The organism is Rickettsia endosymbiont of Lasioglossum villosulum (assembly GCF_964026455.1).
GTDB lineage: Bacteria > Pseudomonadota > Alphaproteobacteria > Rickettsiales > Rickettsiaceae > Rickettsia.
Genome location: NZ_OZ032152.1, coordinates 461,373 through 519,043 on the forward strand (window position 1 = coordinate 461,373; position 57,671 = coordinate 519,043).

A 57,671-nucleotide genomic window follows, 5' to 3' on the forward strand; every position below is an offset into this window, starting at 1 on the left:
TGTCGTAGTGATTTAGAGCAGAAACAAGCTTTAGCGAATATCCAAAATAAAGATCCAGAGCTAATGCTAGATAATTATAATATTTTTATCAGGGCAGCAGAAAAAGCAGGGATTCCTGAAAATATGAGAAATGCCATTATGTCAATGACGGGAACTATAATAGTTCGAGATAATAATGTCTATTTCTTTGCGTCACTTGCTCAAGATGAAAAGAGCTGGATTGCTCATTTAAAAGGCGGAGAATCAGCCTCAATTTATACTTGTGATAATATTCATTGTTTAAACCCAGCTCTAAGACGCAATATTACTATTGCTCCAGATCAATCATATCAAGGCAAGGCTAAAACAAAACTAGATGAATTAAAGAGTAAACTGGCAAGCAACAATGAGTTTAGTAATACAGACATATCTTTCCTATCTTCAATAGGAGAAGCATTTCCAATATATGATTATATTACTTTAGAGGCAATATCTGGGGTAACTATTTTAGATAGCTCCTCAGAATTAGTGGCTAGTTACAGCTTGTTGCAGCATTTAAAGGAGGTAGTCTCTGAGGTCAGAAAAGCAGTAACTATGCTAAAATCCAAGCAAGTAGCAGATCATCATTTAACTGCCTACTTAAAAGCTTTAGATCAAGTACAACTTTTTGCTCAGGAGAAATGGAGTAATATGCTAACAAGTAGTGATCAGATTGATAGAAGAGCAAGATTAATAGAACAACATTTAATTGCTAAAGAGAAGGTTTAAAAATTAATTATAAATTAAAATTAGATGAGCAAGCAGATAAGCAGTACAAAAATAAGCAAAGCAGATAAAAATTAAAAAGAATATGGCAGATTACGTAATACATACATTTGGTGGAGGAGATATATTATGGCAAATTTTTAATGGTATAGGAAGAGTCTTTGCCTCAAATAGTGAGTATTTTACACCGGTAGGTAAATTTGCTTTGACAATCGGTGGAATTTGGGCAGCAACTCGTGCTATTTTTAGAGGTAATATTGGTATTTTTGCCATGGAGTGGTTTTTTCCATCCTTATTTATTTTTATCTTTTTATTTGCTCCAAAAGCAAATGTATGGCTTAAGGATGAAATATCAATGCAGGCTCCTGTTAAAATTGATAATATTCCAATAGGAATTGCTTTATTTGCCTCTATATCATCAAAAATAAGTTATTCCTTATCAGAAATGCTAGAAAAACATTTACTACCACCTGATGAAGGGTTATCAAGCAGGAAGAATGGGATTATGTTTGGGGCAAAAGCTGTCGGTAAAATCAAAGATATTCAAATAGAAGATCCAGTAACTTTAACCAACGCAAAAGAATTCTTAAGACAATGCTTTATGAAACCTTATATAATCGGTAATATTTTAGGTAAAAAAGCCGAAGCACAAAGAGCCAGTGATATAATTGCTTTTATCGAACAAAATATGCCGAATAATTTTGGTATTTATTATAAAGACCCAAGTAATTCTGCTATTTCTTTTAAAACTTGCAAGCAAGTAACTCCTTTAATTAAGGCAGCTATTAATAAAGAATTAAATGATGGGTTATTAACTAAATTTGCAAATATCATAGGGATTCAGTCTGATAGGCAAGAGATATTATCTAGCAGATTAAAAACTATGACCTCTGATACTCTAAAATATCTTAAAAAAGAGCAAACAGATATTCACCAGTGGATGAGGCAAGCAATGTTACTTAATGCTAATCGTGAAGCTTATGATGATTTAAGAGAAAAATTTTTGCTATCTAGAATATATCCTCAGTTAGTTAGTATGAATGCTACCCGCGGATTATTTCAACAATCATTTTCTTATCTGGTTGCAGGAGAGATGGCAGCAAATATAATGCCTATCTTACAATCAGTATTTTTTGCCTTAGTAATTTGTCTCATCTTCGTAGTATTTCCAATGTCGATGCTGCCAGGCGGTTATACTATCTTTAAGACCTGGATCACATTAATTATCTGGGTAACTAGCTGGTCGGTATTTTTTACGGTGATTCATTGTTTAGGGATGATTAGCTTAGCTAGTAAAGGCGTGAGTCACCTTACTGGTTTAAATATCTTATCGCAGGGGAGTTTTTCAGAAATTCTGTTGCATGAGTTTGCAACATTTCAGATGTTAGCAGCTTCAGTTCCAATGTTATCATGGGCAGTATTAAAGGCTTGTGCTCATGCAACTACCACTTTGGCTAATCAATTTTCTCCAGTACCGGTTGCAAGTAATATTGGTGCTAATATTGCTGATAATAACCTTGCTATGGATAATTATAGTATCGGCAATCGAACTGTTGCTCAACAAAATCTTTCCCCACTACTTCAAATGGCAGGAGGAATTATTGATGATGGGGGAATGAGAGTCACCAGTACTGCTAGTGGTAGACAAGTGCTGACTCAAGCAGTAGACTCACTTGTTAACAACTACCGCTCTTCTAAATTATTACAGGATAGTTATCAATCTCAGTTTATGAGCTCACAAAGTTATCTTGACTCATTAAATGATAGATATAGTGATTTAACTACTACAGGAAATTCTATAGCAACTGAAATAGGAAAAAGATTAAGCTATGAAGAAGCAAAATCTATAGGTATTACTGATAGCCAGTATCTAGCCTTGCAGCAGATGAATTCAGATAGCATCGCTGCTACTGATCATACTGGTAGCAGTAATAGAAAAGGAACTGGTACTAGTGCTGAGGGAAGTATAGGGTTAAATACTATGGTTGGTACTGCAATATCAAGAGTTACATCAGATCATGTCCAAGGAAAAGAACAAGGAAAATCAGTCAACCAACAACAATCATATAATGAAGCATTATCTAAGATTAAAAGTGCCACTAAAGAGGGTAGATTAGGTCACACAAATAGTGATCTGCAGTCATTTAGTAATAATCTAAATAGTAATTTTTCTGAGCAACAATCTGTAGGGCAAGAAATAGCCAGAACTAAACAAAATATCGAGCAATTAAGCTATAATATGAATTACGTGTCTCAAAACTCTGCTGCTATTGATTGTAATTTAAATGAACCGGTATTAAATAGCATAATTGCCAAAAATATTCCTGGAGTAAGTAGTAAAGAGCAAGCTGCTATGTGGGCAAGTACTCACCAAAAAGATGCTGAACAAATAGCGTTAGATATAGCTAAAATTAATAATACTATACCGCAAAATTTAAGTTCTACAAGTAGCTCTCATATTCCATCTAAAGAAAGCTTGCGATCAAGTTTTGATGAAAATAAACAACGATTAAATGATCAAGCGGCTATTAGTAGTATTGATGACAGAAGAAATGATATTTATGATAAAAATGTAGAACAAATGCTAATTAATAATGTAGATAATAATGAAGTAGAAAAAGTAAAGATTCTTGAGCAGTTATCTGCTAAAGTAAAAGATAAGAGGGAACAAATTGAAGATGAATTTAATAAAACTCCTGAATCAACGATTGTCAGAACTGGCCAGCAAATAGCAGATAATCTTGAAATAAGTAGCAAGGCGATAAAGAAAAGAAACACTAAACTACCAGGCTATAAAAATGAAAATAATTAAGGATAAGTTTATGAAAAATATCAAAAAATTAGCATTCATATTCATCTTACCATTAATATTTTTTAGCAGTGCTTTTGCAGAAAATACCACTAGTATTGTTAATGACAAACCACAACCAATAGATCTACAAAACAAGATTCAAGATCCAAATATTTTAATTGAAGAATATTTTAATATTGGTAAGTCATTATATAAATTAGGTAAGTATGAGGAAGCAATAAAAAATTTAAACCTCGCAATTGAATATAAACCTAATTATGCCGATGCTTATAACTATAAAGGAATGGTTTTAGCTAATTTAGGAAAATATGAGGAAGCAATTAAAAATTATGATTTAGCTATTAAATATGAGTATGATTTTGCGGAAGCATATAATAATAAAGGAGTATCATATAAAAAATTAGGTAAATACCAAGAAGCGATTGTATTTTATAACATAGCTATAAAATATAAACCAAATTTTGCATCAGCATATAATAATAAAGGTAGTGTATTAAATGACTTAAGAAAATATCCAGAAGCAATAGAACAGTATAATCTTGCACTTAAATATGACATAAAATACCCGGAAGCTTATTATAATAAAGGAATTGCTTTAATAAACTTAGGTCAATATCAAGAAGCAATTGAAAATTGTAACTTAGCAATTCAATATAAACCTGATTATGCATACGCCTATTATAATAAAGCAACATCTTTAATGCATTTAGGGAAATATGAGGAAGCAATTAAAAATTTTGACTTGGCTATCAAATATAAGCTTGATGATGAAGCAACATACAATTTGAAAGGCTATACATTGAGTATATTAGGTAAGCACCAAGAGGCAATTAAAAATTATGATTTAGCCATTAATCACAAACCAAATTATGCAGCGGTATATTGTAACAAAGGTACATCTTTAAGAAAATTAGGAAAATATAAAGATGCAATTAAGAGCTATGATTTAGCTATTAAGCATCAAGATGATTATTCTGAAAGTTATTTTGAAAAAGGTATTGTTTTAGTTAATTTAGGTAAACACAAAGAAGCTACAAAGAACTTTAACTTGGCTCTTAAATATAGGTCTAATCTTATAGAGGAATATGAAAGAGCAATTAAAGGTCTAAGGAAATTAGGTAATGATCTTATGGCTAATGAGTTTGAAGAAAAATTAAAGATAATGCAAGATAATTTATAATTCTATGCAACCACAAAATCAAAATAATTTTACTCGTGGTTCACAAATTTTTGCTCATCAGCTACGAATGTTTAGTCAAGGAAGTATCAATGCTTTAACTATTGGGTTAGTATTTACTGTAGTTTGGTTAATGTGGCGTATATATCAGAAATTATCCTTAGTAAGCTTATATTATTTTATTATAGAGAGATACGTACAATTAAAACTTGCCATAGGAGAGCATTTTTACCCTATAAGCCAAATAGGCATTAAATTCTATTATTTAGAACAAAAAGCTTGGGTTTACCGTAATGCTGAAGAATTTGTGCATAAATTCTGGCATATTACACCACATTCGCATAATATCAATCAATTTGGGCAATTTTTATTGCATTCAGCTTGGCAAGAAGGTATCATTACTTTTACTGTTGGAATATTTACTGCTATAATCTTTTTTATGTATCGAGGTAAAAAAGCTGTTATTCAAGATAAGATCAGAGGAGCAGATTTTGTCAAAGCAGGTATTTTAGCAAAAATGCTTTATAAAAACAAGCAAGCTGCTAATATTTGCTTTTCTGGATTACCATTAGTTAAAAATAGTGAAAGGAGACATATTCTTATTACCGGTACTACAGGTAGCGGTAAAACTAATATGTTAAATGAGCTATTACCTCAGATTAGAAAAGAGCGAGGTAGAGCAATTATTGTTGATTTAACAGGTAGCTTTACTGATCGATTTTTTGATTCCAAATGTGATAAGATACTTAATCCCTTACAAGAGAATAGTTCAGCATGGTTACCATGGAATGATTGTCATGAAATTTGGGATTATAATGATATGGCAAGTAACTTTAGTAATTATAATCCAAAATTAGATGATTTTTTTGCTAAAAGTGCTGAGTTGGTACTGGCTGAAGGATTAAGATTATATCAGGATAGTAAAGACATCAAAAAGCTAATAAATACTATTCTTTATGCAAATAATAAGGAATTTGTTAGGGTCTTTAAAAATAGTGCAGTAGCCGGTATAATTAGCAGTAGTGCCCCTGAGACATCTTCAGGTATTCAAGCAACTGTTAGTAAAAATATTGAAGCTCTGCAACATTTAAAGCCTGATGGTAGTTTTAGTATTAGAAAGTGGTTTACTGCGGACAAAGGTTGGTTATTTATAACTAGTACTCCTAATCAAAGAGTAATGCTTCGACCACTTATTGCTGCATGGATTAGCATAGCGATAAAAGCATTAATGAATAGAAATATCAATAATACTCATAGTAATATGTGGTTTGTAATTGATGAGCTGCCAGCTTTACACAAGATATCTTCACTCCCTATAGCTTTAGCTGAGAGTAGGAAATATGGTGGCTGCGTTGTTGCAGGTATGCAAAATATTCATCAATTAGAGGAAATATATGGTCATGCAGGAGCAGCTTCAATGCTTGATCTATTTGGCAGCAAGTTTATTTTTCGAGTAAGTGATCAACAAACAGCACATAAATCAGCTTTAATGCTTGGTGAGCAAGAAATTATTGAAACTCAAGAGAATCTCTCTTATGGTGCTAACTCCATGCGTGATGGAGTAAATATGCACAGCTTAGAGAAAAGAAAATTATTAGTAATGCCTTCTGAAATTATGAATCTAGAAGATCTTACCTGTTATGTAAAACTTGCGGGTAATTTCCCTATTACTAAACTTAAAATGAATTTACAAACTTGATTTAAATCTAAAAATATAAAACCATTTTAATGGTATTTTTAAAAGATTTCAATTGTTTGATGGAGGGGGGGGAACCTTATAAAGAAATATTCTATTATAATGCCCCTTTAAATCGCTAATTTAGTATTACGAGTTTTAGAGGTAAGCTGTGTATAAAAAACTTTTTTGTTATTTCAGAATTTTTATAAATGATTTTTCAAACAGCAGAGTAAATTTTACAAGAAATATGTTTACTCTAAAGAACTAATAAAAGCTTCATCAAGACCGGTTACACTAGAAATTAAAGCAATATTACAACCTTGGGATAATAGTTTTTTTGCTATTTCAACTCCTTCCTCAGCTTTTCCTTCAGCTTTTCCAATTTGGATACCTTTAGTTTCACCAACTTGTAAGCCTTCAAGAATACCTAACTCTTTTCCTTCTTGTTGCCAATGCTCTGCTAAACTTCTTATAAGCCTTGTTCCTATTTCCGTATTCAACTTTGTTGATAATAAATTCTCTAGCTTTATTTTATCAGCTTGCTCTATCTTTGTCAAAGTATAATATAGTATCATTTCTAGATAATCATAGCCTATCGTTATTTTGGTTAATTCCGGTAATATATCTGATATTTCTTGCCATCTTTTTAACAACTCTCTCTCATGTATATGCTTGAGAAAAAATTCTAATATCCCTGACCATATCCTTTGTTTAAACTCTTCATCTGGTATTTCATGGACATTCACTAATTGGTAATCATTAATCCATAATTCTCTTGCTAATTTGTTATTGGCAAATAAATCCCACAAATTCCTTGCAACATTGTATTTCTCCTGACTATTGTAGAATATCATCGGGTATACCAACGGTAAAGTTTTAGATTTAGGATTTTGTATTAAATATCGCTCACAAATATTAATCATATATTTAAATAGCCTAAAAGCCATAAAATGATCTGCTTTTGATTGATGTTCGACAAGCAAAAATAAATATCCATCTTGTTTATCAAATTTGCATGAGAATAAAACATCAGAGATAGAATCTTTTAAAGAGCTTTCTACAAAAGTGGTATTTTCCATTGCTAAACTAGGAAAATCTATTAAACTTTTAATATTTGGGGGCAAATGTGCATTAAAGAACTCATTAGCAACTAGAGGATTCTCCAGTGCCTTACGAAATATCTTATCATGCTTAGCTTTCTTCTTATCCTGATCTGGATCACCCAGCAGGTTTCCTTGTTCACTCATATATTTATATTTTTTAACTTGATAAAATATTATTACACTACACTCTAAACTCTTATTCCTTGATTTAGCTTGATCTCAGATACTTGCTTTACCGCACTTCTTATTTCTTTAGCTATTTCTGAGCTTGGACTTATATATTGCATTATTTGTTTATCTCTTCCTATGGCATTTAAGTAATCTTCAGGGACGAGATGGCTTTTGCCTTGAAAATCATGTACTACTATATCACAAAATTTTTTATCACCAAGATTATAATTAGGATCAAATTTATTCTGCATAATTTGTAAATCTTTCTGTATCTTCTGCTCTATTGCTGCTATGCAAATCTTGTTACTATAAGCAGTACAAGAATCTATACCTTTTTCTCTGTAGATTTGTAAAGCAGTATCGATATTTTCTGCTGTGCCAAACTGTGCTAAAGCTTTTATTTGCTGTTGTTGCAAATTATTTAGTTCGTTATTATCGTTATTTACCATTTTTGACAATAGTAATTCTATATACTGAAATTGTGATTTGCTATCATCACTTGCTTTTAAGGATGACTGTTTAGTTATTTTACTAGCTACTGTTAATTTTGCTATTTCAGGCTCTATAAGCTTGTTTATAGATTCTGCTCCTTGGGATTTTAACATATCGTTAAAATCGCCTTTTTCTGGTGGTCGTATTATTGATACTACAGCTCCTTTGCTAATTAATTCTTCCTGAGCTTTCATTACAGTGTGAACCGATACTGCTTCTTGACCATCATTATCAGCAGCAATTATTATTCTCTCACCTTTGATAGGCTCATAGTTCCTAATGTTACTTACACCTAAACTACAAAGAATTTTGCCTTTAATACCAGCTTCTGCAATGCTTAAAGCCGTTTCTACCCCTTCTGCTATAATCGTTATATTACTAACTGAATTATTGCCATCTGTACTGCTTTGTACATTCCTGCTTTGTACGTTCTGCTGTTCGTTATTTTTATTAATCTCAACAAAAGAACCTCTGATTCTACCAAATGAACGTTTATTAACCTCAATATCAGCTTTATTATTTGTGTCTTTGTTTAAATAAATTGATTGTCCACCGGTAATATTACCATCTTTATTTCTAGCAAAAGCAATTAATGCAGGATAATATTGTTTGCTATTACTGTCCCACATCATATTGGTTCTAAGATCATTATTTAGTTGATATCCTGTTAATATTTTTTTAATTCCACGATGTTCTAATAAATATTTTTTTGCTATATTATTTGGCGTCATATAGATTATAGAATCTGATTTTTCATATAATTCTTCAGCTCTCTTTATCTTAGATATTTCAGCATATTTCGCTTGTTGATCTTGATTCTTAACTTTTTGGTCAAATTGCTCTTTTATCTTATCTTCTAATAACTTGCTATTGTTTGACACACCAACCATATCTTGTAAATATTTCTTAGCTTCTACAAAATCACAATTTTTTTCTCTTTGTACTAAGGTAAATAAATCTCCTCCCTCTCCTTTACTAAAATCATACCATCTGCCAGCTTTACTGCCACCTATCCTCATCACTATTTTGCCATCTTTCTCCCAGCGTAACACTTGACTATTTGATAAATGCTTGTTTGGACTGCCTAGCAAATTTCTACCTATTTCTTCCGCTTTAAATGATAATAGTTGCTTTAATTCTACTGCTTTTTGTTTATTAATAGAATTATAATCTATTTTATTCTTTGCCATAATATCCTCTTGTAACTTAACACTGATTGTTGTATCTTGTTTATTACAATTCGTAAGGTTATAAGAAGAGCTTTTTTGCTCTTCTTGGGCTTTATGGCTTGTGGCAAAATTTGTGCTAGTGCTTCTTAGGATTTCTGCTACTTTAGCAGATGATCTTGATCTCACTCTTAAGTGGTAATAGTTATCATTACTGTGTAATCTATCCTTAATATCTTCTACTACCCCTTTAAACCAATTACCTACTTTATCTATAATATTAGGACTCTTATTTTTTTGATCTTGAATCGCTACTAATTCTTCTAAAGTTTTAAAATTAATGCTAGATAGCCTATTATCTATTTTACTAAGTTGCGATATTAAACTGGCCATATTCCTGGTAGCCTCCCTATTATAATAGAGTTTTACCTCTTCTATATGTCTAGTCATGGCTACATAAGAATTTCTGCTATTTCCTGCTAGATTATGTAATACATAGACATCTTTAATTGAGGCTCCTTGTGCTTTATACACTGTAGAAGCATAGCCATGTTTAAAGCTTACATCTTGAGGATTAAATTCTATTTCTTTCCCGCTATCTGTTTTAGTAACAAACTTATCGTTGCTTACTGAAGTTATCGTTGCAAATTCCCCATTTTCTATTTGTAAATCTTTAATAGTTGTTTTAAACAAAATACGATCTCCTGCCATATAATCTTCATACTGCTGAGCTGGTATATAGCATCTATATTCTTGACCAGTAAGCAAGCCTTTAGCTTTTAGTAACTCCCTGATCCCTTGATTAATACTATCTACTTCAGCATTACGCATGGTAATTATTAAACGCTCATTTAGAGCAAATTTGCTGTTACTCCAATCGTTAATTAATCTTGCCATTGATTCTTCTAGCGTATGATCAATCTTTAAACATTTATGCTGTGCAAGTAAACGCAAACCACCGGCAATATCTGATTTTGCAAAGCATGAAGCCATTTCTCTTGCCCATGCCTTGCTTTGTCTTCTAATGTTACTTAATTCATATGAGCCAAATTTACTAGCCAATACTGTAAACATTCCTCCTCGCTCAACGGAAGTTAGTTGTCTCTCATCTCCAGCCAGTATTAGATTACAATTGTTACTCCTTGCTACTTTTAGTAATTCTAAATAATCACTATTACCTACCATTCCTGCTTCATCTACTACTAGCGTAGTATTTCTTGGTAGATTAGCTTTACCATTATACAATTTAAATAAAAATCCTTTTACTGTATGACACTTCTGGTAGCCTTTACTTTTAAGTTCTGATGCTGCTTTATGAGTAGGAGCGAGTCCTATAATATTTTGCCCATGATTGGTGGCAATTTTATAAGCTTTCGCAAGTACTTGTGACTTACCGCTGCCAGCTCTACCTTGAAGGATTCTAATACCTTGACTATTAATTAATATATGATGCAGGCTTGCTCTTTGTGCTTCATTAACACTAGCTAGGTTGTCGATAGCACTTTTAAGCTTAATAACGTTATTAAAATGAATCTGACTATTGATCTTATCTGCTATTCTTAGTATCCTTAATTCTTCATCCCTTATCTCTTGAGTAGTATAGTATTTAGTATCAGTGCCATCTTCATTATATAGTTTTACCAGCCTATCTGAATTTAATATTTCCCTTATTAGTTTTTGCTTTTCTGCTTCTTCTTTAATCTCTTTTACTGCTTTTTCTATATCCAATTTAGTAAAAATAGCTTGATGACGAATCATGCGATCAAGCACTCCATCCGCTCCTTTGATAATTTCAAGATGGGCAAGCCTGCATATGTTATTTTGCTCAGATATTTCATTGATAATACTTCTCATTCTAGTAGGACCAACATGCTGCTGTGGCATAAAACTTATCGGGTCTACTCTGATTTCTAAACCTAACTTAGCAAAATATTGATTGATTACTTCTTTAGCTTTTTCATGAATAATTTTATCTTCGGGGATAATGAATGCTTTGCCCTTAACTTTGGCAAATTTAGGATTTAAATCTACTGCCTTAGCTCCTAAAGCTTTACCGTCTTCTGTGAATCTTCTGGTGGTAACAAGCAGATGGGCATGCCAATTCTTCTCTCCATCATGTGGCTGATGAATATCAACCTGAACTCCAAGTCCATTTCTTACCCATCCCATCTCTTCGATTATTTTATGGGTAATAGTTATTCTATCATCTAAATCTAATTCCTTATCATCAGGTAGAGCTATAACTACATCTTTTAATAATTGACTATTTTTTCTTTTCTCACTCCTTTCCACTTCATTCATCAAGATACTTGGATTTTTGAATTTCTGATCTACGTGGCTAGGTAATAATACTGCATGGTAAACATTATCGCCTTTTTTGCTAAAATTATAAGTAATGTTAGTTCTCTCATCTTTAATAATCAGCCTTGCATTATAAGCAGCTTTCAGACAAGCATTTTTACCTTCACTTCTGCCAACTATTTCTATTCTTGCAAACTGTATTGCCATGGTTTGTTAATTCTAACAATGTTCAATCCATCATTGACATTACCATGCAATCTTAAAATCATCCACTGAATCTCAAACATATGAACCAGCAAACAAAAATAAACCTTTAGGTTTATATATTGCGTCTCTCCCTGTTTTTACAAACAAGCAGAGAACAAAATGCTAAGCATTATGTAATAATATAGACAAACTATTAGAGGTAAGTTATCAACTATAAGGATATTATAGGTATTTTGTGTTAAAGTTTAAGTTAGCCGAGTTAGTTAAAGAGCTATAATCGGTGGCTTTTAATGGTACGGTTTAAGCAGTCCGTAAGAAAGCATGATTTTGGAGTTGTTGGTAATATCATTGATGGTATTGTATGTTTTATTAATATATAAGAGACCTCGTTTAGGAGATTAATTTTTAACACCACTCCAACTTTAAATTAGCTCGGTCTGATTGTGAACGTAGGAGGTTGTATGCCAAATAGTAAAAATAATAAACAAAAACTAGCTGTAATTAATCCCGATGCAGCGTGTATAGATATTGGTTCTAGAGAACATTACGTATGTGTACCAGCTGACAGAGATGATAAGAATGTTCGCAAGTTTGCAGCTTTTACAAGTGATTTAAAAGAAATGGCAAATTGGTTAAAAAAATGTGGTGTTAAGACTATAGCTCTGGAGTCAACAGGAGTGTATTGGATACCTATATTTCAGATTTTAGAGAGTAGTGGTTTTGAAGTAATATTAGTTAATGCCAGACATGTAAAAAATGTACCTGGTCGTAAGACAGATATTAAAGATTGCCAATGGTTACAACAACTACATAGCTATGGATTATTAAATGGATCATTCCGCCCAAAAGATCAAATATGTGTACTCAGAACTTTTACAAGGCAAAGGGACAGATTAACAAAAAGTGCTGTAACCCATATCAACCGTATGCAGAAAGCCCTTAATGAAATGAATATTCAGTTACATCATGTGATTAGTGATATAACGGGCGTTACTGGGATAAGTATAATAAAAGCAATTATTGCTGGTGAAAGAGATACAAATAAATTAGCAGCGTTTAGAGATCATCGTATAAAGAATGATGAAGAAACTATAATTAAAGCACTAGAGGGAGATTATCGTAAAGAGCATCTTATAGTATTAAAGCAAGAATTAGATATTTATGAGTTTTACCTAAAACAAATCAATGAGTGTGACAAAGAAATAGAAGCATATTACAAAGAGTTTGAGAAACGTGGTGATGGTGAGTTAATAAATAGTACAAAACAATACAGAAGTAAAAATGCTCCAAAGTTTAATTTACAACAATCACTATATAATGCAACAGGAGTAGATTTTACTACGATTCCAGGATTAAGTGAATTAAGTGTACAAACAATAGTATCTGAAGTGGGATTAGATATGGACAAATGGGTTACAGAGAAACATTTTACATCTTGGCTTGGTTTAAGTCCTACTAACAAAATTACTGGTGGTAAAGTGTTTTATACTAGAACAAAGAAGGTAGAAAATAAAGCAAGTATGGCTTTTAGAATGGCTGCTTTTAACCTAGGTAAAGGAAAATCAGCATTAGCAGGATTTTACAGAAGGATCAAAAGTAGAGCTGGTGTACAAAAAGCTATTACTGCTACAGCAAGGAAGCTGGCATGTATATTTTATCGCTTACTAAGATATGGTCAAGACTATATAGAAAAGGGAATTGAAAATTATGAAAAACAATATCAAGAAACAATAGTAAAAAACTTTCAGAAACAGGCAGCAAAACTAGGGTTTAGTGTGATTAAAATAGAGCATTCTTGAGATCTAGTTTGTTAGGAGAAAAGCTCGTACCCGTCGTTTAATTGAAATCGGTGGCTTAGTTGTTAAAGCTAAACTTGATGATTTACCCACTAACAGTTTACTAGGAGCTTTTGTTTCTTTAAAAGAAAAATTAATACAAAATCCTAATATCCAAGATCACTGGACTAAAATCGGCAAAAATATTTTTGATAATCACGAATTAAGATAATTTAATATTAATATCATATATAAAATTTTTAATATTTAAATTAAGGAGTAGATAAATTGTATATCATCTGATACCATTATATGGTATTTAAAACAGTCAAGTAATGATAGAATATATTAAACATAATGAAGGAACATTTACTTCATTAACAACAGAACAAAAAAAAGCTGTAGGATTATTATCAATTGGAACATTTTTAGAATATTTTGATCTGATGCTATATGTTCATATGACAGTTTTATTGAATGAATTATTTTTTCCTAAGGCAGACCCTCATACTCAAGCTATTTACTCTGCTTTTGCATTTTGTTCCACTTATGTTTCGAGTAACCCCTATTGCTTCCAAAGCTGATTTCTCAGGTCTGTAGCCATAAGCATACGCATCAAGTTAAGGTGTAAACTGCCTTTATTACAGTAGTTTATGAATAGTTTGATGATAGGCATCATATGTACCTATGAAGACATATTTAAATATAAATGCCTTATTTAGGGTAAAACAAAACATAATGATTTTACACTTAAAATGCTTGAATATGAGATATATCCCTTAACTTGATGCGTATGGTAGCCATAAGAGTCTGGATAAAAATATGGTTCTACTAAAGGTTCAAAAACTAACTTTACTACCATCTGAGCTATCCTATCTGATACTGTTGGTATCCCTAGTATTCTTTCACCACCAGCTTTCTTCGGTATGGCTACCACTTTGACTGGTGGTGGAAAGTAACTGCCCGATGATAATCTATTCCATAATTTATAAAGATTTTCCTTTAAGTCTTCTTCAAAGCTTTCTATGGATTGTTGATCTACCCCAGCAACTCCATCATTTGCTTTGACTAGTTTAAACGCTTTCATTACTAGTTCTTTTGGAATAGTAAATGGTTTTGTTGTACTCAAAATATCCTCCTTTTGCAAGTTGCTTTTTAAATATAACTACCTAACGCAATCCCTTCGCTCCACCTCCATTACAGAAGCTTCTCCGCTACTACGAATTGCTCCGCCCTAGTTTCTTGCATCGGTACTCTCATATTCACGATATCCACCTTTTATATTTCTCCCTTAACATCAAGATGACTAGTTCCCATAGTTCCTTATAAAAGCCAAGATCAGAATCACGCTACCTCTACGCCGAACACCACCTGCACAGTAAATCAGGTTTCTTGCAAATTTATCCTAGAAGGAGGACACGCTTCTAGTTTTGATGTCAAACTTCTACTCTTACGACGCGTCAACAGTAGTTCAGGTTTATTCGTCTTTCTGATCCATACCTGCCGAGTTTATCTCGATTTTTCCTCAGTCGCTCACAACTATCACTCTTTATGATAGCTGCACTGGGTGGTTTGAAGCCCGCTCCTGTAAACCGACTCCGAAGGACCTTCCTTCATCTTCTATAAAGCTTATGAACAAGTAGTTGTTATTCTCTTGTTTCTCTATGGCACACTATCCTCTATAGTATCATGCAATATACTAGTTACTAGTATATCTGTTCTAAATAAGTAATCTGATATCATATATGCTACTTCTATCGGATGTGAATAAAATGGTTCTCCTGATTGACGCATCTGACTACCATGATATTTCTTAGCATAGTATATAGCTTTCTTTACCTCCAATACACCCACTGGTGGTACTTTTACTACACTATTTAAATATATTACTTTATCTAATAACTTCTTAGCATAAATACATATCTCAAAATTTGTTTGATAACCTTCTATCTTTTTCATTAATGCTTATTAATTATTTTCAATACTTTTTACCTAAATTTTCCAACTAATCCTATATCTTTTGATTATATGATTATATATATAACAGCTGTGATTTCTCCACCAGCATATGATCCAACAAAAAAGCCAGTTTTTCATACCTACCACTATGCTCGTTCAGCAACATTGTTATCAATCTCTATTTTACCATTATCTAAAAACCTCATTACAGAGTTGTCTCATTATTTAGAGAACATAAGCAATAGCTCTATTCTTGGCACTTTTTTAAGTAGTATATGATACGGGCGCTAGGCGAAGTGGATAAATTACAGTTGGTGAGAATCCAATCTACGTAAAGTTTAGCCAGCAGCGTAGAACCAAATCTCACATGTAAGGAGGTAACGAATTATGTGAAGCTGAGAGGCGGGATGTATTGGGTTGTAACGCAAGTGAAGGATATAAGCTCCGAAATGTACAATATTGTAGAGGTTGACATGTTGTATCACATGGAAAGCAGAATGTGTAGTTGCGATAAGGCAAGCAACTATTGCTCTACCGGAGTCTCAGGCCACGACACGATACAAGATGGAATTTATCTAAATCTAGGAGATCCATTGTATTCTTACGTAAGTGAGTACTTTGAAACAAGTTGTCAAGAGCAAGGATTAAAGGAAGATACAATGGAAGTCGGACTGACTAATAGTACTTTGAGCATGGGAAAGCCATGTACATGGGGAAGTGGTCAGCAATATAGCGTTAGTTTAAGTACGCTTAATTCACTAATACACGGAGGTTAGAGAGTAGAATGGAAAGTAAACTTAAACTTATATCTGCGAAAGCTAAGGAAGATAAGAGACTAAAATTTACGGCATTAGTGCATCATGTAAATAAGGAAAATCTTATTGAATGTTACAAGGAGCTAAAGAAAAATAGAGCTTGTGGCATAGATGAAGTAACAGTTGAAGAATATGGCAAGAATCTTGAAGAGAATATAGACAATCTGCTACATAGACTGAAGGATAAAAGCTATAGAGCCAATGCTGTACGACGGGTAGAAATACCTAAAGCTAATAGTAAAGAAAAGCGAGGGCTTGGCATTCCGACAGTTGAAGATAAATTAGTGCAGCTAGTAGTTAAGAAGTTATTAGAAGCAATATATGAACAAGATTTTCTAGAGTGCTCTTATGGATTCAGGCCTAACTTAAGCTGTCATGCAGCAATAAAAGCGTTAGATACAGTAGTAATGAAAAAGCCAATTAACTATGTTGTAGAAGTTGATATTAGAAAATTTTACGATAACATAAATCATTACTGGTTGCAAAGGTGTTTAGAAGAGAGAATATTAGACAAGAATTTTATATGGCTAATAAGAAGGCTTTTAAAAGCAGGAGTAATCAAGGATGGTGTTGTTAGTACCAGCGATCAAGGTACATCGCAAGGCTCAGTGGCAAGCCCAATTCTTGCAAATATCTATTTACATTATGTTTTAGATTTATGGTTTGGGAAAGTTGTTAAACCAAAAGCTAAAGGCTATGTTGAACTAATCAGATATTGTGATGATTTTGTGGTGTGTTGCGAAAGTCAGAAGGATGCGGAAGAATTTTTAAGCCTACTACATGATAGATTAAAAAGTTTTGGATTAGCTATATCAGAAGAGAAAACAAGGATTGTTAAGTTTGGTAGACGTCCTTGGCAACTCGCCAGTAAAAATAAAGAGAAATTAGAGACATTTAACTTTCTGGGTTTTACCCATTATTGCGGGAAAAGTAGGCAAGGATACTTTATAATGGGTCATAAGACTATAAAGAGTAGCTTTGCAAGAAAACTAAAAGAAACGCAAGAATGGTTAAAAGCAATAAGATCTCAAGCAGTTTTAAAAGACTGGTGGCCAATACTGAAATCAAAATTAACAGGACATTATAATTATTTTGGAATTAGCGGTAATTATCAATCTATCTCTAAATTCTATCATAGAACTGTGCAGATAGTACATAAGTGGATAAACCGTAGAGGTAGTAGGAAAGTAAGCTATATATGGTTACGAAACTATTTACAGTGGAATCCACTACCAATGCCTAAAATAATGTATTCTCTATATAGTAAAACTATTGTTGTAAAGCAGAATAGCTATATTGAAGAGCCTTATGTGGGAAAACCACCTGTAGGGTTCTGTGAGGGCTATCATAGCAATGAAACTTCACTAATTAGGAAGTGGTAAGAGCTATGATTTCTACTCGACAATATCTCCTGTTAACTCTGTTGGTTTTATAAAAAAGTTATCTTGTTGAACCGTAAAAACAAATTCATTATTAATAGAACAGTTATTTTGTTGTTGTTTATCTTGTATACCAACATCATAATTATTGAGTCTTGTTAAACCATCTATTACTTTAGATATAACAGCATCAAAGGATTTTATTATTATTGTTTCTTGATTTTTTTCTGATGTTCTACCATACATTTCTGTTCTTACAGTTGTGATAATTTTAATTACATCATCAGCTGATTGCACATCTTGTAATTTATTGGCAAAATTTTTAATCAAGATTAGTGATATATCAGCACATATCCCAGAATCAGGTTGTTGTAATCCAGAATATATAATATTCATAGTTTTAATTCCTAAACTTAAAAACTGATTTTTTAGTTTTATAAAACTATTGCTACAGCTTGATATATAATCAAGAGGATCAATAATTGATAGACTATCGCCATATTTAAAGAAGACAACAGCATGGTTATTGTTCTTATAATCTTGTATACCTAAAATGCTTAAATATTTATTATACTCATGTACATATTCAACTATTACTTTACTTTGATTTAGTATTCTTTTAGCACCATTTATATTTTGCAGATTATAGTGAATTGATTTTTGATCCAAGCCATCCATCTCGTAAAAACCATTGTATCTAATATCATTATGCTCATAATTATTATACCACTGAAATATCGGCTCTCTATTCATATGTAACATGCTTATCTGCTGAACCATATTTTGACTACATTTATTATTTATATAATTTAGTGATTGAGCAAGATCATCTTCAACATAATCATTAGTACTGTCATTAACCCCATATTTTCTAATATATTTTACATAGTATAAAAATACTGGTGTATTATTTACATGTGCTGTTTCTATCAATTGAACTGTATTTGTGCTGCACTTTATAAGTATTTGGTGTAGTGATTGTATTATATCACATTTAAAATTTACACAATAATTAACATACCAAAAGAATATGTTATTATCATTCATACGTAGTTGTTCTATCGACTGTATTGTATCTGTACTACATTTCATAAGTATTTGGGTTAGTGATATTTCAATGTCATTATCTATTAATTCCTCTACTACATTATTTTCATAATTGTTAAGATTTATTCCATGATTTTCTATATGTTGCATATACCAATGAAATATTAATTTATCATCCATATGTAATTGTTCTATTGCCTGTATTGTATTTCTGCTGCACTCCATAAGTATACTATATAGTGATCGTGCTATATCATTTATATCAATAATATCATTATATGTAAGGTCTATCATATGTTGTATATACCAATGCAATATTGATAATCCACTAATAGTAGTTTTAGTATCTAATTCTTTAAGCAATAATTGATTACAGTTAGTTATAATATAATCAATAACCTCGTAAAGAGTAGTATCACTAGTTTGATTGTACACAGATATGATTTTTTCTATATGCTGTATCATCTCACTATGATTGACACTACTTAAGTACCAGTTAATTGCTAGTTGATTATGAATTGTGACTTCTCTTCCTAAAGCATCAATAAGATTTAAATTATCTACATCTAGAATATCGTTTATAATTGTTAAGATATCATTATCATTTAATACAGAGATAATAGTTTTTATTGCTGTAACTTTGTCATTATGAGTTACACTGTTGTGAGTACCTAAGTACCATTGTATTGCCGACTGATTATGTACCTGAATGTGTATTAATTCTTTTTTCAGGTCTGTACTATCTGCAGTTAGAATATCTTTTATAATGGTCAAGATATCATTATCATTTAATACAGGGATAATAGTTTTTATTGCTGTAACTTTGTCATTATGAGTTACACTGTGAGTACCTAAGTACCATTGTATTGCCGACTGATTATGTACCTGAATGTGTATTAATTCTTTTTTCACTGTATCATCTGCAGTTAGAATATATTTTATAATTGTTAAGATATTATCATCCTCAAATATAGGGATAATAGTTTTTATTGCTGTAACTTTGTCATTATGAGTTACACTGTTGTGAGTACCTAAGTACCATTGTATTGCCGACTGATTATGTACCTGAATGTGTATTAATTCTTTTTTCAGGTCTGTACTATCTGCAGTTAGAATATATTTTATAATTGTTAAGATATTATCATCCTCAAATATAGGGATAATAGTTTTTATTGCTGTAACTTTGTCATTATGAGTTACACTGTGAGTACCTAAGTACCACTTAATTGCTTGCTGATCATGAACCTGGATATTTATTAATTCTTTTTTCACTGTATCATCTGCAGTTAGAATATCTTTTATAATGGTCAAGATATCATTATCATTTAATACAGGAATAATAGAATTTATTGCTATAACTTTGTCATTATGAGTTACGTTATGATTACCTAAATACCACTTAATTGCTTGCTGATTATGTACCTGAATGTTTGCTAGTTCTGTACTAAAACAAGTATAGTCATCTTGAGGGAAAAAAATAATATACTCAATTAGCTGTATTATTAAAGTGTCATTACATTTTCCTATAATGCTCTTTAATGCTTCTAATTTAGTATTATTATTTATATTTCTATTGTTAATATACCATTCTAAAAATTCTTAACCATCAATCTTGATGTCGAGTAAATCTCTAATAATATCTTGATTACACTTAATTAAAATGTTGTTAATTGCCGCTATCAAATCTGTGGGTGTATTATCAGCAACGTGCTCACTTATTGACTTGATATACCACGTAAAAAATGGATCAATACCACGTAGTTTTCCTCCTTTTGCTTTAATAATTGGTATATCAAGCGTCAAAATATATTGACAAAATTCTATAACATAGCTATCGCTATGTCGCAATAAACTATTCGTTACTTCAATTCTATTTTCTTGATCTTGTTGATTATTAAAATACCATTTGTACGGTGCTTGTTCATTGATATTTATCTTTTTTAATGTCCTTTCATTACATTTGGTTAAAATATTTTTTACTTCTTTGAGGAATTCAGGAAGGGTAGGATTATTAAAACAAGTGTTAATGTACCACTGAATTACAGATATATTACCAATTTTAGCATCTTCTAATTTCGCAATAACAACACTATTGCTTTCTACATCTAGTTCTAGAATGTACTCTATAAATTTTATTCTCTGTTCTGTAGTAATATTAACACTATTAGTATAGAAATATTTATCAATAAGTTGATAAATATGTATTGGATTTTCATGTTGAGCTAATAAGGATTCATCATTCGAGAATTGAAAACTGAATTCCGAATTATCATTATCCAACATACTTATAATTGCATTTTTATTATATATTAAAAATTTACCATGGTTTTTTTTATAATCTTTATTAATATACTGAATAAACTCAGTAGCAAAATCTTTTTTATTGAGAAATATTGTTAAAAAATTTTTGTGTTTTGATGTACAAAAATAATCCATAGTATTTTTGTCATATGTTTGTTGTTGTATAGTTAACAAGAGCAAAGATAAATGCTTACGTGCATCATATAAGATTAGATTGAAATAATCTTGTACTAAGTACTTAAGTGATTCCTCATTATTTTTATAAAATCTATTTATATTCAATGTTTTTGTATTCTTGATACCTAACGCTTGTAAATTATTTATTATTTCGTAATATTTATCATCCATGTGCTGTTTCTGTGCAGATAAACTGTTAAGTAAGCTTTGTACTTTTCGTGCATTTATTTTAATTTCAAGTTTTTTATTTTGTAAATATTTTATGTATGAATTGAATTCATCTCCTGCTGAAGAATTTAGATTTTTTTTGACATTATGTACAAGAAATAATAGTATTTCTTTCAGATATTGGTTTATTACATTTTCATCCTTGATATTGCTTATCTTAGTATTTTGTTGTATAAAAATAGGTATGTCGAGTACTTTAAATAAGCTATTACGTATGTTATATAGTTGCTCTTCCAAATTGATACTATCTAAGGAATATACTAAATTATTTACTTTTTCATTAAGACTTCTTACTAAAGTTGCTTCCTGAGATACTTCATATTTACTATCAAAGTGTTTAGCACTCACTCTTGTATCCCAGACATATAATAAATATGGTATAAAAATACTACTAAAAAATACTTGGACTTTCTGTTGACAGCATACACTGTCATTTTCATCTATTCTGTTCTGAAGTTCATCTTTTATAACCTCATATTCCTCTTTAGAATTTGGGATTTTATGAAAAAACTCTAATAAACATTGTGCTTTTGAAAAGCAATCATAAGTTTTGCTTCCAACAATGAAAAAATGTTTAATAAGTGATAGAAAAAAGGTAATAGGAATAATATGATTCCCATCATTTCCTGTACCTATTCTCTTATAGTGTATATTTGAAATATGAAAAGAACCTTTTTCTTTTACTACCTCAACATATACATTGATAATATTAAATGTATATAAAAGCCATTTTTGTAATATTTGGCTATTATTGTTAGTAGAACTACTAGGATTAGACATTATTTGATTCATTATTATCCAATTTTACTTAAAATTTATGTATTTTATATTCTTTATAAGGCAGATTTTAATAATGCAGCATCTTTAAAATATCCTGTTACTTAAAGCCACTTGTTCTAAAACATAGCGTGAGTTTAGATTTTTACTCACCTTACGCACGCAGGAGCACATATTTAAGAGTTGATAGATAAAGTGCAATTATTAAAAATATCTAACTTTAGAGTTAAAATATTATGCTACATCTACTATCTAATTTCTTTAAAAATTCAATGATATAATCACTATTAACTTTAGGATTATCAGTTGTTACTAAATTTAGACTCTTTAGATCAATCGCACCTATAATATGCTTACGTTTCCAACCATTAAAACTTGGTAAAGTCTTAGCTACATTCTTCCTAATCCAACCAAATCTTGCTCTAGATTGATATTGAGGATGAACACTATCCATAAAGTAAATAGACTTGTCCCTAGCTAAATTATTTCTTAACAAACTATATTGTAGCTTAAATTCCTCTTGTTTAGCTAAATCTATTTTCCCAGAAAGTAACTTAGGTTTTTTATAACTAAAACCCAGTCTATGTAAAAGATTGATTACCCCAGCTAATGTATAAATTACTCCATATTCCCTTTCTATATATAAACCTATATCTCTAGCATAAACATAATTATTCATTTCTAGGTGGTTTATTAATTCTTCTTCCTATCCTCTAGTAAGGTTTAATATCACTACCCCCATTTTCGGGCTTAAGCTTCTTATCATTATGATAGTCTATTAAATGTTTTCTTATCCCTTCATTGCTCAGTAATAAAACTTTTGCTATCTCAGCAATACTATAACCATCATCATACATGAGAACGGCTTTGATTCGATCATAAATTCTCTTATCCCTCTCACCTCTATGACACAGCTTTAATTCTTCTCTTTCTACTGATATTAATTTCCTATAACTCATCCTGATTTTATAATACTTTCTTACTTCAATGACAACTATTCATTTATTAGAGGTATACTCATTATAATAATCTATTAAAATAATCAGTAAGAGAAGAAAATGGTACTGTGTTATTATATAAATTTGATTTTTTGTAATTTGTAGTTATATTAAAACAATGTGTGTGTAATTGTCTTGCAACTTTTGGCATTTTTAGGTAAGTAGCAATAGTGAAGAAGAACTGTAAAGTTTCTAAAATCGTTTTCCACCCTTTTTCAGGAGATTTAGCTCCTACTGTTTGTATATTATGTAATCGGTCACATAATTTAATTAATAGCAACTCTTTTTTCTTTTGCTGATATAATATTTTAACTATTTCTGCTGCACTAATTTTTTTAGCATTTTTAACTCGTGTTAAATCTTCAACTTGATTAGCAATCTTATGGCCAAATTCTTGTATAATCATTTCTTTAGTAAGTAATGTATCTTCAATACAATCGTGCAATATGCTGGTTACTATGATATCTGTTCTAAATAAATAATCAGAAACCATATATGCTACTTCTAAAGGATGTGAATAATACAACTCTCCTGTTTCTCGTTTTTGTCCGCCATGATATTTTTTAGCAAAATAAATTGCTTTTTTAATTTTATTAAGATCAACTTTGTGCTCAGAAATCTTATTAATAAGTATGATTTTAGTTAATAGCCTTTTACTATATCGGCAATTTGATAGATCTGTAATTTTTACTTTGTCTAGCTCAATATCTATACCTTTAAGTAAGTTTAACTTTCCTACAATAGGAGCTATAGTTTTTTGATGATTTTCTTGATTTTTTGCCATCTATCTATCCCTAATATTATTTAAGTGTAGTAAGAATCATAGCAATAATCAAGAAAATCATACTTGTTAATTAATAGAGTACTTTCAAAACTTTACTTTTAGAGATAATTTGTGTGTGTATTATCATCAAAACCTTATAAGTATCAACATTATTTATCATAAATCAGATCATCAAGAAGAGGTAACTTAATTGGTATATTACAGACGATAGTAGTACTTTTACCTTGTTCACTTGTTACTTCAATCTCTCCATTTAGCTCACCAATTAGACGTTTTACAAAACTTAATCCTGATCCAAGTCCATGATATTGCATAGCAATATCAAATTTATCAATCTTTTCATGAAGATGTTGCCTGATTTCTTTAGATAAACCAACACCACTATCATGTACCATAAATTGGAATACCATTTCTCTATTTTGTTGTTCTGATTCTAATAATGCAGGACTAATAGCAAACATGTTCACTGTTACCACAACTTTACCTTCTTTAGTAAAGTTAATAGCGTTATCTATTAACTGCTCTAATATTACTCCTATTCGATAAGTATCACTAATTATAGCATTTGTTAAATCATACTGAAAATTACAAGATAAATTTAATCCCTTACGTTGAGCTATTGGCATCGCTTTATCAATAATCTTGTTTACCAACTGTTTTGGATCAAACTTATTTAAAACTATAGGAGGTAGTCCAGAATTATTCTGTAGATAACTAATTATGTTGTTATAATAATCCAGTAATTCTTCAGCACAATTTACTACACTAGCTAGATAATCCTTTTTCTCAGGATTATCTTCTATTTCATAAAGAGCTGTTACTAATGAAAAAATTCCATTACATGGAATCTTTAATCCATGTACCATATTTTGAACTACATCTCTTTTAAATAACTCAGATTCTTTCAATTTATTATTTGCTTCTTGTAATTCTAATTTATATTTAATTATATCAGTATAATTTGTGATCGTCGAATTAATGACATTCTCTTCTTGCTGATATGGTATTAATGTGACAGATATGGGAGATAATTGAAGATTCCAATTTGTTTTAGTAATATTATGATTATCTTTTGGTTGATTTTGATTATTAATTGTCATAACATTTCCTTGCTGTTAAAGTTAAGAAAACAGCTCAGAGGTTAAGGTGATAAAATTTTGTTGTTTTTAACTTAGCCTCTGAACTCAGAACTGCACCACGGCCGCTCTTAACAAGGACAGATATCACCACAATTCTGCGAAGTACAGAGGATTTAAGAGCTTTTTGACAGATTTTTATACAATTAGGCAAACAGCTGCACAAATGAGACACTGCTAAATTAATATTGTTGGTTAACTCAATTCTTTATCCATTACATATAAATCAAAATCAGCATTAATTATGCTACAAAAATTATCAGAAATTCCTTCGAGTACAGCATTTTGCTAGCATTTAAGCCTATTTTATACTATAATTATAGTGTAAATATTTGAATAATAATTTCATGTCAGTAAATAACTCAAACAAAACACAACCATTCCTACAATGGGTTGGTGGTAAAAGAAAAATTGCCGATCAATTAATTAAGTTTTTTCCATCAACACTAAATAACTACTATGAACCATTCCTTGGTGGTGGGGCTTTATCTGATATTAATCTAGAGCTAGTGACGTCCTATAATGCGGTTAAGAAGAATCCAGATAAGGTTAGTAAACTATTAGACTCCCATAAAGAAAAACACTCCAAAGAACATTATTATCAAGTTAGAAGTAATAATGACAGTAATGACCCAGCGAAGATTACTGCAAGATTTATCTATCTTAATAGATATTCATTTAAAGGCATTTACCGAATTAATATTGATGGCAAACCAGCTCAAACTTTCTCTGGTAGAAATTATAGTAAATCTGATATTGCCTTTAGATTAAAACAGTGTAGTCAGCTTTTATCTAGCACATCTATTTGTGCTATGGATTTTTCTTTCATTGAACCACAAAAAGGTGATTTTGTTTATTTTGATCCTCCTTATCATAAGTCAGGTGAGAAGTTTTATACCAGATTACCATTTGATGAAAATGAGCAAACGAGACTGCGAGATTTTGCTACAGAACTCAATGATAAAAATGTTAAAATAATGGTTTCTAATAGTAATACTCCCTTTATTAGAAACTTATACAAAAATTTTAATATTAGTATTATTAAAGTTAAATATTCCATGCCTGAACATAATAAAATATCTGATGAAGTAGTTATTACAAATTATCAATTACCACAATAGCTTAGTTATATTCAAACTTGATTAATTCAAAGCAATAATCTTGAGTCTTAAAAGCTTCTTCTAGATCTTGCATATAACGATTTCTAACATAATAATCATTAAAAGCCGTTGTTGATTTAAGGATTATTTTCTTATTGATGATATCTTCCTCTACAACTACTAATTTACTTAATACCCCAAAATCAATATATTGGTTATAACGTTCAATAAGAAATTTCCGTACCCTGTACCATACTGAATCAGGATTTAATTGCCTGCTAAGCTGCAATAGATAATTTTGTTTTTCATCTTCAGTATTATTCTGCTTCGTTTTAAGTTCAGCAAATGGTATGATTTGCAACTGTCCAATATTACTGCCATAGATCATTCGCACTTGCTGCAATATTTTATCTTGGCTATGTTCTGAAAGAAGCATATTTTTAAGCAGTTTTATTTGATACCTATTATCTACTACCCCAATAAATGAGCAGGAGCTTAGTAATTCATAAGCTGAATCAGGATCAAAACTACCAACAATTTTACGTTTTAGCTGAGCTTGCAAGCTAGTATCAAGGCTACTTTCTATCTTATCTAGATATTGTTCTTTAGCGTTGTTTAAGTCGCTAGATTTAAACTGAAATGCACTATTATTAGCTTTAGTAGTTTCACGTAACTCATGAGCTAAAGCTTTAGCCATATAGTTTAGTAACACTTTCTTATGACCAAAATGGTGATTGGAATATTCTCCTGCAAGCTTTAAGAGCAATTTGTTGATAAAATCTAGGTTAAATTCTCTATTTGATTTTACTTGCAGTAAATCAGCATCTTCTTGGCTTAATGGATAAAAATCTGCTAATTTCTTTCTTTTGAACCAGCTTTTATGATTAATAGCCCTAATTGCAGCATTATTGCTACTTATAACTGCTTGCAGTGTAGTATTAATCCGTGTAGCACCTGTTGTGATATTAGCACTAGAGAAATTAGTATTATCAGCTTGTTGTTGATCGTTGATTGAGCTTGTTGCCTTGAATTGTAAATCTGCTGCAAGTTTTTGTTGTTGTAACTGTTGTTGATTATTGTGAATAGATGCATTTTTTTCATTTTGAAAAATTGTAGATTTGCTAGATCTAGATTTATTAGATATATTTTTATTATTATCTATATATATGTACTGGTCTAAACTTTTTTGGGGTTGAGGCAAAATTTCTTTGGGTTTGACCCCAAAGTTTTTTGGAGTAGGTACAAAATTTTTTTCATTTTCAGATGGTATTTTGCTAGAAGTAGGTTGGAAATTTTTAGCCAGCTTAATACAAGGAGTATTGCGGCATTTAATACCATATTTCACGATTGTTGCATTATAAACTTTAATAAAGCTACTTTTTTGTAATTCAAGTAAGCATTGTCGTACTCGTTCTTGACACACGCCTAGGGACTCTTGAAAGAAGTGATAAGTTTCCTGAAGTTCATCAATGCTATTATTATGATAGATTTGCAAGCGAAAGACTATTAGAGATAGTAGCTGTCTTGCAGTTTTGCTTAAGATTTTACCATTATTAGAGGTAAGAGTACTCCATTCAGGTGGAATAAAATTACCAACAAAATTGTAGAAGATAGTGTGATTTTTATCACTATGATTATGGATTACACAATCAGGAGTGAAATGTGAGCAGCATATAGTGTGCATAAGACCTCAACTTAAACATCAGGTTTAATCGAGGTAATAAGGCAATTAAAGCAGTATTTTTAAAAATGCGAGGAGCATATAAGCAGCATACAGAGTAGGGAGGTAAAATTAGTAGATTATGAAAAGCTAGGAGGTAAGGTGGTGGGCGATAGAGGATTCGAACCTCTGACCTTTACGATGTCAACGTAATGCTCTAACCAACTGAGCTAATCACCCTTATAAATATTAAGTTCTATATTTATTGTATAATATAGTAGATTTCAAGCTTTATTTACATTATTTATAGTATTTTATTATCTATTCTACAAATTTTTTATGACAAACTTAAAATCTAAAGCTTTAGACTTTTCACAAAATTTTGTTATTGCACTTGATGGTCCTGCTGCTTCCGGTAAAGGTACTATTGGGCTTATGCTTGCTGAAAAATTTTCTTTAAAATATGTTCAATCTAGTATTGTTTATAGGCAGCTTGCTTTTAATTGTATTAAAGAAAAAATAGACATTACAGATATCAATAAAGTAATCTCCTTATCTAAAGAAATAGATATTACAGATAAGTTTGACTTAGAGGATGAAAATATAGGAGGCGTTGCTTCGCAAATTGCCGTAATAGCTGAGGTAAGAGATAATCTAAATAAGCATTTAGTAAAGTTAATTAATATTACACCTCGAATTCTTATGGAGGGTAGAGATATAGGGACAATAGTTGCACCTAATGCCGATTTTAAAATATTTATAACCGCAAACCCTAAGGTTAGAGCTGAGAGGCGATATAAACAGTTGCAAGCTAAAGGGAAAGCATGTATACTTGACGAGATTTTACAACAGATAATTCTGCGTGATAAAAGAGATAAAGAGCGAGAAGTAGCACCTTTATTACCGGCTTTGGATGCTTTAATTATTGATACTTCCAAGCTTTCACCCTTATCGGTTGTAGAACAAATAACGCAATTTATATTAAAAGAATAAAATAACTTGGTGCTTATAGTTTATTTTATTTAGAGGATATTTTTCCAAACTCGCTTATAGATAGAAATGTCATCTAGTTGCTTGACCACGGGAGAGATTGCCCGCGTGGATCGAGAGTCGTCTGAGCTACGCGAATGAAATGAACGTGGCAATCCAGAAAAAATAATAAAAAATGCTATAAGTTAGCATTTTTTACTGGATTGCTTCGTCAATTACTTCGTAATTTCCTCGCAATGACGGAAAAACTGATCCACCCAGGCAATGCCACCACGGGATGACAGTGATATTTGGAAAATATCTTTTTTATTAACCCTTTAAAAAGATTATCTATTAGTTCAGCACCGCTAATATTTACAAGAAAAATATGACAACAAAATTAAAACAAAGATTCGTTCCACAACTTGCAGCAGTTAATCATGAATTTGAAGATAATTTTTCTAAAATGCTTGAAACTGTTGATACGAGTCATATAAAACCTGGAACAGTAGTAAAAGGTCAAGTAGTTGATATTAATGAAGTAGTGGTTGTTGACGTTGGATTAAAAAATGAAGGTAGAATACCTAAATCTGAATTTTTATTATCACCGGCACATAAATTACCTGAGATTGGTGATTTAGTTGATGTTTATATTGAAAAAACTGAAGGACATAGCGGCAAAACCCTAAGCCGTGAGAAAGCGATAAAAGAAGAATTATGGGGTCAGTTAGAACTCATGTGTAGCAAAGGTGAGTTTGTTGATGGTACAATTTTTGGTCGTGTAAAAGGTGGGTTCACTGTTGATTTATCCGGTGTTGTAGCGTTTTTACCAGGAAGCCAAGTTGATATTAGACCAATCAAAGATCCTAGCTCTATAATGAATATTAGACAGCCATTTAAGATCCTAAGCATGGATAAAAAGCTTGGTAATATAGTTGTTTCAAGAAGAGCTATATTAGAAGAATCACGTTCTGAAGCTAGAGACGAGATGCTATCTAAAATCAAAGAAGGAATGATCCTTGAGGGAACAGTAAAGAATATTACAGATTATGGTGCATTCATTGATCTTGGTAGTGTTGACGGCTTATTACACTTAACTGATATTTCTTGGGGTAGAGTTAACCACCCATCAGAAGTGCTAGAATTTAATCAGAAAGTTAAAGTAATGGTTATTAAGTTTAACGAAGAGACAAAAAGAATATCTCTTGGTATGAAACAACTTGATTATAACCCATGGGAAAAAATTAAAGAAGAATTCCCTGTCGGTAAAAAAATGACTGGAAAAGTCACAAATTTTGCTGATTATGGTGTGTTTATTGAATTAAAGGATGGTTTAGAAGGGCTTGTCCACTCAAGTGAAATTAGTTGGCTTAAATCTAATCAAAATCCTAGAAAGACTCTGACCATAGGTCAAGAAGTAGAATTCATGGTGTTAGAAGTTGATACAGAAAAACATCGTGTTTCTTTAAGTATTAAGCAATGCCAGCAAAATCCTTTAATAAAATTTGCTGAAACTAATCCTGTTGGAACAGTGATTAAAGCTCCAATTAGAAACATTACTGATTTTGGAATCTTTGTTGCACTTAGCGACAATTTAGACGGTATGATTCATGAGGGTGATATTACTTGGGAAGATAATGGCAATGAGTTACTCAAAACATACAAAAAAGGTGACGAAGTAGATTGTAAAGTTCTAACAATCAATATTGAAAAAGAACAAATTAGTCTAGGTATCAAGCAATTAACTCCTAATCCATATCAAGGAATTGCTGATGAATATAAAAAAGGAACAGTAGTTAAAGCTGTTGTGACAGCAATCAAAGACGATGGATTGGAAGTATTAGTAAACGATAAAGCCGCAGGATTTGTTAAAAAATCTGATTTATCAGATGAAAAAGAAGAACAAAAGCCTGAAATGTTTGCAGTAGATCAAGAAATCGAAGCAAAAGTTGTTTCTATCGAAAAGTCAACCAATAAAATTTTATTATCAATAAAAGCCCATAAAATAGCAGAGCGTCAAAAAGCTCTTAAAGAATATGGCTCTAGCGATAATACAACCAATATGGGTGACATACTTGCTAATGCTTTAGAAGATAGTAAGAAGTAGGATTGTTAGTCAATCTCCTCGGTGTGTCATCCCGTGGCTTATCCACGGGATGCATTGTTGCGTGGATACTAAGTCGTCATTGCGAGCGAATGAAATGAGCGTGGCAATCCAGAAAAAATAATAAAAATGCTATAAGTTAGCATTTTTATACTGGATTGCTTCGTCAATTACTTCGTAATTTCCTTGCAATGACCGAAAAACTAATCCACGCGGGCAATGCCACCACGGGGTGACACATATCCTTCCAACAAAAACTTTAAGGAAAAATATCCAATGTCCTACGTACCGATAGTAATTGAACAAACCTCTAGGGGTGAGCGTGCTTATGATATATATTCAAGGTTATTAAAAGAACGCATAATCTTTGTATGTGGTCCTATTGAAGACCATATGGCAAATTTGATTACTGCTCAATTATTGTTCCTTGAGGCAGAAAATCCGGAAAAAGATATATATATGTATATAAATTCTCCTGGAGGAGTCGTAACAGCTGGTCTTGCAATTTATGACACGATGCAATATATCAAGCCTAAAGTAGCTACTCTTTGTATCGGTCAAGCTTGTTCTATGGGGTCATTTTTACTTTGTGGTGGTGAAAAAGGAATGAGATACAGCCTGCCGCATAGCCGTGTTATGATCCACCAACCATCCGGAGGTTATCGAGGTCAGGCAACAGATATAGAAATTCATGCTCAAGAAACATTGAAAATCAAAAAAATCCTTAATAGCTTATATAGTAAACATACTGGGCAAGATGTGAAATATGTTGAGAAAAGTATGGAGCGTGATAATTTTATGTCACCTGAAGAAGCAAAAAAATTCAGCATAATCGACAAAATAATTACGCACAGAGATATTAAGTTATTAAAAGATAAGGAATAAAGCCAGTAGCAAATCTTCATTGCGAGGAGATGAAAGTTTCGACGAAGCAATCTTAGGATGTTTGACGAGATTGCCGTGTCAATGCTTTGCATCTCCGAAGTTGTTGCGTGGATCGGTTTTCCAATTGTCATCCCGTGATTTATTCTATAGTACCGGACAGTTTAAAAAAAATATTATATTTTTTTCAGGTATAGGTGACCTTATATGTCATTCTTAGCAACGGCGGGAATCCAGCATAAAGCGAGATAAATCGAGCTTTTAATTTAAAAAACTTGCTGCTTTTATGTTTATTTTACTGGATTCCCGCCGTTGCTAAGAATGACATATAATAATAAGTCCGGTACTATAGATTTATTCACGGGATCCAGTTAAAAATACTAATATTATTAGTATTTTTTCTGGATTGCCGCACTCATTTTATTCGTTCTCAATGACATAAACGAGCCATGCGACAACTCCCGAATCTCCTCGCAATGACAGTATCTTAACACAACACATAAAAAAACTTATAGATTTAATACTATTATTAGAGTATAAACAATTATCTTTCTATTAGGGGTCATAGCTCAGTTGGTAGAGCGTTTGAATGGCATTCAAAAGGTCGGGGGTTCGATTCCCCCTGGCTCCACCAGTTACTTTAAGGCTTTTTAGCCTTTCTTAAATCTTCTAAAAAAACATATGTTCCTTATATGTTCCAAAATACTTAATTTTAATATTGAGATGATATATTTCTTAATAGTACTAACTTACTATTAACTAAAGCCAATAATCCATTTTAATTTCATTTATATTCAACTGCTGTTACGGGGCATTTCAAGCATCAACCTTGCGGCAGAAACTTAACCGAAGTGAATACGATAATGCCGCCGATGAGCTCCTTAGATGGGTAAAAGCTAAAGGCGGTGTGAAGCTGCAAGGACTCGTTAAACGTAGAGAAATAGAGCGGTCTTTGTTTTTGAGTGAAGCAGCTACAGCAGCGGTTGTTAGTTCTGCCTAAAATACTCTCTACATTTACATCTTAATAAAAATTCTTTAAATATTCTGTTATAATCACAAGTAGTAATCATTGCTAATTATTAAACTTCCTATTATTTCCATGTATCCCTTACTAATATTTACATTTCACAAATTATTCCTAAGTTATTAATTTATATCCTTGATTAAATTTCTATTACATTATTAAATCTTTTTATCTAGATTTTTTTCATAGCTCATTTTTAACAAAATATTAAAAATTATAGAATTTAATTAAGGAGTAAATGTATGAAAGAATTAATAGGGTTTTTAAAAAAACACGAATCTATTGAAGAAGTTAAGGAAGAAGTTAATCGTTTAACTGCCCCCCTTAACCTTAATATTGAAAAATTTTATCAAAAAGACAATATAGAAGAATTAATAGAATTTTTAAAAAAGCATAAGTTTATCGAAGAAGTTAACCGTTTAACTACTCTTAACGTTAATGGTGGTCCTGATGATAGTGAAACAGTACTATATAATAAAAACATAAAAAATTTTACTAAAGCTTTAAAAAATAATAATACTATTACCTCTCTCAATATTATAAGGAACGATATAGGGAACATAGAAATTGAAGAAGTTATTAAAGTTTTAAAAATTAAAGCTTTAAATGGTAATAATACCCTTGCTTCTCTTGACCTTAGTAGTAATAATATTACAGAGGAAGGAGTAGCAAAAATCGGTGAATTTCTAAAGCTTAATACTCTTAAGTCGCTTAGTCTTGATAACAATTCTATAACAGATACAGGATCCGCAATAATTGTTGAAGCTCTAAATGGTAATACTTCCCTTACTTCTCTTACATTTAGAGGCAATTTTATAGCAGATGATGGAGCAACAAAAATCGGTGAATATCTAGTAAATAATAATTCTCTTACTTCTCTTGATCTTAGTGAAAATAATATAGAATTTGCGACAGGAATCGCTAGAGGATTAAAGGATAATTCTACTATTACTTCGCTTCATATTTATCGCATGGAACACGACTATGAAAGTAACTATACTTATGAAGTAAATCCAATAGGCATTGAGGAAATAACAAAAAAAATTGAATTAAATTGTAAGTTATTTAAAAAATTCAGTTCGTTATTATACGATTATTTTTTTAAAAATGATAGTAATAAAATTTTTAAAGTTTTAAATGCTCATAAATATTATCAAATAGTTAACAAACAATTATTAAAAAAGAATTTGATGAAAAAGGTAAGTGATAATCCTATGAGACCTGAGGTTGATGATATTGAAGATAAGCTGCAAGAACTAAATAATTTTATTAAAACAAACATTTTTACTATTAAAGGTGTATGTAAAAAATTAACGTCCAGCATTTCTGGTGATGTTAAACATATCTCTGACTTATATCCGAAATATTAGATCATATAGTATCTTATTTAGATGATACGCCTTGGGGATGTGAAGTTAAAGTTGCAGGAAATAACGAATAAAAAAGGGGATAATTTGTTCCCTTAAATTCTTATGCTGCTTGTGAATTTTGTTGCATAAAAAAAGCGTCACTAATTTGGCTTCTGTGAGTGGTATTGGTTAGCAAATCTTACTACTTGCTTCCACCATTCCAAATTTCTCATTTATTTGTAGTATACTACAGATACTTTAAAAGCTGGAAGTCAAATAAGTGGTAGTAGATAACTAGGTTAGCAAAGGCAAATCCCGAAGTTCGACGTACCAAATTTTGAAGTATCAAAGGTATACATCACAATAAATTTTTTATTTGGGTTTGTTCTAATTTTTCTTCTTTTTCTAGCTTATTTAAAAAATCCTTATAGAAATTATTCGTAACATATACTAGCTCCATGTTCGAGTTATCTTCAGATGATTCAAGTATTACTAAGCAATCATCATTTCTAAAAGTAGCCATTTTTCCACTTTCTTGTTCTATTACATTATCTACCAAAATATATTTATCTTTCAAAATCTCATAAAATTCTTCAAATTTATTTTTATCTATAGTTAAAATTACTGCTTCTATTATATTAAAATCATTACATATTACTAAAGCTTTAGATATGTATTTTTCATTAGGTTCTATAAAATAATTATGCCCTTGCCAATAATTAAGTTCCTCTCCAGTAATTTTATATTTTTTTATTAAATCTGAAGTGGTAGCTTTATTTAGCTCAAGCCCAAGCGGAGTAGGGTTAGAGTAAGAGTTTAAGGATAAAAATACGATAATAAAGTATAATAAGTTTTTTATAAACATATGAAAACCTTAGTGAATTAGATCGGGGAATAGGTAAGATTATTTTTTATAAATTGATATCCGTACATTATTAATATCATAATATTTATAATTTTTCAATTAAAAGTTAAATAAAATCCTCTTAAAACTTAATATTAAAAATCTTTACAAAATTTAGTGAAAAAAGATAAAATCTAATATATTATAGATAATTATATCTTTAGCTCATTACATGGTAATTTTTAGTATAGTTTTTTTTAAAACCGTTTCAGTGTTATTAAGTGTAGTAATCGGGTTTTTAGCGGGTAAATACTCAAATGTTGAAAGGGACAGTATCTCTTCTTTATTATTCTATTTTATATCACCTATAGTATTCTTTACTATTCCTGCTAGCACAACTTTGACATTTTCAGCATTAAGTGTTACAGTTGTAACCTTTGTAATTGCGACATTGTTGTCATTATTTTCTTACTATTTTTTCGGTAAATTTTGGCAGGATCATACACGTAATATTATAGCTTTGTCTGCTGGTACAGCAAATGGGGGATATTTCATGTTGCCTATAGCTGCTGCACTTTTTGATGATTATACGCTAAGTATTTATATGATGGCAGTGATAGGCGTTAATATTTACGAGTGTTCGGTAGGCTTTTATATTTGCATGCGAAGCTTTGCAAATACTACTGATAGTATATTGAAAGTAGTAAAATTGCCAATTTTAAATGCATTTTTTCTAGGTTGCTTATTTAGTTTTTGTGGTTTTACTTTACCTGATTTCTTGGATGATTTTATATATAATATGAAAGGTTCTTTTTCTATACTTGGTATGGTTATGGTAGGACTTGCTCTTTCATCACTTCAAAAATTTGAATTGGATATAAAATTTACTCTTGCTACTTTTGCTGCTAAATTCTTATTTTATCCTTTAGGGGTAGGGCTATTTATCATGTTTGATCATTTTGTAACAAAATGGTATAATAATGATTATTATAATGCGTTAAAGCTACTTTCTACAGCTCCCTTAGCTGCAAATACCATAGTTATAGCAAATTTACAAAAATTTTATCCTGAAAAGGTCGCTGCCACCGTGTTTTTATCGCTACTTTTTGTAGTAGTATATATGCCGACAATGGTCAGTATATTTTTAAGTGATTTAAATTAGTAGGTTTATATGAAAATTAACTCAATTAAAGTTGGTCCATATATTAACTTTCTTCCTCTTCAATATATACCAGAACATAAAATTTCTTATGTAGAATTTGGTGATCCCCAAAATAAAAACGTAGTAATATGTGCTCATGGCTTAACAAGAAATGCTCATGATTTTGATAAAATAGCTAAGGAATTAAGTAAAGATTATAGAGTAATTTCTCTAAGCTATCCCGGACGCGGGGATAGTGAAAATTTTAAAAAAACCAGCCATTATAACTATACTACTTGATATTAAAGATACGTTGCTGTTTTTAAATAAGTTAAAGATAAAAAAACCTATTTGGCTAGGTACTTCAATGGGTGGAATTATAGGTATGGTTCTTGCCAGTAAATTTAAAAATATTTTTAAAGGTTTAATATTAAATGATATAGGGGCGTTTATAGATTCTGCTACTTTAGTCAAAATTGCAGCTTATGCTAAAAAAACTGTCATATTAGATGATCTAGAAAGTGCAAAAGAGCATTTAAAGCTTATTTATGGACAATCAGGGATTAAAAATGAAGAAGATTGGGATTATTTAACAAAGTATAGTGTCATTTCTACGTTTGGCGGAAAATATAAAATGAATTATGATCCTGCTATAACAAAAGGCATAAGAAATGTCAAAAGCCAAAAAGATGTAGATTTATGGTCTGTATGGAATAAAATAGAATGTAAAATATTACTGATTCACGGCATTAAATCTCAAGTTCTAACAAAATCTACTGTTGAAAAAATGCAAAAAACAAAAGATTTTGATCTTTACGAAATTAAATATGCAGGTCATACTCCCTCCTTAACAAATTCTAATGAAATTGAACATATAAAATCTTGGTTAGAAAAATTATAAAAAAATAAATTAAATTATGAAAATTACTACTAAAGTACTGATAATCGGCTCAGGTCCTGCCGGTTTAAGTGCAGCTATTTATGCAGCAAGGGCGTCTTTAAATCCAATATTAATTAATGGTATTCAGCCTGGCGGTCAGCTTACTATTACTACCGATGTTGAGAATTATCCAGGATTTGCAGAAAGCGTACAAGGACCTTGGCTAATGGAACAGATGCGTATGCAGGCTGAAAATGTCGGCACTAAAATTGTTAATGATTATGTTGAGAAAGTGGATTTGTCACAAAGACCTTTTAAAGTGTCTACAGGATCTAGGACAGAGTACGAAGCTGAAAGCATAATTATTTGTACTGGTGCGGAAGCAAGATGGCTTGGTATTCCTACAGAGCAAGAATTTATGGGATTTGGGGTGTCAGCTTGTGCTACTTGTGATGGTTTCTTTTTCAAGAATCAGGAAGTAGTAGTAGTTGGTGGGGGTAATAGTGCTGTTGAAGAGGCTTTATATCTGACCAATCATGCAAGCAAAGTTACTATAGTACATAGACTAGATAGTTTTAGAGCTGAGAAAATATTACAAGAGCGGCTATTTAAAAATCCTAAAATATCTGTGATTTGGGATCATGTAGTAGAAGAGATAGTTGGTAATAATAACCCAAAATCTGTTATTGGAGTTAAAATTCAAAATGTTCATACTAAAGAAACAAGCTTAGTAAATTGTAACGGCGTATTTGTAGCTATTGGGCATAAACCAAATACTGCTTTATTTGCAGGACAAGTTACAATGGACAGCGATAATTATATTATTACTGCACCTGATAGCACTAAAACTAATATAGAAGGTGTTTTTGCTGCTGGTGATGTTCAGGATAAAATCTATAGGCAGGCTATAACCGCAGCAGGTACTGGCTGTATGGCTGCCCTTGAAGCCGAGAAATTTTTGAGTTCTGTATAGATACTAACTCGTCATTGCGAGCGAGCAAAGTGAGTGTGGCAATCCAGAAAAAATAGTAAAAAAGTACTGATTTTAGTATTTTTTTACTAGAGTACTTAGTCAGTTATTACATAACTTTCTCGCCATGACGGATCTTTTTTTAAATTTTTTATTGTTTTTTAGAATCATATTTTATAAACCTCGACCTTGAGGAGATGATGATCTACTATTTTGAACACGGTCAGCAAATGATTTATTATCAGCTGATTTTGTATTACTTATAATATTTTGCTTTGTATCCTTTTGTATATCTACATTTTTTTGAGGCTGCCCTATCTGAGTAGTTTGTACTGGTTCTAGTTTATCAAACATTCCATACATAATCGCTTTATAGTCTTCACGTGTAGGTACTAAATTTTCATTTGTTCCTTTATAATTAGGGATATAGTCTTTTATATGATTAACAAATTCCTGATTTATTTTTGCTAATATTTTTTACTCAGCTATAGTAATATTATTAGGAGCATTAACATCTATCATCCCACTATCTAAACGCTCCAAAGCATCTTTTAATGCTGCATCTTTCATGATAGTTTCATCTTCTTTTAATTTATTCACCACTGTCTCTATAAAAGGTGCAATGTTATTGTCGTTAATAGCTCCTATTTTATTTGCTTGTTTTTTTTCTTCTTCTTTATAATCTGCAAATTTAGTAAGTAATGTTGTGTCTATTTCTGAAGCACTATCTATAATTTGTGAATATGTTCCTTGAATACAAGCACTAGTATTCTCTCCATAAGTTGTTGCTGCTACGTAGAGCTGTTTAGCTAAAGTAAAGTTTTTTTGTTCTTTCCAAATTTCATCTATATTAAACCCACTTACATTGTTAAATAAGTTATTTAATTTATCATCACCTATATTATTCAATAATTTATGAAGATTTTCTCTACTACTTAATTGTTCTAAAGTAAGATTTTGATCATTTAAGATTTTTTTAACCTCAGTAAATTTTGCTTCAGTCAATTTAGGATTTTTTGCTAAAAGAGTAACACATAATTCTTGTTTATCCCTAGTGGGGATAGCTGCTTTATCTATTAATTCACTTACTAGACCAATTGATTCAGGAATAGTAGTTTTCTTTTCTGATCCCTTTCTCCAATCATATTGGATCAAAGCCTTATATTTGGAACTGTTTTCGTTTAAATATTCATTTTTTAATATATTTTCTGATTTTTCTTTCACCTCCTTAATAAAATTTTGATCATCTGGAGCTTTATTATTTCCTAAAACCCTCTTCATTACGCTGTGTTTTTCGCCGTCAGTTAATTCAAGAAGTTTAATAGCTAGAGGGTTATTATCTTTATATAGCTCAGGAAGTATTTTATTTTGGTATTCTTTAGCACTTTCTTTGAGTTTATCAGGCGGTAACTGGGTCGATTCCATTAATTCATTTGTTATAAAATTAGTCTTCTTTACAGCTTCACTTTGATGCACAGATTGATTATCTCTTGCTATCTCTTCTAAAGTTTGATCTTTCATTTCTGGAGGAATCATGCCATGTTTAAACAGAAACTCCTGCATCTTAGGAGAATGAGTATAGAAAAGTGCCAAATCATAACCATCTGTACTTGTTGAATTGATTGCAAAAGGAAATTTTGCTGAATTTTCTATTATATATCTGATTACATTACCTTCTTCATCAGCTGGTGCTAAATCAAATACCAAATCTTTTACAGTATTTTCTATTTTAAAGTTTGGTTTATCCTTACTATCTCTTATTTTAACTAAAGCATTATAAAGCTTTTGTTCCTTTGATAGGGAAAACTCAATATTTTTAAATGATGACTTTTCAAAGCATAACACTACTGTAGCCCCTGTTATTTCTCTACAATTATACAAACTAAGATCAGTGATTTTATTATCAGGAGCATTTACTAACGCCTCAAATCCCTTATCTGTTATATTAGACCCCGCTAAACTAAGTTTAGTAATATTTTCCAAATTAGGAGAGTCTGCTAAAGCCTTGAAGCTTTCATCACTTAATTTAACACAGTATGATAAATCAAGATCAGTAATATTTTTAGCGTTAGGAGAGTTTGTTAAGGATTTAAAACCCTCATCAGTTAATTCCCAACAACGGGATAAGTTAAGATTAGTAATTTCAGGATGCTTGTTTAAATATTCTAATAGATCCGGAATATCATCATTACGTAATTTACCATTAAAATTTAGTATTTCATTTTTTTTGTAGCTATCGAAATTCATATATTACCTAGTTTTAAAGTATTAATAAAGAAAATTAATATTCACTTTAACATTTATATATAAATATTAACTTTTATTTATATGGCACACAATTTTATTATTAATTATCTTTAAAAAAATTTAGCTAATATTTAATTTAAGTAATAAAAACACAATATAGGGGTTTAAAATATAAAGGAGAAGTATTTGCAGTATATACTCATTTAATAAATTAAACTTTATCTAGTAACTTTTCACTTATTAGAGTATATCATCTTGTAGATAAATCGGCATTTTTTTGAGATCAAAAAATGCTTTAAGGTAGTCATCACGTGGCTTGTATATAGGTTGTTGCATAGCACTTATGTTATTCCTCGCATGAGGCTTGCCTGCGTGGATCAAAAAACATGATCGGTGTCATCCTGTGGCGGCATTGTTGCGTGGATCAATTTTTCCTCTGTCATCCCGCGACTTGATCGCGGGATCCAGCTTAAAATACTGAAATTATTAGTATTAAAAGTTGCTTTTCTGGATACCGTGGTCAAGCCATGGTATGGCTACCTTAGGGCGTTTTTTGATCCACGCAACAATGCCATCACGGGATGACAGAAGAAAAATTGATCCACGCAGGCAAGTCTTACGCAGGAATGACATAAGAGTCATATAGTAAAGTTTACTATTATTCTAAATCTGTAGTCGGTGTATGTTGTTCACCCATCAAAGTACCAGCAATAATTATATTGGACATACCACCGACAATAATGTCTTCAGTATTTGCTAAATCCATAAGACCTTCTTTTAGCTCGTTAACCTCTTCTTCAGTAGCTAGATTATTTTTAAAAATAGTTGGTGTTGCTTCTGCAAGAGATTTATAATATAGCAGTTTTTCCTCTTTCGTTTTTAGTAAAGTATTTTTAAATTTGTAATCTGAATCTGAAAATTTTAAGCCTGCGTCTTTATAAAGCTTTAACAACTTCAGACCTAAATTATTATCTTTATTTAAATGCTTGTTAAGTTTAGCTGCTAAATTAACTAATTGTGGTAAAGCGGGGCTATCTGAAGAACTAAAAGCTAACTTAGATATAAGTTCTTGTGATACAATAACGTCGGTATTTAATTTAAGAACATTTTTAACAATATTTAACGCTTCTTGAGGGTGAGTTAATTGCATAAAAAGAAATCTAGAAAAAACAAAATCTATTGTGCCATTCAAGCCCAAATTACCAACATCGTTCACAGGCATTTGATGAAATTCTATATTAACTCCTGCTTTCTCTGCAGCAGCTTTAGCTATTTCTAGTTGTTTTTCACTATTATCTATTGCAATAACTCTACCTGAAGATGTCACTTGTTGTGCTAGCCAAATAGCCATTGTTCCCGTACCACATCCAAGTTCTAATACTGTCATCCCTGGTTGTAAGCCCTTTTTTAGTAAGAATTTACAACTTGAAGGATTATTTAACCTGTTTATTAAATCGTGACGATCTTGCCCTTCTTTTCCTAATGCAAAATGATAGACTCCTTTTTCTTTTGCCATATTTTAACCTTGGATTAAATTGAAAGTAGTAAAATACTATATGAAAATATACTTTTGTCTAGATTAAAATAAGTAAATATTTAATTTAAAGTTTATAATTGTTAATTGACTTTTTTGGGGAGTTAAGTATAAATTTTAACTGAAGCAGTTAAAACTGTTTTGGGGCTTAGAAAACCCTATTAGAGATGGTTACATTTTCCAAAAAAAATGTGTTCCTCGACTTGGTCGGGGTGGTAGTAGCTATGTTCAAGGTATAACCTAAAGGTTACTACGGCTGTTTCTCTAACGGTTTTTCTAACGCCCTGGCCACCAAAAGGTATAATTATTGGTGGTTAAGTTTAATTTAATAAGTTTAACGGTGGCAAGTCCATGGCTAACCAAGATCAATTAATAAAAAACTCTATTCTTTTACTAGAACCTCCTTATAATTCCAGAAGCGACAAACTTAAAACAAGAATTGCAGCTTATTGCAAAAAATATAATTTAGGTATACCTGAAACTATTGAATTGAAAAATCCTTATGATCATGAAAGTTTAAATGAGCTAGTAGTGCAGGTAAGAGATTGTTCTATTAAACCGGTTATAGTCATAATTCAAAAGCTTTCAATGAATTCGTCTATCAATAAAATACTTTGGGCGGTGCTTGGTACGCTTAGTACTTTAAAACTTATCAAAGTTAAAACTTATTATGAAATAAATAAGAAAATAGTGTTAGAGATTATAAACGAAGATAATAATTTTATACATAAAGCTACAATTTTTGCTAAGAAATATGGATATAATGAATGGCAACCGCTGGAATATCTAACCGAAAAGCTTGAAGAGTAATGAGGCTTAAAATAGCATATATGATTTACTAACCTAAAATAGTTATAGGGGGTGAATAAGTGATACTTTTTTATACAACGAAATTCACGAGCAGTATAAATTTAAATGGTGGCGGCAAGCTACCGCCACCTATCCTTACTTAATTAATTTTTGTTATATCATATCCTACACTCACTAATCCAGCTAAAATAAGCTCCTCATCATTATTATTAATTGCCTCTTGGATTAAATCAGAGCTTAATTTATTCTCTGCAGCAGCTTGCAACAATTTTGGATTACTCAAAAGCGGATTATCATAAATTATTTTTGTTACCGCAAGTATTGGCATATAGTTGGCTTTTTCATTCGTTTGCATTGATATCGTTGCATTGATTTCATCTTTTAAATCCAAAAGTTTGCCTTTTTCAATTTTTCCTGTTGTAAGCTCTTTCATACTAGCCGTTATTTTCTCTATATAAGATATATCCGTTAATAGCGGTACTCTGCTTATTATTTCATTTATAGAATTTTGCATTGTAATTTTATTACCTGCAGTAATAGCATTATTGTTTTCCAAATTAGCAATTACCTTTGCTGTTATTTCTTTGAATATACTTAACTTATCTTGTTTTATTTTTTCAGCTGAACTTTCTAAATTATTTTCAGGTTGATTTTCATTTCTCGTAGTTAGACTCAATTTATTTTGTTGTTGTGTTATTAATTGATCTACATCCTCTTCTAAAACTGCAATTCTTGCTTTAGTAATTTTATTTTCAGCAAGTTTTTCTATGTTCTTAGCTATCTCTTCTATATCACTTTTATCGTCCAATTTCTGTACCTTACTTACAATTTCCTTTATACTGTTTTGCATTAAATTTTTATCTTGTTCATTAATAGTTGTACTGCTTTTTATTTTAGTTGTCAGCTCTGTTACTTTGTTGTCAAATTCAGTAAGTTTTTCCGTGCGTATTTTATCATTTAATAAAATCTGCTGTTCTATTATGTGGTTTAAATATCTTTGTAAAATTTCAATGCTTTCTATAGTAATTTCACCCTTTGCAGAGTTTTCCATATTTATAATCATAGCATTTATGTCATCTTTGTTTGTAAAAGTATTTACCGCTTTTGCTATCTCATTTATTCTTTCTTGTAATTTTCCTTTATCTTGTTCGCTAATATTATTGTTATTATTTAGTTGAGAAATTACTTTGAATACTATCTCTTGAAATGTAACTAATCTCTCTTCAAATGTAGCGTGCTGTTTGTCATACTCCTCTAATAGAATTTTCGCTTTAGATATTTCTTCCCTACTTGCTTGGGTCATTAATAATTTACTTATTTCTTTTAAACCTTTGCTAGCCGCTTGCATTAATGCTGTCTGGTCATTATTATTAATTTTATTAATAGCTTCAAAAGACATTTTAATTATTAATATTCTTGCTACTTCAGTTAAACCTTGTTCTATTGCTAAATGTAATGCTGCGGTATTAGAGTTCTCATCAACATTATTGAGTATATGCCCGCTTATATCCTTAGCCAATTTCTCTGCTTCTTCTAGATTATTTTCTCTTATCGTTGATAGTAATTCTTTAAATTGTAATTCTTCTTGTTCTGCTTTCTGTATTGCTAGTAGCTCAGCTTTTTGTGCCTCTAGTTTTGCTTGCTGCTTAGTTAATAACTCAGCTTGTTGTTTTTCTTGTTGTATTTGAGTTAATTTTGTAGTTATAAGTTCGACAATTTTATTGCAATTTCTTGATTTTGCTATATCCAACGCTGTTTTACCATTATTATCAATGACATCAATTAGTTGAGGATGCTCTTTTATAAGTAATTCACAAATTTTTTCTTGTTCGCCGATAGCTGCACAATGCAGAGCTGTATAGCCATGTTTGTTAACTTGATTAATAAGCTGATAAGTCATTTTGGATATAAGCAATTCACAACTCTTCATATGTCCTCGAGAAGCTGCTTTGTGTAAAACCGTATTACCCTCATTGTCCACTATATTAATTAATTGATGATTATTTTTTATTAGGAGTTCACATAGTTCTTCATTTGGTTTTTCAGTAGCATAATGCAAAATTGTACGACCATTATTGTCAGTAACAAAAATTAGTTCAGGATTTTCTTTTATTATTAAATCATACATAAATAGTCCTCTTTTAACTGCATAATGTAGAACCGTACTACCCCATATATTCTTTATATTAATTAATTGAGGATGTTCTTTTATAAGTAATTCACAAATTATCCCGTCTCCAGAAATAACTGCTTTATGTAAGACAGTATTACCACGATAGTCCTTTATATCCAATATTTGAGGATTTTTTTCTATAAGTAATCTACAAACTTTCTCTTTTCTATCTGTTCCTTTAACTGCATAATGTAGAGCCGTATTACCTTGATTATCAACAATATTAACTAGATCAGGATCTTTATCCGTCAATAATTTACAAATTTCAAAATCTATGTTATTTACCCGAGCATTATAGAAACTAGCTGCCAAATGCAGAGCGGTACGACCTCCTTTATTCACGGACTTAGTTATTTGAAGATTCTCGTTTATAAGTAGTTCGCAAATTTTTGTTTGTCCACTATTAGCTGCTAAATGTAAGACAGTATTGTCCTGTTTATCAACAGTTTTAAGTAATTCAGGTTTTCTATTTATAATTAATTTAAAAATCTCAAAATTTCCATTTTGAGCTGCATAATGTAGTTCTGTATAACCTTTATCATCAATATTATCAAGAAAGTTAGGATTTGCTTTTATTAGTAACTCGTAAGCTTTTACAATTCCATTTCTGGCTGCGTAAAGTAGCTCTGTATAGCTATTATTATCTATAACCTCAAGAAACTTAGGATTTTTCTCTATTAGTAAATTACAAATTTCCTCATTTCTTTGGGTGGCTGCTAAATGTAGTACAGTGTTGCCATTTTTATCAGTAATATCAAGAAGTTCAGGTTTTTGTTCTATCAGTAGATTACAAATTTTTTCATTTCCACTGTTAACTGCCCAATGCAGAGTTGTATAGCCATTTTTAGTAATAGTATCAACTAGTTTAGAGTTTTCTTTTATGAGCAATTCACAGGTTTTTTCTTGTTTATGAATAATTGCTAAATGTAAAGCTGTATTACCATCTTTATCAATAGTATTAAGAAGTTCAGGTTTTTTTCTATCAGTAAATTACAAGTTTTTTCTTGTCCATTACTAGCTGCTAAGTGTAAAGCTGTATTGCCGTTTTTGTCAATAGCATTAAGAAGTTCAAGATTGTTTTCTTTTATGAGTAATTCAGAAATTTTTTCTTGTTTATGAATAATTGCTAAATGTAAAGCTGTATTACCATCTTTATCAATAGTATTAAGAAGTTCAGGTTTTTTTTCTATAAGTAATTTATAAACTTCTTCTAGTTTATTATTAGCTCTATTTTGGAAAATTAGACAATAACCCTTATTATCAACAATTTTCAATATATTAGGGAGCATTATTCCTGGTTTAGCTCTCAATTGTTTAGTATACTTAGTGTGCTGTCCTCCCCCACTAGCTATTGAATATAAAATTGTATGACCATCATTATTAGTGATATCAATTAGTCCAGAATTTTCACCTAAAATTAATTCATAAATTTTTTCATTTCCATTAACAGCTGCAAAATGCAGAATTGTATTGCCTCTTTTATCAAAATGATTGATTACTTTGGGATTTATATTTAGTAATTCATAAATTTTTTCATTTCCGTTACTAGCTGCAAAGTGTATAGCTGTATTGCCGTTTTTATCAGCTACATCTATTAAACCAGAATTTTCTTTTATGAGTAATGCACAGATTTTTTCATTTCCATTACTAGCTGCAAAATGTAGAGCTGTATGACCTGCATCATCAATAGAATTAATAGCTTCTTTAGACATGTTGGATAGTAATAATTTGCAAATTTTTTCATTTCCATTACTAGCTACGTAATGCAAAGCTGTATAACCGTCTTTATCAACAGCATTAATAGCTTCATCAGACATTTTAGATATTAATAATTCACAATTTTTTTCTTGCCCTCTAATAACTGCTAAATGCAATGCCGTACATTTATTACCATCAACTTTATCTAATTCCGCAGCACTCATTTGAGAGATTAGATTTTCTATTTCCTCTATTTTATTTAGTGGATTATAATATTTATTTATTGCTTCTATTAATTGGGTAAACATGAATTACATCCTCTATCAAATTCTATAATTTTTAATATTTTGTTAAAAATGAGCTATGGAAAGAATCTAGATAAGAAGATTTAAGAATGCAATAGAAATTTAACTAAAGATATAAATTAATAATCTAAGTATAATTTGAGAAATATAAGGATTAATAAGGAATAAAAGGAAATAATAGAGAGTTTTAATAATGAATAATAATTTCTATCTATAATTATAACAACATATTTTAACTATATTAACTTTAATATTAAAAAGGATTTTTATTAGGATGCAAATATAGTAAGTATAAATTTTATTCAAATTGAATTATTGGACAGAATTTTATATTTTATAAGTCGTATCTATAAATATGATGAGTTATGTTAGAACCAGAAGCCACGAGGCAGCAAGAACAAACGGTTTTAAATAATACAGAATATACGCCAAATATTATATACATATATAATGATGAGGGGGCGGGTGAAAATTCCATAAAGTATGTTCTTGATACCTTAGCAAAAATCGCTACTGCTTATAAAATTAGTTTTATAAATGCACAAGATATTTTAGCTAAAGAGTGGGCTAAAAATGCTGTTTTATTAGTAATACCTGGTGGTGCAGATATACCTTATACTAAAAAACTTAATGGTGAGGGAAATAAAATTATTAAAGAATATGTAGAAAATGGTGGAAGTTATTTAGGATTTTGTGCAGGAGCATATTATGGTTCTAATTTTGTTGAGTTTGATAAAAATGGTGCATTAGAGATTCTGGGTGAAAGGGAGTTAGCATTTTTCCCTGATAAATCTGTCGGTCCTATTCTTGCTAAATATGACTATAAAACAAATAGTGGAGCTAGAGCGGCACTACTCAAAGTAAACATGCCTGATGATAATGACTTCACTAATATAAGTGTTTATTATAATGGAGGAGGATACTTTTATAATGCTGATTCTTATAAAGATGTAAATGTATTAGCATATTATCATATTGAAAAAGATAATAATTATCTACCGGCGATCGTGGAAATTAAGTGCGATAAAGGAATAGCTATTCTTTCGGGGGTGCATTTTGAATGCTCTTCTAAATTATTAGATGTTAATGATCCATATGAATCAAAGTTATTGCCAAAATTAGAAATAGAAGAAGAAAATAGGATCAAATTTAATATTTCAATATTTAAAAGATTAGGCGTTAGAATTGAATAATTAAGTTAAAGATTCTGTTCTTCAAGTGAATTTTTACTAGTTATATGCCTATATTATCACGTTTATTTGCTACTAAAATGCGTTATACGGCTACAGCGTTAATTTATAATAGTGCTTATTCAGTAGCAAGCTTTATTCCAATCATAGTTTCCTATTTATTACAGAAATATCAATCTCCTTTAATATTAGGTATTTTCTTTGTAGTAAGTATAATTCTGGCACTTATTTCTACTATAGCAGTGCAAAATAGAAAAAATTATTATTAAATTTTAGATTGATTTATTCTATATGTTTATATATTAGTACATTTTTAATTTTCTAATCTATTTAAAAGAATTTATTATGCAACACACAAGCGATGATGAACCTATAAAATATAAAGTCAAAGTTAAAATAAATGATAAGCTTAGAATACATCAGCGTATGAAAGAAAATGTATCCGAGATAATTTTAGAACCGCATGCTAGAGTAATTATAGAACCTGAAATTGAACTAAGTAATAATACATCTGATAAAATACATATATATACTGTTGATGATAGTGAATATAAGCTTACTGGAGATATACCTTATTCAGCATAATTAGGTGTTCAAATAAAAGTAAGAAGTAAATTTGCTAACCTGACGCTAAAACCTCAAAACCTTGATTATACCTTGCGTTCGCCGTTCAATACGTTCGTACAGATAGCAAAAACTGAAGAGTGGCGCACCCGAGAGGAGTCGAACCCCTAACCTTATGATCCGTAGTCATATACTCTATCCAATTGAGCTACGGGTGCTAAATCCTAAAGAAGCATATATAAAAGCTTATAGTTTGTCAAGAAACACTTCAGGTTAATGATTTATACCCAATCTTTCCAAATAAAACTTCCTCCACTGACTTTTCATTTATTAAGAATATATGTTATAATTCCATTTCTTAAAAAACAATAAAATATAAAAATAATTACAATTAATAGTTGAATTACTATTTTAGATATTGTATATAGAGTTTCATAATTAATAAGAGAAAGAAAATGCATAAAATTTTTAAGCTAATTATAGTTTGTTTGTTTGGTATTAATATTACTGCACAAGCTGAAAATATGTCGGAAACTGCCAAAAAGAATCTAGAGATAATTAACTCCTTAAATGTTGAAAGAAAATGGCAGAAAGGTAGCGTAATAAACTGTAGGACAGGTGAAACTTTATTAGAAGAAACAGAAAAATACGACTCTCCCAAGTTAAAGCGTTTATCACATTGTAGTTGTTTTGCATATGCTGCCTCTAAGGCATTAGGTCTTCCGAATAAGTCACTACTTCCTCACCCTGAGGGTGATAAGGAGTTTATACCTGCTTTGTCAAATAAACAAGCTGAATGGCTTGAAACAGAAGGGGTAAAAAATGGATGGAGTTATATTAAGACTGCAAATCGTGATGATAGTTTTGTTCAAGCACAAAAATTTGCTAACCAAGGACATTTTGTTGTATCGGTATATAAGAATGCTAACCCAAAAAGAGCAGGGCATATTGCAGTTGTTATTCCAAGTAGTAAAGATATAGAAAAGATAAAATTAGAAGGTCCTGATATTGCACAAGCTGGTACAAGTAACTTTTCTTCTGGCTCATTAAAAAAGGGTTTCAAAAATAAAAGAGATGCTTTTAAAGATAATGAAATAAAATTTTATTACTTTAAAGCTTAATGTAATTATAATTGTTGGGAGGATCATTTCCGTTCCTCTCATCTAAGTGCTTGTCCGGCTTTGTTACATGGATCGGTTTTTCCGTCTGAGCTAAGGAAATTACGAAGTAATTGTACATACGCAATCCAGCTAAAAAATGCTGACTTATAGCATTTTTTATTATTTTTTCTGGATTGCCACGCTCATTTTATTCGCTCGCAATGACGGAAAAGCTGATCCATGCGGGCAATGTCCCCACATGGTGGCGTTGTAGTAGGGTTTTATGTTGCAATTCGTATCTAAAGGATACCTAAGGTACAAGCCGTAGTATGATATTGGAGGTTAATGGATTGTATGGTAAAGTGCAGCTTGTTAGTAATATAGCTATAATAGTTATAAAATAAATTCTCATTATATCCTCTATGTAAACATCCTAACTATTGGAATATTTGAAGGATCGAGTAGTTTTTTCATTTGCGTGAAAGCTTGCACAATATTTTCTACAGAACTATCAATAAATTTATCGGTATTAATATAATTTTCTGAGTCATCTTGAATATAAAAAAGAATAGATGATACATAAACTGAAAGTAGTAAGCCTCGTTTAGTATAATAATTATAATCAATCGATTTATCACCAGCATATTGCCAAATAATATCACAGCTGTGGAATGCAACTTCTGTACCTTGAACAGGATTTAATGCGAAATATGCAGCATTCTTGCTATGAATAATAGGTAACACAGCTTTAATTCTAGTTTTTACTGCTAAGGATATTTTTTCTCTAATTTTATTTGGTACTTTCTGCTCATTTAAACTTTCTAACGTAATATTATCTAGATAGCTTTCAAAAAATTTTATTATTTCGGCTAATCCATCTGGAAAAAGTATTAAACTATAGCCCTTAGCAAAGCCACATTTTTCTTCTGCTTCATTAATTATTTTGTCATTCCATTCATTAAATGGTAATAATTCTAGCAATGATTGCATGAAGCTTATTTTCTTTGTGTAGTGTTCTTCTTGAATATTCATATTTTTAACCTTGACATTATAACTTATTATATAGATAATATAGCTTGTTACCAATATATATTTATTTTAAGGAGAGTAATTTTAGTGATACTAGTAAATGTTCACGCCGGTAATTGTAATAATACGCTTAAGAATTTTAAGAAAAAGCTACAAAGAGAGCTTTATTTTCGTAAGATGAAAGAACAGCGTTACTACGAACCGAAGTCAGTAAAGCGTGTTCGTAAAGCACAAGAAGCTGTACGAAGAAAAAGAAAGTTTGCTCGTAAAAGAATGTACGAAGATTATAATTTCTAATTAGTTTCAAATAAAATGAAAGGCAAGTTATTGTTAAATAGCTTGCCTTTTTTATTATGTGTAACGTCATTGCGAGCGAATGAAATGAGCATGGCAATCCAGAAAAAATAATAAAAAATACTAATTTATCGGTATTTTAAACTGGATTGCTTCGTCAAAGCTTGCAGCTTTTCCTCGCAATGACGACTTGGTATTTACGCAAGTAAGCCTTACGTCGGAATGATATAAGAGCCACTTAATAATTCCAATTTTTCCTCGCAATGACAGAGAAATACACCCCCCCATAAATCAACGAGCCAATTATTATAACTAATGGTGTTAGAGGTAGATCAAAATAAAAAGAGGCAGTAGCAGCACAGAAATTAATAAATAGCGAAATAAAAATTGATATTATAATCATCATAGCAGGGCTGCCTACCATAAATCTTGCAATCATAGCAGGAATAAGTAACACAGCTGTCACCATAAGAACCCCAACTATTTTAATTGCAGAAAATACTGAGATAGATAAAATAAGTAAAAATAGTAGTTCTATAATATTAACTTTTACGCCTTTAATTACGGCAATATCTCTGTTAATAATTATAAGAAGAATTTTATTATAAAAATATGCAATAAAGCATATAATAGCTATAAGCATTATTGCTAGCACAATTAAATCATCAAAAGCTACAGATAAAATATCGCCAAACAGTAAATTTACTATATTGTTTTGAGCAGAAGAAAAATAATTAATAATTAAAGCAATAGCCAGCATAGAGCTAGAAATTAAATTAATAACTGCATTTTTTTCAGAATTATTTTGGAAGATAAATACAAAAATTGAAAAAAGAATTGCAACAATTAATCCTGAATATATTAACGGAAAATGAGCGATAATACTAATGCTGACTGCAAGAAAGCTACTATGAGCAAGCCCATCGCCAAAGTAAACGTATCTTTTCCATAATGCTATGCAGCCAATGGGAGCAAATATGCAGCTAATTAAAATTAGGGCTAGTATTATTAGTACCATATAAGTATATTATAGCTATGTCTTCAGTTAATAAAAACGAATTAGAAAAATTTGAGAAAATCTCTCATAGTTGGTGGAATAAGGATGGGGAGTTCGGTATTTTACACCGCATAAATCCTATTCGCCTTAACTATATAATAGAGAAGATAAAATCGCATTACAACGATATTTCTGATTTGGAAATATTAGATGTAGGTTGTGGTGGCGGTTTAATTGCTACTAATCTTGCAATGCAAGGTTTTAAGGTTACGGCTATTGATGCTTTGCAAAGTAATATCGATACTGCTTTGGCTTATGCGACGGAAAATAATATTAAGGTAAATTATTTAAAAAGCACTATAGAAGAATTAGAAAACGATAAGCAATATGATGTAGTGATTTGCCTTGAAGTTATCGAGCATGTGGAAAATGTTCAAGAATTTATGCTTAATTTGGTAAAGCGTATTAAGCCAAAAGGTATGGCTATAATTTCTACGATTAACCGCACCAAAAAAGCTTATTTACTTGGGATAATAGCAGCTGAGTATATACTTGGATGGGTGCCGAAAAATACCCATGATTATAGTAAGTTTCTAAAACCATCTGAAATTTATGAGATGCTAGAAAATACCAATATAGAAATTGAGGAAATAAAAGGCTTGGTGTATAACATGGCAGAAGACAAATGGGTATTAAGTGACGATGATATAGACGTAAATTATTTTATGTATTTGAAGAAAAATGATAACCCGTCATTGCGAGGAGCGTAGCGACGAAGCAATCTCATTAAACATCCCTAGATTGCACGCGTACAAAACTTATAGTTTCTTCTCGCAATGACATCTATGTATAAAAAAATGACTAACAACGTGATTACTAGATTTGCTCCGTCACCGACGGGGTTTTTACATATAGGTTCAGCAAGAACGGCTTTATTCAATTATTTATTTGCTAAGCATAATAACGGCAAATTTCTATTACGTATTGAAGATACTGATAAAGAAAGATCAACAGAAGCAGCGGTAGAAGCCATATTTTCAGGACTGAAATGGCTAGGGCTTAATTGGGATGATGAAGTTGTATTCCAATCTAAACGCAATGATCTTTATAAGGAAGCAGCATTAAAGTTGCTTGCAGAGGGTAAGGCATATTATTGTTTTACGCCTCAGGAAGAAATAGAAAAGCAAAGACAAGAAGCTCTAGAAAATAAGCAGCATTTTATTTTTAATAGTAGGTGGCGAGATAAAACTCCTGATACTTACCCCAAAGATATAAAGCCAGTTATACGTTTAAAAACTCCTCGCACAGGCAGTATAACAATTAATGATACTTTGCAGGGTGACGTAGTAATTGAGAACTCTCACATTGATGATATGGTACTGCTGCGTAGTGATGGCACTGCTACTTACATGTTAGCCGTGGTGGTCGATGATCACGATATGGGCATAACTCATATTATTAGAGGTGATGATCATTTAACGAATGCTGCAAGGCAAATCGCTATATATAACGCTTTTGGTTACCACGTTCCAAGCATGACTCATATACCGCTAATTCATGGAGCAGATGGTGCTAAATTGTCTAAAAGGCATGGGGCTTTAGGTGTTGAAGCTTATAAGGATATGGGGTATTTGCCGGAAAGCTTATGTAATTATCTATTGCGTCTTGGTTGGAGTCATGGGGATGATGAGATTATCCAGATAGATCAAGCTATCGAATGGTTTAACCTAGATTCACTTGGTAAATCACCTGCAAAACTTGATTTTACTAAAATGAATAGTTTAAATAGCCATTATTTAAGAATGCTTGATGAAGATAGTTTAATTACTAAAATTTTAGAGATATTAAATCGAAATTATAAGGTCAGCGAGCAGGAAGTAAATTATATAAAATGTGGTCTACAAGGTTTATTAGTTAGAAGCGAAACCTTACTAGATTTAGCAAATCTTGCAAAAATTTATTTAATAGATACTCCTATTGCTTATGAAAATGATGCAAAGGAAATTATAGAAAATTGCGATAAAAATTTGCTTAGCAATGTTATAGAAAGCCTAGAAAAACTTGAGCAGTTTGATAAAGAATCAGTACAGTCTGAATTTAAGAAAATAGCAACAGAAAATAGTTTAAAGCTAAATGAAGTTATGAAGCCTGTGAGAGCTTTAATTACGGGTATGGTTGGCTCACCTAGCATATTTGAAATTGCTGAAATTTTAGGGAAAGAAAATATTTTAAAAAGGTTAAAAGTAAAATGAAAAATTACATAAAGAAAATTATATTTGTTTGTAGCGGGTTATTTGTAATAGCTGGGGTTTTTGTATTATTTAGGGTGGAAAATGTTAATGCATCAACAGCACCTAAAAAATATGGAGCTTGGAATTTAAATTGTAATCTTAATAATGAACAAAAACAAATTTGCTTTTTATCACAACAAATTAATAATACCGAAAAAGATAAAGAGACAGAAATATTAGCAATGTACCATATTGGTTATTTCAATAGTGATCAAAGTAAAAAAGAATTAAAGCTAATTAAAGTACTACCGCCAAATGTTCAAATTCCTGCCGGCACAGTTATTAATAGTGGCGAGAAAAATATTGCACCAGGAATATATATAAATTGTACGATAAATAGTTGCCAAGCTATAGCTACTATTACACAAGATGATATTGAAATGATTTTATCAAATGATAATTATTTAGAGTTTATAACGGCTGATGGTAAACAAGCTAAAATTACATTTATAAAACATGGTTTGAAAGAGGGGCTAAAGGTTTTAGAGAAATAAATATTTGATTTATCTGTACTTTATCTGCATAATGTAATAATGAACTATGCAGATAAATCTAAAATTTAAACCAAACTATAAAATAACTCCTCAAGTTATGAACTCATTAATGCGTATTGAAGCTGTTAAAGCTGAAATACTGCATTTGCCATTAAATCCTACTGTTCTTAGTTCTTTAAGAGAAACTGCACGTCTTTATACTACACATTATTCTACTATGATTGAGGGGAATAGGCTTGATGCAGATCAGATTAAAAACATAGTTCAACATCAAGAGCATTTTCCAAGAAGAGAACAAGATGAGCATGAAGTTAAAGGTTACTATGCAGCTTTAATGCAAGTAGAAAAATGGGTAGCCCAAAATATAAAAATTACAGAGAGTATAATACAAATTATTCATGCTTTAGTTATGTCTAATGGCAAAACTAATGTTAAGCCTACAAAATATCGTGATGGACAAAATGTCATTAAAGATAGCGGGACAAAAAAAATTATTTATATGCCTCCGGAAGCAAAAGACGTAAAAAATCTTATGCACAATATGGTATTATGGATTAATAATAATGAGCTGCCTTTTCCTGTTATTGCAGCAATAGCTCATTATCAATTTGCAACTATACACCCTTATTATGACGGTAACGGTAGAACTGCAAGACTACTTACAACCTTAATACTTCATTTAGGAGGTTACGATCTTAAAGGCTTGTATTCTCTTGAAGAGTACTATGCTAAAAACCTAGGAGCTTATTATGAGGCTATTAGCATAGGACATCATAATTACTATATGGGGCATGCTGAAGCAGATATAACAGGCTGGGTAGAGTATTTTATAAATGGTATGGCTATATCTTTTGAAAAAGTACTTAATCAAATGCAAGAGGTAAGTAATAAAGAGCTTCCTGACATGAGTGCATTACTTAGAAAGCTTGATCCTAAACAGAGAAAAGTTTTAGAGCTTTTTAAGCAATTTGAAGTTGTAACTAGTAGTCAAATTGGTAAAGTTTTTGGTTTTAAACCTCGAACAAGTGCTAAGCTTTGTGCCGATTGGGTAGATCAGGGGTTTTTGAAAATAGTAGATTCTTCTAATAAAGGGAGAAAGTACGGTTTAGATGATAAATATAGTAAGTTAGTTTAGTATCTTTTCTAAAACTACTATATCACTAAAGCCACCGTTAGATTTCTTTTTTTGTTTAGTATATCTTTTAGTTTATAGTTATTAATATTACAAATTGTTTCAAGCACTTCTAATATGTCGGCAATTTCTTCGATACGTTCATCTTCTAAAAATTCTTCTATTTCCTCTAGTAGTTTATTTTTCAATAGTTTTTTATATTCATATGATTCTGCAATATAGGTAATCGGTATTCTGCCTGATTTTAAGATGGCTTGCGGAACTAAATCTCTAACTAGCTTTGTCATTTTATTTTATCGATATGGATTTAAGCGTGTACATGTATTTTTCTTTTTGAGCTTAAGAAATTACGAAGTAATTGTACGTACGCAATTCAGTAAAAAAAATGCTATAAATTAGTATTTTTTATTATTTTTGTAATTCCCTACGACTTTCGGTCGTTTGCAATGATACGACAATTTATTCACGATGGCAAAGTATTATTCATTGGTATACTTATCCAAATTTCTTATCATTTCTAAGTAATTAACCTTACCATTTGCAAGTAGCGGTATCTCAGGTAAAGTAATAACTATTTTCGGTATATAGAGTAAAGAAACTTGTGCTTTGCGTACGTTATTTGTAAAATTTTCTCTATTTATAATAGTACTGGTAGTAAATAAAATAATCTTTTCCCCTTGTGTTTCATCTTGTGTAGAAATTGCAGCATGCAAGGAGCTAGGATCAATCTCACTTGCAAGCTCCTCGACTTTTGTAAGCGAAATCATCTCGCCAGCTATTTTAGCAAATCTTTTTAAACGTCCTAAAATGGTTATGTAGCCTTCTCCATCGATCTTAACTATATCACCCGTATCGTGCCATTCTTTATAAATATAGTTACCATTTTCGTCTAAATAACCAAGCATGACGTTAGGACCACGAATTAGTAAACGTCCACCTTCATCTATCCCTTCAACTTTTTCAAGTTTATATTCAATCTTTGACAACAACCTCCCAACAGTACCAGCTTTACTATGCATAGGAGTATTGCAAGCAATGATAGGTGAGCTTTCCGTTATACCATATCCTTCAAAAATACGTATGCCATATTTATTAAGCCAAAATTGTCTGGTAGTTTCTTTTAGTTTTTCACTACCTGCAAATATATAACGCAATGAATAAAAATCATATGGATGAGCATAATTGGCATAGCCATTTAAAAATGTATCAGTTGAAATTAATATGGTTGCTCCAACATCATATATCATTTCTGGTATGCTGCGGTAATTTAAAGGTGAGGGGTATAAAAATAGCTTAATGCCGTTTAAAGTTGTAATAATCGCTCCGCCAAGCCCAAAGCAGTGGAATAATGGCAGTGAGTTAAATACTATATCGTCAGGGCTAAAAGGTATTTTAGCAGTTGCTTGATATCTATTAGCTTGCAGATTTCTATGAGATAACATTACAGCTTTAGGTTCCCCTTCAGTGCCTGAAGTAAAAATTATTACTGCTGGCTTTTCATCATCACGATTACGACAAAAATACTTATAATAAGTTTTAGAAAAACGGATGCCCATTGAGGCTTTTAATTTTAGAGCTAGATTGATTTGGTTTTTAAAATCTTCTAAATATATTACTTTAATACCAAAATCTAATAAATTAGTTATTAATTCGTGTAGCTCTG

45 protein-coding genes, 3 tRNA genes and 4 pseudogenes (2 of these 52 cut by a window edge) are annotated in these 57,671 nt (G+C 30.9%); 28 read left to right on the plus strand and 24 right to left on the minus strand.

Annotated features, from left to right (window positions below; translation table 11 throughout):
* The 4 genes from AAGD49_RS02260 to AAGD49_RS02275 form a co-directional block, all read left to right on the plus strand.
* Window positions 1-747 carry the 3' portion of a conjugal transfer protein TraH gene (locus AAGD49_RS02260; protein ID WP_341788955.1) on the plus strand. The gene continues 585 nt to the left of window position 1, outside the view, so the window shows 747 of its 1,332 coding nt (coding positions 586-1,332); its start codon lies off the left edge, out of view; the stop codon is at window positions 745-747.
* Between the two features lie 82 nt (window positions 748-829).
* The gene (locus tag AAGD49_RS02265) at window positions 830-3,556 is read left to right on the plus strand and encodes a conjugal transfer protein TraG N-terminal domain-containing protein (protein WP_341788956.1); all 2,727 of its coding nucleotides are present in this window, start codon (window positions 830-832) and stop codon (window positions 3,554-3,556) included.
* A gap of 10 nt (window positions 3,557-3,566) precedes the next feature.
* Window positions 3,567-4,736: a tetratricopeptide repeat protein gene (locus AAGD49_RS02270; protein WP_341788957.1), complete on the plus strand. Its 1,170-nt coding sequence runs from the start codon at window positions 3,567-3,569 to the stop codon at window positions 4,734-4,736.
* Between the two features lie 4 nt (window positions 4,737-4,740).
* A complete protein-coding gene (locus AAGD49_RS02275) occupies window positions 4,741-6,432 on the plus strand; it encodes a type IV secretion system DNA-binding domain-containing protein (protein WP_341788958.1) in 1,692 nt (563 codons plus the stop codon).
* A 230-nt stretch (window positions 6,433-6,662) separates the two neighbouring features.
* Here AAGD49_RS02275 and AAGD49_RS02280 read toward each other — a convergent pair whose 3' ends face one another.
* Together AAGD49_RS02280 and AAGD49_RS02285 are read right to left on the minus strand one after the other, a co-directional pair.
* The gene (locus AAGD49_RS02280) at window positions 6,663-7,658 is read right to left on the minus strand and encodes an Rpn family recombination-promoting nuclease/putative transposase (protein WP_341788959.1); all 996 of its coding nucleotides are present in this window, start codon (window positions 7,656-7,658) and stop codon (window positions 6,663-6,665) included.
* 44 nt (window positions 7,659-7,702) lie between these two features.
* Window positions 7,703-11,851, minus strand: coding sequence for an AAA family ATPase (locus tag AAGD49_RS02285; RefSeq protein WP_341788960.1), 4,149 nt, complete (start codon window positions 11,849-11,851; stop codon window positions 7,703-7,705).
* Window positions 11,852-12,312: 461 nt separating this feature from the next.
* Here AAGD49_RS02285 and AAGD49_RS02290 point away from each other — a divergent pair, with 461 nt between their 5' ends.
* The 3 genes and pseudogenes from AAGD49_RS02290 to AAGD49_RS02300 all read left to right on the plus strand — a co-directional run.
* The gene (locus tag AAGD49_RS02290; protein ID WP_341788961.1) at window positions 12,313-13,650 is read left to right on the plus strand and encodes an IS110 family transposase; all 1,338 of its coding nucleotides are present in this window, start codon (window positions 12,313-12,315) and stop codon (window positions 13,648-13,650) included.
* Between the two features lie 16 nt (window positions 13,651-13,666).
* Window positions 13,667-13,858 (plus strand): annotated as a pseudogene (locus AAGD49_RS02295) (conjugal transfer protein TraD); the annotation flags it as partial.
* A 103-nt stretch (window positions 13,859-13,961) separates the two neighbouring features.
* Window positions 13,962-14,180 (plus strand): annotated as a pseudogene (locus AAGD49_RS02300) (MFS transporter); the annotation flags it as partial.
* A 164-nt stretch (window positions 14,181-14,344) separates the two neighbouring features.
* On the opposite strand, the gene AAGD49_RS02305 reads toward AAGD49_RS02300, so the two are convergent.
* The 3 genes and pseudogenes from AAGD49_RS02305 to AAGD49_RS07560 all read right to left on the minus strand — a co-directional run bounded on the left by AAGD49_RS02305 (window position 14,345) and on the right by AAGD49_RS07560 (window position 15,791).
* Window positions 14,345-14,755, minus strand: coding sequence for a hypothetical protein (locus AAGD49_RS02305; RefSeq protein WP_341788962.1), 411 nt, complete (start codon window positions 14,753-14,755; stop codon window positions 14,345-14,347).
* Between the two features lie 542 nt (window positions 14,756-15,297).
* Window positions 15,298-15,585 (minus strand): annotated as a pseudogene (locus AAGD49_RS02310) (bifunctional (p)ppGpp synthetase/guanosine-3',5'-bis(diphosphate) 3'-pyrophosphohydrolase); the annotation flags it as partial.
* 146 nt (window positions 15,586-15,731) lie between these two features.
* The gene (locus AAGD49_RS07560) at window positions 15,732-15,791 is read right to left on the minus strand and encodes a hypothetical protein (protein ID WP_134820363.1); all 60 of its coding nucleotides are present in this window, start codon (window positions 15,789-15,791) and stop codon (window positions 15,732-15,734) included.
* A gap of 578 nt (window positions 15,792-16,369) precedes the next feature.
* Here AAGD49_RS07560 and ltrA point away from each other — a divergent pair.
* Complete coding sequence (gene ltrA, locus AAGD49_RS02315) at window positions 16,370-17,782, plus strand: group II intron reverse transcriptase/maturase (protein WP_341788963.1); 1,413 nt, start codon at window positions 16,370-16,372, stop codon at window positions 17,780-17,782.
* A gap of 12 nt (window positions 17,783-17,794) precedes the next feature.
* Here the strand turns inward: ltrA and AAGD49_RS02320 are convergent, their stop codons facing one another.
* From AAGD49_RS02320 to AAGD49_RS02345, 6 genes are all read right to left on the minus strand, one after another.
* Window positions 17,795-20,137 (minus strand): hypothetical protein, encoded by a 2,343-nt coding sequence (locus tag AAGD49_RS02320; protein ID WP_341788964.1) that lies wholly within the window; start codon window positions 20,135-20,137, stop codon window positions 17,795-17,797.
* Between the two features lie 288 nt (window positions 20,138-20,425).
* A complete protein-coding gene (locus AAGD49_RS02325; RefSeq protein WP_341788965.1) occupies window positions 20,426-22,324 on the minus strand; it encodes a hypothetical protein in 1,899 nt (632 codons plus the stop codon).
* A gap of 211 nt (window positions 22,325-22,535) precedes the next feature.
* On the minus strand, window positions 22,536-22,988 hold the full coding sequence (locus AAGD49_RS02330; protein ID WP_341788966.1) for a winged helix-turn-helix domain-containing protein: 453 nt from the start codon (window positions 22,986-22,988) through the stop codon (window positions 22,536-22,538).
* A 34-nt stretch (window positions 22,989-23,022) separates the two neighbouring features.
* Window positions 23,023-23,268 (minus strand): helix-turn-helix domain-containing protein, encoded by a 246-nt coding sequence (locus tag AAGD49_RS02335; protein WP_341788967.1) that lies wholly within the window; start codon window positions 23,266-23,268, stop codon window positions 23,023-23,025.
* Window positions 23,269-23,329: 61 nt separating this feature from the next.
* Entirely contained in the window at window positions 23,330-24,091 is a 762-nt protein-coding gene (locus AAGD49_RS02340; protein ID WP_341788968.1) for an HD domain-containing protein, read from the minus strand.
* A 149-nt stretch (window positions 24,092-24,240) separates the two neighbouring features.
* On the minus strand, window positions 24,241-25,191 hold the full coding sequence (locus AAGD49_RS02345; protein WP_341788969.1) for a HAMP domain-containing sensor histidine kinase: 951 nt from the start codon (window positions 25,189-25,191) through the stop codon (window positions 24,241-24,243).
* Between the two features lie 383 nt (window positions 25,192-25,574).
* Here AAGD49_RS02345 and AAGD49_RS02350 point away from each other — a divergent pair, with 383 nt between their 5' ends.
* Window positions 25,575-26,348 carry a Dam family site-specific DNA-(adenine-N6)-methyltransferase gene (locus AAGD49_RS02350; RefSeq protein ID WP_341789205.1) on the plus strand — a complete coding sequence of 258 codons (774 nt, stop codon included), beginning with the start codon at window positions 25,575-25,577 and terminating at the stop codon, window positions 26,346-26,348.
* Between the two features lies 1 nt (window position 26,349).
* Here the strand turns inward: AAGD49_RS02350 and AAGD49_RS02355 are convergent, their stop codons facing one another.
* Both AAGD49_RS02355 and AAGD49_RS02360 read right to left on the minus strand, forming a co-directional pair.
* Complete coding sequence (locus AAGD49_RS02355) at window positions 26,350-28,011, minus strand: hypothetical protein (protein ID WP_341788970.1); 1,662 nt, start codon at window positions 28,009-28,011, stop codon at window positions 26,350-26,352.
* A gap of 139 nt (window positions 28,012-28,150) precedes the next feature.
* Window positions 28,151-28,227: transfer RNA gene (locus tag AAGD49_RS02360), tRNA-Val, on the minus strand.
* A 99-nt stretch (window positions 28,228-28,326) separates the two neighbouring features.
* Here AAGD49_RS02360 and cmk point away from each other — a divergent pair.
* From cmk to AAGD49_RS02390, 6 genes are all read left to right on the plus strand, one after another.
* Window positions 28,327-28,980: a (d)CMP kinase gene (gene cmk, locus AAGD49_RS02365; protein WP_341788971.1), complete on the plus strand. Its 654-nt coding sequence runs from the start codon at window positions 28,327-28,329 to the stop codon at window positions 28,978-28,980.
* Window positions 28,981-29,344: 364 nt separating this feature from the next.
* Window positions 29,345-31,063 (plus strand): 30S ribosomal protein S1, encoded by a 1,719-nt coding sequence (locus AAGD49_RS02370; protein ID WP_341788972.1) that lies wholly within the window; start codon window positions 29,345-29,347, stop codon window positions 31,061-31,063.
* 273 nt (window positions 31,064-31,336) lie between these two features.
* Window positions 31,337-31,945 carry an ATP-dependent Clp endopeptidase proteolytic subunit ClpP gene (clpP, locus tag AAGD49_RS02375; protein WP_341788973.1) on the plus strand — a complete coding sequence of 203 codons (609 nt, stop codon included), beginning with the start codon at window positions 31,337-31,339 and terminating at the stop codon, window positions 31,943-31,945.
* A 555-nt stretch (window positions 31,946-32,500) separates the two neighbouring features.
* Window positions 32,501-32,576 (plus strand) — tRNA-Ala (locus tag AAGD49_RS02380).
* Window positions 32,577-32,717: 141 nt separating this feature from the next.
* Window positions 32,718-32,942 carry a lysozyme gene (locus AAGD49_RS02385; protein ID WP_410525916.1) on the plus strand — a complete coding sequence of 75 codons (225 nt, stop codon included), beginning with the start codon at window positions 32,718-32,720 and terminating at the stop codon, window positions 32,940-32,942.
* A 266-nt stretch (window positions 32,943-33,208) separates the two neighbouring features.
* Window positions 33,209-34,336 (plus strand): hypothetical protein, encoded by a 1,128-nt coding sequence (locus AAGD49_RS02390; protein WP_341788975.1) that lies wholly within the window; start codon window positions 33,209-33,211, stop codon window positions 34,334-34,336.
* 337 nt (window positions 34,337-34,673) lie between these two features.
* Here the strand turns inward: AAGD49_RS02390 and AAGD49_RS02395 are convergent, their stop codons facing one another.
* Complete coding sequence (locus AAGD49_RS02395) at window positions 34,674-35,180, minus strand: hypothetical protein (RefSeq protein ID WP_341788976.1); 507 nt, start codon at window positions 35,178-35,180, stop codon at window positions 34,674-34,676.
* Window positions 35,181-35,391: 211 nt separating this feature from the next.
* Between AAGD49_RS02395 and AAGD49_RS02400 the strand changes: the two genes are divergently transcribed.
* The 3 genes and pseudogenes from AAGD49_RS02400 (at window position 35,392) to trxB (ending at window position 38,153) form a co-directional block, all read left to right on the plus strand.
* Window positions 35,392-36,321 (plus strand): AEC family transporter, encoded by a 930-nt coding sequence (locus AAGD49_RS02400; protein WP_341788977.1) that lies wholly within the window; start codon window positions 35,392-35,394, stop codon window positions 36,319-36,321.
* 9 nt (window positions 36,322-36,330) lie between these two features.
* Window positions 36,331-37,201: pseudogene (locus tag AAGD49_RS02405) on the plus strand (alpha/beta fold hydrolase).
* Between the two features lie 16 nt (window positions 37,202-37,217).
* Window positions 37,218-38,153 (plus strand): thioredoxin-disulfide reductase, encoded by a 936-nt coding sequence (trxB, locus tag AAGD49_RS02410; protein WP_341788978.1) that lies wholly within the window; start codon window positions 37,218-37,220, stop codon window positions 38,151-38,153.
* Window positions 38,154-38,324: 171 nt separating this feature from the next.
* Here the strand turns inward: trxB and AAGD49_RS02415 are convergent, their stop codons facing one another.
* The 3 genes from AAGD49_RS02415 to AAGD49_RS02425 form a co-directional block, all read right to left on the minus strand.
* Complete coding sequence (locus tag AAGD49_RS02415; RefSeq protein ID WP_341788979.1) at window positions 38,325-38,504, minus strand: hypothetical protein; 180 nt, start codon at window positions 38,502-38,504, stop codon at window positions 38,325-38,327.
* Between the two features lie 123 nt (window positions 38,505-38,627).
* A complete protein-coding gene (locus AAGD49_RS02420) occupies window positions 38,628-40,397 on the minus strand; it encodes a hypothetical protein (RefSeq protein ID WP_341788980.1) in 1,770 nt (589 codons plus the stop codon).
* Window positions 40,398-41,055: 658 nt separating this feature from the next.
* Window positions 41,056-41,913 (minus strand): class I SAM-dependent methyltransferase, encoded by an 858-nt coding sequence (locus AAGD49_RS02425; RefSeq protein WP_341788981.1) that lies wholly within the window; start codon window positions 41,911-41,913, stop codon window positions 41,056-41,058.
* 369 nt (window positions 41,914-42,282) lie between these two features.
* Between AAGD49_RS02425 and AAGD49_RS02430 the strand changes: the two genes are divergently transcribed.
* Window positions 42,283-42,741 (plus strand): hypothetical protein, encoded by a 459-nt coding sequence (locus AAGD49_RS02430; protein WP_341788982.1) that lies wholly within the window; start codon window positions 42,283-42,285, stop codon window positions 42,739-42,741.
* A 139-nt stretch (window positions 42,742-42,880) separates the two neighbouring features.
* Here the strand turns inward: AAGD49_RS02430 and AAGD49_RS02435 are convergent, their stop codons facing one another.
* Window positions 42,881-45,868, minus strand: coding sequence for an ankyrin repeat domain-containing protein (locus AAGD49_RS02435; protein ID WP_341789206.1), 2,988 nt, complete (start codon window positions 45,866-45,868; stop codon window positions 42,881-42,883).
* Window positions 45,835-46,920, minus strand: coding sequence for an ankyrin repeat domain-containing protein (locus AAGD49_RS02440; protein ID WP_341788983.1), 1,086 nt, complete (start codon window positions 46,918-46,920; stop codon window positions 45,835-45,837). Before AAGD49_RS02440 ends, AAGD49_RS02435 begins: the two co-directional genes overlap by 34 nt.
* A gap of 362 nt (window positions 46,921-47,282) precedes the next feature.
* On the opposite strand from AAGD49_RS02440, the gene AAGD49_RS02445 reads away from it, so the two are divergent.
* The 3 genes from AAGD49_RS02445 (at window position 47,283) to AAGD49_RS02455 (ending at window position 48,692) form a co-directional block, all read left to right on the plus strand.
* Entirely contained in the window at window positions 47,283-48,110 is an 828-nt protein-coding gene (locus AAGD49_RS02445; RefSeq protein ID WP_341788984.1) for a BPL-N domain-containing protein, read from the plus strand.
* Window positions 48,111-48,154: 44 nt separating this feature from the next.
* On the plus strand, window positions 48,155-48,376 hold the full coding sequence (locus tag AAGD49_RS02450; RefSeq protein ID WP_341788985.1) for a hypothetical protein: 222 nt from the start codon (window positions 48,155-48,157) through the stop codon (window positions 48,374-48,376).
* 76 nt (window positions 48,377-48,452) lie between these two features.
* A complete protein-coding gene (locus tag AAGD49_RS02455) occupies window positions 48,453-48,692 on the plus strand; it encodes a hypothetical protein (protein ID WP_341788986.1) in 240 nt (79 codons plus the stop codon).
* Between the two features lie 120 nt (window positions 48,693-48,812).
* Here the strand turns inward: AAGD49_RS02455 and AAGD49_RS02460 are convergent.
* Window positions 48,813-48,889, minus strand: a tRNA-Arg gene (locus tag AAGD49_RS02460).
* Between the two features lie 237 nt (window positions 48,890-49,126).
* On the opposite strand from AAGD49_RS02460, the gene AAGD49_RS02465 reads away from it, so the two are divergent.
* Window positions 49,127-49,792: a hypothetical protein gene (locus AAGD49_RS02465; protein ID WP_341788987.1), complete on the plus strand. Its 666-nt coding sequence runs from the start codon at window positions 49,127-49,129 to the stop codon at window positions 49,790-49,792.
* A 399-nt stretch (window positions 49,793-50,191) separates the two neighbouring features.
* On the opposite strand, the gene AAGD49_RS02470 is transcribed toward AAGD49_RS02465, so the two are convergent.
* On the minus strand, window positions 50,192-50,803 hold the full coding sequence (locus AAGD49_RS02470) for a COQ9 family protein (protein WP_341788988.1): 612 nt from the start codon (window positions 50,801-50,803) through the stop codon (window positions 50,192-50,194).
* Between the two features lie 84 nt (window positions 50,804-50,887).
* Here AAGD49_RS02470 and rpsU point away from each other — a divergent pair, with 84 nt between their 5' ends.
* The gene (rpsU, locus tag AAGD49_RS02475; protein WP_341788989.1) at window positions 50,888-51,097 is read left to right on the plus strand and encodes a 30S ribosomal protein S21; all 210 of its coding nucleotides are present in this window, start codon (window positions 50,888-50,890) and stop codon (window positions 51,095-51,097) included.
* A gap of 235 nt (window positions 51,098-51,332) precedes the next feature.
* Here the strand turns inward: rpsU and AAGD49_RS02480 are convergent, their stop codons facing one another.
* The gene (locus AAGD49_RS02480) at window positions 51,333-52,112 is read right to left on the minus strand and encodes a metal ABC transporter permease (RefSeq protein ID WP_341788990.1); all 780 of its coding nucleotides are present in this window, start codon (window positions 52,110-52,112) and stop codon (window positions 51,333-51,335) included.
* Window positions 52,113-52,129: 17 nt separating this feature from the next.
* On the opposite strand from AAGD49_RS02480, the gene ubiG reads away from it, so the two are divergent.
* The 4 genes from ubiG to AAGD49_RS02500 all read left to right on the plus strand — a co-directional run bounded on the left by ubiG (window position 52,130) and on the right by AAGD49_RS02500 (window position 56,011).
* Window positions 52,130-52,861: a bifunctional 2-polyprenyl-6-hydroxyphenol methylase/3-demethylubiquinol 3-O-methyltransferase UbiG gene (gene ubiG, locus AAGD49_RS02485; RefSeq protein WP_341788991.1), complete on the plus strand. Its 732-nt coding sequence runs from the start codon at window positions 52,130-52,132 to the stop codon at window positions 52,859-52,861.
* A gap of 87 nt (window positions 52,862-52,948) precedes the next feature.
* On the plus strand, window positions 52,949-54,343 hold the full coding sequence (gene gltX, locus AAGD49_RS02490) for a glutamate--tRNA ligase (RefSeq protein WP_341788992.1): 1,395 nt from the start codon (window positions 52,949-52,951) through the stop codon (window positions 54,341-54,343).
* Window positions 54,340-54,876, plus strand: coding sequence for an invasion associated locus B family protein (locus tag AAGD49_RS02495; RefSeq protein ID WP_341788993.1), 537 nt, complete (start codon window positions 54,340-54,342; stop codon window positions 54,874-54,876). Before gltX ends, AAGD49_RS02495 begins: the two co-directional genes overlap by 4 nt.
* A 46-nt stretch (window positions 54,877-54,922) precedes the next feature.
* Window positions 54,923-56,011 carry a Fic family protein gene (locus tag AAGD49_RS02500; RefSeq protein ID WP_341788994.1) on the plus strand — a complete coding sequence of 363 codons (1,089 nt, stop codon included), beginning with the start codon at window positions 54,923-54,925 and terminating at the stop codon, window positions 56,009-56,011.
* Between the two features lie 17 nt (window positions 56,012-56,028).
* Here the strand turns inward: AAGD49_RS02500 and AAGD49_RS02505 are convergent, their stop codons facing one another.
* Both AAGD49_RS02505 and AAGD49_RS02510 read right to left on the minus strand, forming a co-directional pair.
* Window positions 56,029-56,295, minus strand: coding sequence for a hypothetical protein (locus AAGD49_RS02505; protein WP_341789269.1), 267 nt, complete (start codon window positions 56,293-56,295; stop codon window positions 56,029-56,031).
* Window positions 56,296-56,487: 192 nt separating this feature from the next.
* A protein-coding gene (locus AAGD49_RS02510) for an acyl-[ACP]--phospholipid O-acyltransferase (protein ID WP_341788995.1) crosses the window boundary here: on the minus strand, window positions 56,488-57,671 show its 3' end. Its footprint extends 2,248 nt past the window's final position; only the last 1,184 of its 3,432 coding nucleotides appear in the window; its start codon lies off the right edge, out of view — the gene reads right to left on this strand; its stop codon occupies window positions 56,488-56,490.

Excerpts from the sequence above, each read along its gene's own strand:
- trxB (WP_341788978.1), top strand. The coding sequence starts at position 37,218 with ATGAAAATTACTACTAAAGTACTGATAATCGGCTCAGGTCCTGCCGGT.
- clpP (WP_341788973.1), top strand. The coding sequence starts at position 31,337 with ATGTCCTACGTACCGATAGTAATTGAACAAACCTCTAGGGGTGAGCGT.
- AAGD49_RS02270 (WP_341788957.1), top strand. The coding sequence starts at position 3,567 with ATGAAAAATATCAAAAAATTAGCATTCATATTCATCTTACCATTAATA.
- AAGD49_RS02470 (WP_341788988.1), bottom strand. The coding sequence starts at position 50,803 with ATGAATATTCAAGAAGAACACTACACAAAGAAAATAAGCTTCATGCAA.
- AAGD49_RS02480 (WP_341788990.1), bottom strand. The coding sequence starts at position 52,112 with ATGGTACTAATAATACTAGCCCTAATTTTAATTAGCTGCATATTTGCT.
- AAGD49_RS02400 (WP_341788977.1), top strand. The coding sequence starts at position 35,392 with ATGGTAATTTTTAGTATAGTTTTTTTTAAAACCGTTTCAGTGTTATTA.
- AAGD49_RS02340 (WP_341788968.1), bottom strand. The coding sequence starts at position 24,091 with ATGGCAAAAAATCAAGAAAATCATCAAAAAACTATAGCTCCTATTGTA.
- AAGD49_RS02330 (WP_341788966.1), bottom strand. The coding sequence starts at position 22,988 with ATGAATAATTATGTTTATGCTAGAGATATAGGTTTATATATAGAAAGG.
- AAGD49_RS02395 (WP_341788976.1), bottom strand. The coding sequence starts at position 35,180 with ATGTTTATAAAAAACTTATTATACTTTATTATCGTATTTTTATCCTTA.
- cmk (WP_341788971.1), top strand. The coding sequence starts at position 28,327 with ATGACAAACTTAAAATCTAAAGCTTTAGACTTTTCACAAAATTTTGTT.
- AAGD49_RS02335 (WP_341788967.1), bottom strand. The coding sequence starts at position 23,268 with ATGAGTTATAGGAAATTAATATCAGTAGAAAGAGAAGAATTAAAGCTG.
- gltX (WP_341788992.1), top strand. The coding sequence starts at position 52,949 with ATGACTAACAACGTGATTACTAGATTTGCTCCGTCACCGACGGGGTTT.
- AAGD49_RS02285 (WP_341788960.1), bottom strand. The coding sequence starts at position 11,851 with ATGGCAATACAGTTTGCAAGAATAGAAATAGTTGGCAGAAGTGAAGGT.
- AAGD49_RS02445 (WP_341788984.1), top strand. The coding sequence starts at position 47,283 with ATGTTAGAACCAGAAGCCACGAGGCAGCAAGAACAAACGGTTTTAAAT.
- AAGD49_RS02430 (WP_341788982.1), top strand. The coding sequence starts at position 42,283 with ATGGCTAACCAAGATCAATTAATAAAAAACTCTATTCTTTTACTAGAA.
- ubiG (WP_341788991.1), top strand. The coding sequence starts at position 52,130 with ATGTCTTCAGTTAATAAAAACGAATTAGAAAAATTTGAGAAAATCTCT.
- AAGD49_RS02325 (WP_341788965.1), bottom strand. The coding sequence starts at position 22,324 with ATGAATCAAATAATGTCTAATCCTAGTAGTTCTACTAACAATAATAGC.
- AAGD49_RS02290 (WP_341788961.1), top strand. The coding sequence starts at position 12,313 with ATGCCAAATAGTAAAAATAATAAACAAAAACTAGCTGTAATTAATCCC.
- AAGD49_RS02415 (WP_341788979.1), bottom strand. The coding sequence starts at position 38,504 with ATGTTTGATAAACTAGAACCAGTACAAACTACTCAGATAGGGCAGCCT.
- AAGD49_RS02390 (WP_341788975.1), top strand. The coding sequence starts at position 33,209 with ATGAAAGAATTAATAGGGTTTTTAAAAAAACACGAATCTATTGAAGAA.
- AAGD49_RS02275 (WP_341788958.1), top strand. The coding sequence starts at position 4,741 with ATGCAACCACAAAATCAAAATAATTTTACTCGTGGTTCACAAATTTTT.
- AAGD49_RS02505 (WP_341789269.1), bottom strand. The coding sequence starts at position 56,295 with ATGACAAAGCTAGTTAGAGATTTAGTTCCGCAAGCCATCTTAAAATCA.
- AAGD49_RS02355 (WP_341788970.1), bottom strand. The coding sequence starts at position 28,011 with ATGCACACTATATGCTGCTCACATTTCACTCCTGATTGTGTAATCCAT.
- AAGD49_RS02440 (WP_341788983.1), bottom strand. The coding sequence starts at position 46,920 with ATGTTTACCCAATTAATAGAAGCAATAAATAAATATTATAATCCACTA.
- AAGD49_RS02420 (WP_341788980.1), bottom strand. The coding sequence starts at position 40,397 with ATGAATTTCGATAGCTACAAAAAAAATGAAATACTAAATTTTAATGGT.
- AAGD49_RS02370 (WP_341788972.1), top strand. The coding sequence starts at position 29,345 with ATGACAACAAAATTAAAACAAAGATTCGTTCCACAACTTGCAGCAGTT.
- AAGD49_RS02465 (WP_341788987.1), top strand. The coding sequence starts at position 49,127 with ATGCATAAAATTTTTAAGCTAATTATAGTTTGTTTGTTTGGTATTAAT.
- ltrA (WP_341788963.1), top strand. The coding sequence starts at position 16,370 with ATGGAAAGTAAACTTAAACTTATATCTGCGAAAGCTAAGGAAGATAAG.
- AAGD49_RS02350 (WP_341789205.1), top strand. The coding sequence starts at position 25,575 with ATGTCAGTAAATAACTCAAACAAAACACAACCATTCCTACAATGGGTT.
- AAGD49_RS02495 (WP_341788993.1), top strand. The coding sequence starts at position 54,340 with ATGAAAAATTACATAAAGAAAATTATATTTGTTTGTAGCGGGTTATTT.
- AAGD49_RS02265 (WP_341788956.1), top strand. The coding sequence starts at position 830 with ATGGCAGATTACGTAATACATACATTTGGTGGAGGAGATATATTATGG.
- AAGD49_RS02425 (WP_341788981.1), bottom strand. The coding sequence starts at position 41,913 with ATGGCAAAAGAAAAAGGAGTCTATCATTTTGCATTAGGAAAAGAAGGG.
- AAGD49_RS02450 (WP_341788985.1), top strand. The coding sequence starts at position 48,155 with ATGCCTATATTATCACGTTTATTTGCTACTAAAATGCGTTATACGGCT.
- AAGD49_RS02345 (WP_341788969.1), bottom strand. The coding sequence starts at position 25,191 with ATGACAATTAATAATCAAAATCAACCAAAAGATAATCATAATATTACT.
- AAGD49_RS02455 (WP_341788986.1), top strand. The coding sequence starts at position 48,453 with ATGCAACACACAAGCGATGATGAACCTATAAAATATAAAGTCAAAGTT.
- AAGD49_RS02280 (WP_341788959.1), bottom strand. The coding sequence starts at position 7,658 with ATGAGTGAACAAGGAAACCTGCTGGGTGATCCAGATCAGGATAAGAAG.
- AAGD49_RS02500 (WP_341788994.1), top strand. The coding sequence starts at position 54,923 with ATGCAGATAAATCTAAAATTTAAACCAAACTATAAAATAACTCCTCAA.